Consider the following 53,795-nt stretch of genomic DNA (forward strand, 5'->3'; position numbering starts at 1 on the left):
GGCCAGGGCCAGCAGGACCAGCCAGGGCGCGGCGGCGGCGAGGCCGCGCGGCAGGGCGTCGATGGCCAGGGCCAGGCCGGCGGCGAAGGCGACCGCGGCCGGGACGTCGGCCAGCAGCCACAGGGACGCGGTGTTGGAGGCGCCGCCGCCCGGCTTGGCCAGCGCCTTCAGCCAGGGGCGCGCGACGGCGTCGAGCTGGGCGGTTGAACGGGCGGACATGGACCGTCGTTAGGGATCGGGGACGGGCGCGTCCTTGATCCGGATCAAAGCGCCCTAGCCTTGATGCGTCTAGAGGTAGAAGGTCCTTGGCGCGATCGCCAACGACCACCGGAGCGCTGCATGGACCCCGCCGTCGTCGACCTTTCTCGTCTGCAGTTCGCCCTGACGGCGCTGTACCACTTCCTGTTCGTGCCCCTGACGCTTGGCCTCTCCTTCATGCTGGTGATCATGGAGAGCGTCTATGTGATGACCAAGCGGCCGATCTGGCGCACCACGACGCGGTTCTGGGGCACGCTGTTCGGCATCAACTTCGTGCTCGGCGTGGCCACCGGCCTGACCATGGAATTCCAGTTCGGCATGAACTGGTCGTACTATTCGCACTATGTCGGCGACATTTTCGGCGCGCCGCTGGCCATCGAGGGGCTGATGGCCTTCTTCCTGGAGGCCACGTTCGTGGGGCTGATGTTCTTCGGTTGGGACAAGCTGAAGCCCGTCACCCACCTGCTGGTCACCTTCCTGGTCGCCCTGGGCACCAACCTGTCGGCCCTGTGGATCCTGGTCGCCAACGGCTGGATGCAGAACCCGGTCGGCGCGGCCTTCAATCCCGACACCCTGCGGATGGAGGTGACCGACTTCCGGGCGGTGCTGTTCAACCCGGTGGCCCAGGCCAAGTTCGTGCACACGGTCAGCGCCGGCTACACCATCGCGGCGGTCTTCGTGCTGGGGGTCAGCGCCTGGTACCTGCTGAAGGGCCGGTATGTCAGCGTCGCCAAGCGTTCGCTGACCGTGGCCGCCGCCTTCGGCCTGGCCTCGTCCCTGTCGGTGGTCGTGCTGGGCGACGAAAGCGGCTACGCCCTGACCGACAACCAGAAGATGAAGCTCGCGGCCCTGGAGGCCATGTGGGAAACCGAACCCGCGCCGGCCGGGCTGACCGCGTTCGGCATTCCCGACCTGAAGGCCCGCAAGACCCACGCCGAGATCAAGATCCCGTACGTCCTGGGCCTGATCGCCACCCGCAGCCTCGACCGGCCCGTCGCCGGCATCTTCGAGCTGGTGGCCCAGGCCGAGACCCGGATCGAGAGCGGGGTGGTCGCCTACGGCGCGCTGGAGGCCCTGAAGGCCAATCCCAAGGACCTGGCGGCGCGGGGCGTCTTCGAGACCCACCGCCGCGACCTGGGCTACGCCCTGCTGCTCAAGCGCCACGTGGCCGACCCGCGCCAGGCCGACAAGGCGCTGATCCAGAAGACGGCCTGGGACACCGTGCCCAACGTGCCGGTGATGTTCTGGTCGTTCCGGATCATGGCCGGCGTCGGCTTCCTGATGATCGCCCTGTTCGCCACCGCCTTCGTGCTGGTCACCCTGCGCCGGCACGACACCCGCTGGTTCCTGATGCTGGCCGTGGCGGCCATCCCGCTGCCGTGGATCTCGACCGAGCTGGGCTGGGTGCTGGCCGAGGTCGGACGCCAGCCCTGGGCGGTGGAGGGCGTGCTGCCCACCTTCCTGGCGCCCTCGTCGCTGAGCGTGCCCCAGATCCTGACCAGCATCGTGGTCTTCACCCTGCTGTACGGCGCCCTGGCGGTGGTCGAGGTCGGGCTGATCCTGCGCACCATCAAGAAGGGCCCCTTCGCCGAGCAGGAAACCTTCCCGTCCGGACCCCCGGGCGGTCTCGAGGGCGCGCCCGCCGGCGAAGCCGTGGCCTAAGGAGATCGGACCCATGGAACTTCCCCTCGACTATCCGACCCTGCGCCTGATCTGGTGGGGCCTGCTGGGCGTGCTGCTGATCGGCTTCGCGGTGACCGACGGCTACGACATGGGCGTGGGCGCCCTGCTGCCCTTCGTCGCCCGCACCGACGAGGAGCGGCGGATGGTGATCAACACCGTCGGCGCCACCTGGGAAGGCAACCAGGTGTGGTTCATCACCGGCGGGGCCGCGATCTTCGCGGCCTGGCCGCTGGTCTACGGCGTCAGCTTCTCGGGCTTCTACCTGGCCATCTTCGCGGTGCTGGTGGCGATGATCCTGCGGCCGGTCGGCTTCAAGTACCGGTCCAAGCGGCCGGACCCGCGCTGGCGGGCGTTCTGGGATTGGGCGCTGTTCACGGGCGGCTTCGTGCCGGTGCTGGTGTTCGGCGTGGCCGTGGGCAACGTGCTGCAGGGCGCGCCGTTCAAGCTGGATGGCGACCTGAGGGCCACCTATCACGGCGGCTTCCTCGGCCTGTTCACTCCCTTCACCCTGGTCTGCGGCCTGCTGTCGGCGGCCATGCTGGTGCTGCACGGCGCGGCCTGGCTGGGGATCAAGGCCGAGGACGGCGGCGTGGTCCAGGACCGGGCCCGCAGGTTCGGGACGGGCGCGGGGATCGCCTCCCTGCTGCTGTTCCTGGTGGGCGGCCTGCTGGCCATGCGCCTGGGCTTCCGCATCGAGGGCGCCTTCGATCCGGCCGGACCTTCCAATCCGCTGCGCGGGGTCGCGGTCGCCGCGCCTGGCGCCTGGTTCGACAATTTCGGCCGCCATCCCTGGATGCTGATCGCCCCGGTGCTGGGCTTCGGCGGCGCGATCCTGGCCCTGCTGGGCCTGTGGCGGCGGTCCGCGCCCCTGGCGTTCGGCGGCTCGTCGGCCTCGGCGGCGGGGATCGTGGCGACCGCCGGCCTGTCGATGTTCCCGTTCATCCTGCCCAGCACGATCGATCCCCGGTCGAGCCTGACGGTGTGGAACGCCTCGTCCAGCCACCTGACCCTGTTCATCATGCTGATCGTCGTCGTGGTGCTGATGCCGGTCGTGCTGCTCTACACCGCCTGGGTGTTCAAGGTGCTGTGGGGCCGGACCAGCACGGCGGCGCTGAAGACCGACCCGGCCCTGTACTGAGGAGTTCAAGCCATGTGGTATTTCACCTGGGTGCTGGGCCTGGGCCTGGCCGTCGCCTTCGGGGTGCTGAACGGCGTCTGGTACGAGTTCAACCTGACCGACGAGGGCGACGTCGGGGTGTCGGAGCCGTAAGGGCCAATCTCCCGCTCATCCCGGCGAACGCCGGGACCCAGATCCCATGGCGGGGAGCCCGATTGGATGAGCGCCGAGCTCTTGGAACCCGCCACACCGCTATTCCATCTGGGTCCCGGCATTCGCCGGGATGAGCGGATTCATAGCCAGCGCGACAATTCGACGCCGCCTCGCAAGCGCTACATTAACCGTTATTAAACGGCGCTCGGGCTCTTGTGACAGGTGACGCGAAACCGGCTTTCGGCCTTCGCCGCAAGACTTTTCGAGCCTCGGGACCCGACCATGACCGACCACGCCGAACCCGCCCTGGAGCTGATCTCGTTCTGCATCGGCGAGCAAGAGTTCTGCATCGACGTCAAGACCGTCCGCGAGATCCGCGGCTGGACCCCGGCCACCCCGATCCCGCACGCGCCGAGCTTTCTGAAGGGCGTGATCAACCTGCGCGGCGCGATCATGCCGGTCATCGACCTGCGCAACCGCCTGGGCCTGGGCGTCACCGTCCCGGAGACCCGCCACGTCATCGTCGTGGTCGAGTGCCAGGACCGCCTGGCCGGCATCCTGGTCGACGCGGTCAGCGAGACCTTCACCGTGTCGCGCGACCACCTGCAACCGACCCCGGACCTGGGGACCGACGAACTGCGCTTCATCCAGGCGATCATCTCGCTGGACAGCCGCCTGATCACCTATCTGCGCATGGACGACGTCTTCCCGACCCAGGTCAGCCAGGCGGCGTAGGACTTCGGCTCACGGCTGGAACGACAAAAGGGGCGGACCGCGAGGTCCGCCCCTTTTGATTCAAACCGATCTGTCATCCCGGGCGGAGCGCAGCGCAGACCCGGGACCGCCGGAAGCGCCGAGTTCACGCGTCGGTCCCGGATCTTCGCGCCGAGCGCTCGTCCGGGATGACAGCGTCCAGGCAGCGCCGCCCTACTTCCCGCGCACGATCCTGGCGGCCGCCGCATGGAAGGCGGCTTCGGTCTCGGCGGCGGCGGCCACGGCGTTGTGGCGGTCGGCGGCGACCGGCATGGCCGCGCGGCCGGTGGTGGGGGCGGCGTAGCTCTGGGCCACCTTGCGGGAATCCTGGGCGCGCAGGGCCGCGTTGTTCGAGGCCGTCTCGTGCCAGTGGGCCAGTTGCGCCGCGGTCAAGGCGCCGTCGGCCGGCATGTCGCCGTGATGGACCACCTCGCCGAAGCCGATGGCCACGAAGCCGTGGATGACGCCGTAGTCCTCTTCCGACAGCAGGAAGGTGATCTGCCGCTCCTCGACCTGGCCGGTATAGGCGTCCTGCTCGGGATCGAACTCGCGCAGCACCAGCACGTCGCCCACCGCGAACTCGCGGTCGTTGCGGCGGATCTCGAAGCGCTTCTTGCCCGAGCGGACGGCGGCGAAATACTGGGGCCAGGTCTTCAGTTCGTGACGGGTCATGGGGACTTCTTCGGGTGTTCGGGAGGGATCGGAGGCGTGGCCTTAGCGGCCGGATCTGGCCGTAAGGTTAAGGCGGGAGCGGGTTGTTGTGGACTCTCTATAATCCGCTCATCCCGGCGAATGCCGGGACCCAGATCCCATGGCGGTGTGGATGATGGGAAGGGCTCGGAGCCCCTGGCGTCAGCCTCAAAGCTATTCCATCTGGGTCCCGGCATTCGCCGGGATGAGCGGAATTATGGGCTAGCTCAAGCAGGTCCGGGCGATCTCGGCGCGCAGTTCGGGCAGGCCGTAGCCCTTTTCCGACGAGGTCGCCAGGACCTTGGGGAAGGCCGCCGGGCGCTTGGCGATGGCCTTCAGGGTCTTGTCGACCGTGGCGTCCAGCTCGGCCTGCTTGATCTTGTCGGCCTTGGTCAGGACGATCTGGTAGGAGACCGCCGCGATGTCCAGGGCGTCCAGGGCCTCGGCGTCCACCGCCTTCAGCCCGTGGCGGGCGTCGATCAGCAGGTAGACGCGCTTGAGGTTCACCCGGCCGCGCAGATAGGCGCGCCCGAGGTCCTGGAACTTGTCGGCGATGCTCTTGGACACCCGGGCGAAGCCGTAGCCCGGCAGGTCGACCAGGCGCAGCTTCTCGGCCAGCACGAAGAAGTTGACCTCCCGCGTGCGCCCCGGCGAGTTCGAGGCGCGCGCCAGGTGGTTCTGCCCGACCAGCCCGTTGATCAGGCTGGACTTGCCGACGTTGGAGCGGCCGGCGAAGGCGACTTCCGGCAAGGTCGGGGCGGGCATGCCGTCCATCTTGACCGCGCCCATCATGAAGGTCGCCGGCTGGGCGAACAGCACGCGGGCGGCCTCGATCTCGTCTTCGCTGTAGCCCAGCTCGTCCATCAGGTGGCCTCGACGGACTTGCCGCTGAAGCGGGCGATCAGCTTGTCGATCGGGTTCTCGACCTTGTAGCGGTGCATGATGATGTACTGCTGGATGATGGTCAGCACGTTGCTCCAGCACCAGTAGATCACCAGGCCGACGGCGAAGCCCGACAGGGTGAAGGTGAAGATGATCGGGAACAGCTGGAAGATCTTCTGCTGCATCGGATCGCCGGCCGGCGGGTTCATCGCCGTGGTCAGCCACATGGTGAAGCCGTAGAGCAGCGGCCAGACGCCCAGGTGGGCGATCAGCGCCCCGGCCAGCGGCAGGGTCGCCGGATCCCACGGGATCAGGCCGAACAGGTTGAAGATGGTGGTCGGGTCGGGCGCCGACAGGTCCTGGATCCAGCCGAAGAACGGCGCGTGCCGCATTTCGATCGTCACCGTCAGCACCTTGTACAGCGAATAGAAGATCGGAATCTGGATCAGCATGGGAATGCAGCCCATCATCGGATTGATCTTCTCCTTGGCGTACAGGCCCATCATCTCCTGCTGCTGCTTGGCCGGATCGTCCTTGAACTTGGCCTTCAGCTTTTCGACCTCGGGGGCGATCTTCTTCATCTTCGCCATCGACTCGTAGCTCTTGTCGGCCAGCGGGAAGAGGATGAGCTTCAGGGCGACGGTCAGCAGCATGATGGCCACGCCGAAGTTGCCCACCAGCTTGTAGAAGATCTCCAGCACGTTGAAGATCGGTCGGGTGATGACCTCGAACATCCCCCAGTCGACGGCCTTGTCGAAGCTGGGAATGACGGCGGCCGGGCGGTTCCAGAACTGCCACCAGACCACGGGCTTGCCGCCGTATTCGTAGCGGGTCAGCAGCGGCACGGTCTTGGCGCCGGCGAACAGGCGGGTGGTGTTGGTGACGGTGGCGCCGGCGGCCAGGGACCGCGGCGAACCGGTGAAGGCCGATTCATAGACGTCGACGCCGCTGACCGGCTTCACCTGGAAGCGGCCCTTGATCATCTCGGACTGCTGGGGCACCAGGGCCGCCAGCCAGTACTTGTCGGTCATGCCGATCCAGCCGCCCTTGGACTCCAGATTGTCCTGCAGCGGCCTGTCCTTCTTCCACTGCGGGTACTTGGCCTTGTTCTGAAGGATGTACTTGCCGCCCTCGACGTTATCGACGCCGCCCAGCACGCCGATGCCGCCTTCGTAGACGATCTGGGTCTTGCCCAGGCCGTGCGGGCCTTCGGTCGGGATGCCCTGGCGCTGGACCGAGGCGTAGGGGGCCAGGGCCACGGCCGCGCCGCCCTGGTTGCGGACGGTGTCGGCGACCGTGAACATGGCGTCGGCGTCGACCGAGATGGTGCGGGTGAACACCAGGCCCTGGCCGTTGTCATAGGTCAGCACCACCGGGGTGGTCGGGCGCAGCACCTGGCCGGGCGCGGCCGTCCACACGGTCTGGGGCGTGGGCAGGCCGGTCATGCCGGCGATCCCGGCCCAGCCGAAGTCGGCGAACCAGGCGTGCTCGGCGCCCTCGGGGCGGAACAGCTCGACCGGCGGCGAGTTCTTGTCGGCCGTCTGGGTGTAGCGCTTGAGCCAGAGGTCGTCGATGCGCGCGCCCTTCAGGGCGATCGAGCCCGACAGGGCCGGCGTGTCGACGGCGATGCGCGGGCTCTGGGCCTTGGCGGCGTCGCGCGACAGCTTCAGGGGCTGGGGCAGGCCGTCGGCGCCGAGGGTCATGCCCGGCTGGGCCGCGATCTGGGCTTCGGCGATCTTCTTGGCCTGCAGGGCCGCCGCTTCCTTCCGCTGCTGCGGACCGGCGTACAGGAACTGGTAGCCGATCAGGATCGCGAACGCGCAGACGAGGAACATCAGCGTGTTTTTGTTGGAGTCGTTCTGCATGGGTTGGACTTAACCAGAAACGGAGGAATCGGACGCGGCGGGGGCGTGCGGAGCGGGCGTCGCGCCCGGGCCCGCGCGATCGAGGTCGGCGGCGAGGCTTATCAGCGCGGTTTTAACATCGTCAAGCAAACGCCCCCATGGCCGCTGGCCGGTTCCGCCGCGGGCGATGAACACATAGTCGCAACAGGGGCGGCCATGAAGGGGGAGAAGCAGCCTGGCGGCCTCGCGCAGGCGTCTTTTGGCGCGATTTCGCTCGACCGAGCCGCCGATCTTCTTGGTGGCGGTGAATCCGACCCGGATCAGCGGGTCGTCGTCGTGGCGCGGGCGCATCTGCAGGAACACCGCCCCGCGGGCCAGGTTGGGCGCCTTGGCGGCTTTCAGGAAGTCCGGACGCTTCTTCAGGCGCTCGATCTTCATGGCCAAGGGGGCTTGAGGCGGGACCGAAGCTTCAGTCATGAAAAAAGCCGCCCTTTCCGGCGCAGGCGCGGGGCCTGGTTCGAGGAAAGGGCGGCTTCCATCATGGTCTTGTTCCCGCGGGAAGCGGGAGAAGGCTGTTAGGCCGTCAGGCGCTTGCGGCCCTTGGCGCGGCGACGCGCGACGATCTTCTGGCCGTTCTTGGTGGCCATACGCGCGCGGTAGCCGTGACGGCGGGCTCGCACGAGCTTCGACGGCTGGAATGTCCGCTTCACGAGGTGGCTCCGATAATAAATGGGACGCGGAAGCCGGAGGGCCGCCGCGAGTGAGGGGCGGTGGATAAGGGAAGGGGCGGTCGCTGTCAACCGGAGTCAAAGCAATGGGTTGCCGTTAGAGATCCGGCCGGATCACCGCCTTGCCGACCACCCGCCGGTTCGCCAGCAGGTCGAAGGCCTCGCGCCAATGGTCAAGCTCGAACTCGGCATGCACATGGGGTCGGATCGTCCCCTCGTCCGCCATCCGCCATACCGCCTGCGCATTCTCCCGCCCCTTCTCGGGAAACCGTCGCCCATACTCCCCCGCCCGAACGCCCATCACCGAGAAGCCCTTGATCAGCGGCAGGTTGACCGAGACGGTCGGGATGCGGCCGGAGGTGAAGCCGATGACCAGCAGCCGGCCGTCGAAGGCGATGCAGCGGACGCTCTCGTCGAAGACGTCGCCGCCGACCGGATCGTAGATCACGTCGGCCCCGCGCCCGCCGGTGATCGCCTTGACCTGGTCGCGGAAGCCGCCCGTGACATTGACCACGGCGTCGGGGGCGTAGAGGGCCTGGATCGCCGCCAGCTTCTGGTCCGAAGCCGAGGCGGCGATCACCTTGGCGCCCAGGGCCTTGGCCAGGTCGACGGCCGCCAGACCCACCCCGCCGGCCGCGCCGTGCACCAGCACCCACTCGCCGGGCTCCAGCCGCGCCCGGCGCACCAGGGCGACATAGGCCGTCAGATAGGCCGCGCCATAGGCGGCGGCTTGCGCGAACGACAGCCGCGCGGGCTTGGGCTTGAGGGCCTCGGCCGACAGCACGGCGTACGCCGCGAACCCGCCCAGCCGCGCGCCACCGACGACCGCGTCGCCGAGGCGCCAGCCGGCGACGCCCTCGCCCAGGGCCGCGACCTCGCCGGCCAGGTCGAGGCCGGGCGTGAAGGGCGGGGGCGGCTTGAACTGGTATTCGCCCCGGGTCATCAGCAGGTCGGGGAAGTTGACGCTGGCGGCGCGCACGCGGACCAGCACCTCGCCCGGGCCCGGCGTGGGCGTCGGGACCTCGCGGACCGCGCAGCCGGCGAAGTCGGGGGCCAGGCTGTCGACGACGAGGGCGCGCATGGTATCGCTCATGAGCCTCCCTCAATTCCGCTCATCCCGGCGAATGCCGGGACCCAGATCTTATGGCTGTGGGCTGGTTGGAAACGCGCTGAGATCATGGAGGCCGCCTCTGAGCCATTCCATCTGGGTCCCGGCATTCGCCGGGATGAGCGGATCAGAAATTCAGGCCCTGGCCGCGTCAAAAGCCGCCCGCACCAGCCGCGCGATCTCCCGGCACGCCGCGTCGGCCGCCGGCACGACTCCGGTGAACGCCGTGAAGCCGTGGGCCAGGCTGTCATGGCAGCGGTAGGTGGTCGGCACGCCGGCCGCCACCAGCCGCTTGGCGTAGGCCTCGCCCTGGTCGACCAGGGGATCGAAGCCGGCGGTGACCACCACGGCCGGGGCCAGGCCGGACAGGTCCTGGGTCTTGTCCGGCGACAGGCGCGGATCGGCCGGGTCGGCGTCGGGCCCCATATAGTGGCCCATGAACCAGTCCATGATCGGCCGGCTCAGCGGATAGGCGTCGGCATAGGTGGTCATGGACGCCGTCTCGCTGGCCACGTCGACGGCGGGGTAGATCAGCAGCTGCAGGGCCGGCGTGGCCTCGCCCAGGCGCTTCATCTCCTGGGCGACGACGGCCGCGAAGTTGCCGCCCATGGAGTCGCCGCCGATCGCCGCCGTCCCCGGCAGGGCGCCGAAGCGGGCGGCGTTGTCGCGGCCCCAGCGGAAGGCGGCCAGCACGTCGTCGAGGCCGGCCGGGAAGCGGTGGTCCGGCGCCAGGCGGTAGTCGACCGACAGCACCGCCGTGCGGGCGATGCGGGCCAGGATCCCGCAGAAGGCGTGGCAGGTCTCCAGGTCGCCGATCACCCCGCCGCCGAAGTGGGCGAAGACGATCAGGGGCGCGCCGTCGTCCTGGTCGGCCGGGCGGTAGGCGCGCAGCCTGATCGGCCCGTTGGGGCCGTCGATCGACAGGCTTTCGTTGCGCACGCCCGGCTCGGGCGGGCCGCTCATGGCGGTCAGGCCCTGGGCGCTGGCGGCCCGGGCCTCGGCGGGCGCCAGGCTGGTCAGCGACGGCATCTTGGCGGCGGCCGCGGCCAGGAACTGGAAGCGCGGATCCAGGGTCCGCCCGCCGCGATAGACCGTCCCGCCGCCCGACATCGCCCGCAATACCGGGCTGGGCAGGGACATCAGCGCCTTGAGGATGAATTTCTGGACGGCGGGGTCGGCCATTCGGGGGCTCTCTTCTTGAAGATTGGCGGGCCGCCCTCGTCCTTCGACTGGCTCAGGATGAGGGCTACTGATCGGGCGGTTCGGTAGAAATCCTCATCCTGAGCCTGTCGAAGGACGAGGATTTCGGACCAAGAAAGGCTTCATGGGCGCGGCAGGGCGGGCAGGCCGCCCAGGATCATCCGGACGGCGAAATCGGCGGCGCCGTCCACGTCGACCGGCCGGCGCTCCAGCATCTTGTCGCCGATCTCGCGGGCGACGGCGATGCAGGCGGCGGCGAAATAGTCCAGGTCGACGGCCGGGGCGTGGTCGTGCTCCAGCACCTTGGCGAAGGCGGCATGGACCTCGTCGAACACCGCCTGGATCTCGGGCGTGGCGCGGGCATGGGGAAAGACCTCGCCGGCCGGCCGGTTGATCCGCCAGCTCTCGTGCTCGGCCGCCAGGAAGTCGAAATAGGCCCGGATGGCGCCGCGCAGGAAGCTCTCGAAGTCGGCCGCCTTGTCGGACTCGGCCCGCAGGATCGGCCGGAAGCGCCGCGCGCCGTCGTCGGCCAGGGCGTCGAACACCTCTTCCTTGGACTTGTAGTAGTTGTAGAACGTGCCCGAGGCCAAGCCCGTGCGGCGGATGATGTCGCGGACCGTGGCGGCCTCGTAGCCCAGCTCGCCGAACACCGCCCGGGCCGCGTCGAGGATCGCCTGGCGGTTGGCGACCTTGGTGCGTTCGCGCTTGCCGGGGCGGTTGTCCTCGGCGGGGCCGCGGGCGGGGAAGTAGGCGATGTTCGACATCGGACGCGACTCGTGGCGAGGCCCAGATGACGCCCCGTCATGATCTCAGCCTCATTCCGCCGCCAGTGGCAAGGCGTCCGGCGCTCGCGCCCGCACGGGCAGGACCCCGCCGGCGGTCCGCGCCCGTTTCTCGCCGGCCGCGATCTCCTTCTTCAGGTCGGCGCAATAGACCCCGAAGTCGACCTGGATGGTGTGGCGGGCCGAGGCGTAATAGTGGCCGGTATGGCGAGCCTCGTCCTTGGCGGTGATGCGTTGCATCTCGGCGACCGAGGGCGGCGCGTAGCGGCCGGTCAGGTAGGCGGCGACCAGCTTGGACTGCTGTTCGGCGAAATTGACCAGGGTCGGCAGGGCCTGGGCCAGGCCCATGTAGAACAGGTCGGGCACGCCGGGCTTCATCATCCGCTTGAACAGCGGCAGGCGGTGGTCGGCGTCGGGAACCAGCGCTGGATCGTCGAGGAACGGGAAGCTGATCCTGTAGCCGGTGGCGAACAGGATCACGTCCACACGCTCGACGCTGTCGTCGGCGAAACGGACCTCGGACCCTTCCAGCGCCTTGATCGCCGGCTTGAAGGTGATGTCGCCGCAGCCGGCCCGGGTCAGGAACTCGCCGCTGACCGATGGGTGGGCCTCCAGCGGCTCGTGGTCGGGCTTGGGCAGGCCGTAGTCCTCCATCCGGCCGACATGCTTGCGGACCAGAGCGCCGACGATCTTCAGCCCCAGCCTGCGCGGCATCCACGGCGGCATGGCCGACTTGTCGGACGGCTTGCCGTTCAGATACTTGGGGAACACCCAGACCCCGCGCCGGGCCGAGACGATCAGCTTGCCGGCGATCGGGCGCTGGGCCAGCTCGCTGGCGATGTCCATGGCCGAATTGCCCATGCCGACCACCACCACGGTCTTGCCGCGCATGTCGACCGGGTCGAACGGGTCGCTATAGGCGTGGGCGTGGAAGGCGACGCCGTCGAAGGTCCCGGGATAGTCCGGCACGCGCGGGTCCCAGTGATGGCCGTTGGCGATGATCAGCACGTCGTAGAGCCGGGTCTCGCCGGTCGACAGGGTCACCGACCACAGGCCGTCCCCGTTGCGCTGGGCGCGCAGCACCTTGGTGTTGAAGGTGATGGTCTCGCGCAGGCCGAATTGGGCGACATAGGCCTTGAAATAGGCCAGGACCTGGCTGTGGTGCGGGAAGTCGGGCCAGTCGGGCGGGACCGGGAAGTCTTCGAAGGCCAGCCGCCACTTGGACGTGTCGATATGCAGGCTCTCGTAGCAGGCCGACAGCCCGTTGGGGTTCTTGTAGTACCAGTTGCCGCCGATGTCGTCGGAGGCCTCGAAGCAGTCATAGGGGACGCCGGCGTCCTTCAGCCGCTTGGCGGTGGTGAAGCCGCTGCAGCCCGCGCCGATGATGCAGGCCTTTGGAAGCCGCTTGGCGTCCATGACGCGCCCTCCCTGACTTATCGTTGTTCAGGTGAGCGTATCAGCGTTATGCGAACCGTCAAACCGGCGTTGGCTCACCCGCCCCCCCCTCTCACCCACCCAGGGCGCGCGGCGAATAGGTGGCCGTGCAGCGCGACTTGCACTGCATCCACTGGGTCGGGCAGCTGTCGTCGTCGCCGTTGGCGCGGCAGAAGAAGTAGGTGCGGTTGCAGGACGCGCGGCACTGGCCCGGATCGCGCGCCTGGGCCGCGCCAGTCAGGGGAATCAGCGGCGGCGGCAGGGCCGGGGTCTCGTCCTTGGCCGGGGCGCTGCTCGCCGTCGGGGGCACGACCCGCATCGGCTTGGCCGTCTGGGCCGCGGCGGAGCCGGCCAGGGCGGCGAGGATCAGCAGGCAGGCGAGGGCGCGGCGCATGGGAGAGGTCTAGCGGCTCGACGTTGAGGTTCGGTTAACCACGTTTCCCGACCGAAGGGCACGATACGCGGGCCGCCTCGTAGTGGGCGAAGACCTGCGCCTTGTCGCCTTCGCGGGCGGTGATCCGCCATTCCAGCCGGTCGCCCGCCAGGGTCCAACGGTTCACGAAGCTGGAGGGGGGATAGGGGTAGGCGATCTCGAAGCCGTCCTCGCGGACCGCGCCCGCGCCGGTGGCGGTGTAGTCGCCGCCGAAGCTGTCGGCCCAGAAGCCTGTCAGCGTCGCCGGAAGGCCGTCCTTGGACGCGTGGGCCCCGATCACAAGGTGGGCGGCGTAGCGGTCGGCGGGATCGGCCCTGGCCTGGCTTTCGGCCTCGATCAGGAACATCGCATCCAGGGCGATCGGCTTGGCGGAGAGACTCAGGGTCACCGGCTTGCCCATCACCTCGCCGGTCCCGCGCCAGCAGCCGGCCAGGGCCTTCAGCTGGGCGGGAACCGGGGACGCCGGCGCGTCCTGGGCCAGGGCCGACCCGCCCGCCAGCGACAGCAGCAAGGCCAGCGCGCTCGAAACCTTCATTCCGCCTCCTCGACGACTCGCTCCACCCGGAGCCGCCCCGCCTACTGGCGTGAGCCGCGTTCGGCGTCCAGTCGCGCCGCGCGGCTCAGGGTTGCGACGTCGCCAGAAAGGCGTCCAGCCCCTCGGCCAGGTGGTCGAACATCGCCCGCATCCGCAGGGTCGATCGCAGGTCCTCGTGCATGACCAGCCAGACCGGCAGGTCGAAGCCGATCTGGCCCGCGCAGACCGGGACCAGGTCGGCGTCGCGGCGCGCCACCCCGTGCTGGACGAAGCCGATCCCGAAACCCGCCCGGACGGCCGCCAGCTGGGCCAGGTCGCTGTCGGCGCGGAAGGCGAAGCCGCGCGGCGGCAGGGGTACGCGCTGGACCAGGCCGCGCAGGAATGGCGTGCCCTTGTCGAAGCCGATCAGGGCATGATCGGCCAGGGCCTCCAGGGTGGCGGGCGCCCCTTCGGCCTCGACATAGCGGCGGTGGGCGTAGAGCCCCAGGTGGGTGTCGGCCAGGCGGCGGGCGACCAGGGCGTCCTGGGTGGGGCGGACCATGCGCACGGCGATGTCGGCCGCGCCGCGCAGCAGGTCCTGCTGCTGGTTGTCCAGCGACAGCTCGACGGTGACCGCCGGATGCCGGGGCCGGAAATCGGCCAGGATCGGCGGCAGCACCTCGGCGCCGATGATCTCGCTGGCGGTGATGCGGACCACGCCGCGCGCCGTGTCGCCGGCCCCCGACGCCGCGCGGACCAGGGCGCTGGCCGCCCCGGCCATGGCCTGGGCGTGGGGCCGCAGGTCGAGGGCGGCGTCGGTGGGTTTCAGGCCCTGGGGCGAGCGGGTGAACAGGGCCACGCCCAGGGCGCGCTCCAGGGCGGCGACCTGGCGACCCAGGGTCGGCTGGGTCAGGCCCAGGGCCCGGGCGGCGGCCGACAGGCTGCCCTCGGTCATCACCGCCAGGAAGGCGCGGTACAGGCTCCAGTCGGGATCATCCATGCATTCATGCATGGCAGATCAAGATAGTTCGTCAATTCTCGTTTGGCTCGCCCCGCCGCATCTTTCCGTCATCAACCGCGCCTCGCGGACCGACGGAGACCGACATGACCTCGACTGAACAACGCATCGCCCTGGTGATCGGCGCGACCGGCGGCATCGGCGGCGAAGTCGCCACGGCGCTGGTCCGCCACGGCTGGACCGTCCGGGCCCTGACCCGCCGCGCCCAGCCGCCCCGGTCCGGGATCGACTGGATCCAGGGCGACGCCATGGTCGAGGGCGACGTGGCCCGCGCCGCCCGGGGCGCCGCGCTGATCGTCCACGCCGCCAACCCGCCGGGCTACCGCAACTGGGGCCAGCTGGTGCTGCCGATGCTGGACAGCACCATCGCCGCCGCCAAGGCCGAGGGCGCGCGGATCCTGCTGCCGGGCACGGTCTACAACTTCGGCGCCGAGGCCTTCCCGCGGATCGACGAGACCGCGCCGCAGACCCCGACCACCCGCAAGGGCCGGATCCGCGTCGAAATGGAGCGGCGGCTGAGGGCGGCCTCGAGCCAGGGGGCGCCGGTGCTGATCGTCCGGGCCGGCGACTTCTTCGGACCGCACGCCGGCAACACCTGGTTCGGCCAGGCGGTGGTCAAGCCGGGCGGGCCGCTGAAGTCGGTGACGGAGCCGTCGGCCAGGGGCGTCGCCCACGCCTGGGCCTATCTGCCGGACCTGGCCGAGACCATGGCCCGGCTGCTGGACCGGGCCGATCGCCTCGCGGCCTTCGAGGTCTTCCACTTCGGCGGCCACCAACTGGCCTGGGGCGAGATGGCGGCTTCGGTGCGCCGGGTGACCAACCAGCCGAACCTGCCGGTCAAGGGCTTTCCCTGGTGGCTGGTGACGGCCCTGTCGCCGGTCGTGCCGCTGTTCCGCGAAATGGCCGAGATGCGCTACCTGTGGCGGGCGCCGCTGGCGCTGGACGACCGCAAGCTCCGGACGTTCCTGGGCGACGCGCCCCATACGCCGCTGGACCAGGCGATCGCGGCGAGCCTGCGCGCGCTGGGGTGTCTGGAAAACCCCGCGGAGGCCGCCGGCGAACCGGTGCGAGCCTAGGGCGAAGGAGGGGACACACACTCTTGCCGAAGCTTGGCCAGGTCGGCGAGGCCTCTGCATGAGTGTGTGTCCCCCGTTTCTGGCTGGGCCCTATTTCAGCTTCTCGATCAGGGCCATGGCCGCGGCGGGATTCCGCACCTTCGCCCCGGCGATGAAATAGGCGAAGACGTCGCCGCGTTTGGCCCAGTCGCGCGTCTGCCGGGCGATGCCGTCCAGCTCGTCCGAGGTCATGCCCGTGGGCTCGTCGGCCTTGCTGGACATCAGGCGGGCATAGGTGAAGTCGGCGGTCGGCTCGTCAATGCAGGGCCAGGTGGGCTCCTCGTCGTCGACCGCGTAGACGATGGCCGCGCCGTACTTGGCCGCCAGGTCGTAGAACTGCTGGGTGGCGAAGGTCGGGCTGCGGACCTCCAGCGCGTGGCGCGCCGGCCGGCCGCCGATCTCCTTGGGCAGCAGCTTCAGGAAGCCCTCGAAATCGACCGGGTCGAACTTCTTGGTGGCCATGAACTGCCAGTTGATGGGCCCCAGCTTGGGACCCAGCTCCTCCAGGCCCTGGGCCAGGAACTTGTCCAGGGAGTCGTTGTTCTCGGACAGCACCCGGCGGTTGGTGCAGAACCGGCTGGCCTTGACCGAGAACACGAAGTCGTCGGGCGTCTCGTCGCGCCACTTCTGCCAGCTGTTGGGCTTGAAGGTGGAATAGTAGGTGCCGTTGATCTCGATGCTGGTGACGTGCCGGCTGGCGTACTTCAGCTCGTCCTTCTGCTTGAGATCGTCGGGATAGAAGGGACCGCCCCGCCAGGGCTCGTACGTCCAGCCGCCGATGCCGGCGCGAATGGTTCCGGTCATTCCAGGATCTCTATGCCAATGGCCTCGCCGGATGCGTCGAGGTCGATGTGAATGTCAGCGCCCTTGTAGCCGGGCACAAGATCGTGAAGCCGTAGCGTGCGCGCCACGCAGCCATGGGTTTCCGGGCCGGGATGGCGAGACAGGTAAAGATACCCGACGGATTTGTCCGCGGCCCCGACCTTCAGTTTCATGCTTGTTCTCCTCTTGTTCCGGTGCACCATATGCAAGAGGCGGGAGCCCAAGCAAGAGGGAAAAGGCGGTGCGCCGCCTGTCCGCTCATAGAAGCGGAGTGCTCCGCCCCTATGAGGAAAGGCGAAGGCCCGGGGGCAAGGGGTCAGCACTCCACCCGGTTCACCGACAGCCCCACCGCCAACCCGCCCAGCGAGGTTTCCTTGTAGATCTCGCTCATGTCCTCGCCGGTGCGCTTCATGGTGGCGATCACCTTGTCCAGCGACACCGAGTGCTGGCCGTCGCCCAGCAGGGCCAGGCGGGCGGCGTCGATGGCCTTGATGGCGCCCATGGCGTTGCGCTCGATGCAGGGGATCTGGACCAGGCCGCCGATCGGGTCGCAGGTCAGGCCGAGATTGTGTTCCATGCCGATCTCGGCGGCGTTCTCGATCTGGTCGTTGGTGCCGCCGAGGGCCGCGCACAGGCCGGCCGCGGCCATCGAGCAGGCGACCCCCACCTCGCCCTGGCAGCCGACCTCGGCGCCGCTGATCGAGGCGTTGCGCTTGTAGAGCGCGCCGATCGCCGCCGCCGTCAGCAGGAACACCCGCACCCCCTGCGGCGTGCCCTGGTGGAACCGGTGGTAGAAGCGCAGCACCGCCGGGATCAGGCCCGCCGCGCCGTTGGTCGGGGCCGTGACCACCCGGCCGCCGGCCGCGTTCTCCTCGTTGACCGCCATGGCCCACAGGTTGACGAAGTCCATGGCCGCCAGCGGGTCGCTGATCTGGCGCTCCATCCGGCCCTGGATGGTCTGGTGGATCTGGCGCGCCCGGCGCTTGACCGCCAGACCGCCGGGCAGGATCCCGGTCTCGCGCATGCCGCGGTCGATGCAGGCCTCCATGGCCTGGAAGATGCGGTCCAGGCCGGCGTCCAGCTCCGCCGGCTCCATCCGCGCCAGCTCGTTGGCGCCCATCACCCCGGCGATCGACAGGCCGGCGTCGGCGGCGCGCTGCAGCAGGTCGGCGCCGCTCTCGAACGGGTGGGGGACGGGCGGGCCTTCGTCGGGCGGCGTGTTGCGGCCCATCTCGCTCTCGTCGCGCACGAAGCCGCCGCCGATCGAGAAATAGGTGCGCTCGGCCAGGACGACGCCAGCGGCGTCGAAAGCGGTAAAGGAGAGCCCGTTGGGGTGCTGCGGCAGGCGTTCGTGGCCGGCCCAGACGATGTCGCGCGCCTCGTCGAACACGATGTCGATCTCGCCGCCCAGTTTAAGCGACTGGGCGGCCTTTGCCTCCAGCAGCGCCGCCTCGCCCGCGTCGGGATCGAGGGTGGCGGGCGCAAAGCCCATCAGGCCCAGGATCACCGCCCGGTCGGTGGCGTGGCCGCGCCCGGTCAGGGCCAGGGAGGCGTAGAGCCGCGTCTCGACCCGAGTGACGTCGGGAAGCTTGCCGGCGTCGCGCAGTCGGCCGACGAACAGGTTGGCGGCCGTCATCGGCCCCATGGTGTGGCTGCTCGACGGGCCGACGCCCAGCTTGAACAGGTCGAAGACGGAGGCTGTCATTCAGATACCTCGCCCATTACCGAGACGATGGGCGCTCTTGGATACGCTCAAAAAAGGTTGTCATCCCGGAAGCCCCGCAGGGGCTGTCCGGGACCCAGGGGACTGGGCTGACGCGGTGCGGTTCCCCTGGGTCCCGGACAAGCGCCCTGCGCTTTCCGGGATGACAACTGTAAGGGTGGCTAGTTCCGCTCCGCCTGGGTCGCATCCCGCAGCGCCTTGAACTCCGAGCCCGCCTGCCATTCCGGCCAGGCGGTCGAATTGGCCAGGTCCGCGCCGATCTCGTAGAACAGGCCGATGTCCTGGGCCTGGCCGGTCAGGTCCCAGTCGGCGCGCCATTCGTCGGCCGGCTGGTGGTAGCGGTTGGTGGTGTAGTCCTCCTCCGCCTTCTGGCCGGCTTCCTTGCCGCCCTGGACCAGGTCCTCGCCCGACCCGACCGAGATGGCCGGCACGCCGCGCTTGGCGAACGGGAAGTGGTCCGAGCGGTAGAAGTGGCCGGCCTGGGGCGAGGGGTCGGGGGTGAAGTAGCGGCCATGGGCCTTGGCCTTGGCGACCAGCAGGTCCTGCAGGTCGACCTTGCCGTCGCCCGAGGTGGTGATGTCCTTGGCCGGGCCGGCGGCCGACAGGGCGTCGATGTTCAGGTCGCCGACGGTCTTGGACAGCGGGAACAGCGGGTTGGCCGCGTAGTATTCCGAGCCCAGCAGGCCGCGCTCCTCGGCGGTGACGGCCAGGAACAGGATCGAGCGCTGTGGGGCCGGCTGGCTCTTGAAGGCGCGGGCCAGCTCCAGGATGGCGGCGATCCCGTCGGCGTTGTCGATCGCGCCGTTGTAGATCCTGTCGCCGCGCGCGTCCGGCTGGCCGACGCCAAGGTGGTCCCAGTGGGCGCTGTAGATCACGGTCTCGTCGGGGGCTCGCGTCCCCTTGATCCGGCCGGCGATGTTCTTGGAGACGATCACGGCGTGGTCGACGGCGTAGGCGGCCGAGAAGGTCGCGCCCTTCAGTTCGACGGGCTTGAAGTCGCGGGACTGGGCCTGGGTCTCCAGGGCGTCGAAGTCCAGGCCCGCCGCCTTGAACAGCTCGACGGCCACGTCGCGCTGGATCCAGGATTCCAGCTGCGGGTGGCTCTTGGCGGGCTCCTTGCGGACGATGTCGAACATCGTGTTGGTGTTGGAGTTCTTGACCGTGGCCCAGCCATAGGACGCCGGCGCGGTTTCGTGGACGATCAGCACCCCGGCCGCGCCCTGGCGGGCGGCCTCCTCGAACTTGTAGGTCCAGCGGCCGTAATAGGTCATGGCCTTGCCGCCGAAATCACCGGATCCGGTCTCGAAGTCGGGATCGTTGATCAGCACGACCAGCACCTTGCCCTTCAGGTCCAGGCCCTTGAAGTCGTCCCAATGGCGCTCGGGCGCCTTGACGCCGTAGCCGACGAAGACGATCGGGGCGTCCTTGATGGCGACGGCGTCGACATTGGTCATGGCCGCGCGGATGGCGATCTGCTCGCCCTGGGCCAGGGGAACGGCCTTGCCGTCGACGGTGAACTGGGCGGCGACCGGGCCCTTGATGTCGAACTTGGCCAGCGGCACGTCCTGGGTCCAGGCCCGGGTTCCGTCGGTCTTGGGATCGCCGGCCGGCTCCAGGCCGATCGCCTTCATCTGGCCGACGATATAGTCGACGGTCTTGGTCTCGCCGGCCGTGGCCGGGCCGCGGCCCTCGAACGCGTCGGACGACAGCACCTTGATGTGGGCCGACAGCCTGGCGGGGTCGATCTTGGGCGCATCCGCCGCATGGGCGAGCATGGGAGCGGCGAGCAAGGCGGTCGCGAGCAAAAGGCGTTTCATCGGGCCTCTCTTTTGGAGCAGATCTTGGCGCGGACCCTAGCGGGCGCGTGACGCGGCGGCTAGGGCGTGCGTCCTTCTAGGCTCGGCGTCAGATCTCCCCCGCCAGCACCCGCGCATACAGCGCCGGATCCACATTGCCGCCCGAGCAGACGATCGCCGCCGCCTGGCCCTTTAGGTCGATCCTGCCGGCCAGGGCCGCCGCCAGGGCCACGCAGCCGCCGGGCTCGACCACCAGCTTCAGCGTCGAGAAGGCGTAGCGCATGGCCTGAGCGACCTCGGCGTCGGTGACCGCGACGATCCCCGACAGGGTCTTGCTGTTGATCGGCCAGGTCAGCTCGCCGGGGATCGGGGTCAGCAGGGCGTCGCAGATCGAGCGGGCGTCGGGATCGATGGTCTCGCGTCGGCCCGAGGCCAGGGACCGGCGGGTCTCGTCGAAGCCGGCCGGTTCGGCGCCCCAGACCTGCGTGTCCGGCGACAGGGCCTTGACCGCCGTCGAGACGCCGGCGATCAGCCCGCCGCCGCCGACCGGGCTCAGCACCTTGTCCAGCGCGACGCCCAGGGCCCGGGCCTGCTCGACGATCTCCAGCCCCGCCGTGCCCTGGCCGGCGATGATGTGCGGGTCGTCGTAGGACGGCACGACCACGCAGCCGCGCTCGGCGGCGATCTGGGCGGCGATGGCGACCCGGTCCTCGGTGAAGCGGTCGTAGAAGCGGATCTCGGCCCCGAAGCCGCGCGTGCCCTCCACCTTCACCGCCGGCGAGTCGGACGGCATGACGATCAGGGCCGGGCAGCCCAGCAGTTGGGCGGCCAGGGCCACGCCTTGGGCGTGGTTGCCCGACGAGAAGGCCACGACGCCGCGTCGCCGTTCGTCCTCGTTCAACTGGGACAGGCGGTTGTAGGCGCCGCGGAACTTGAAGGCCCCGGCCCGCTGCAGGGTCTCGGGCTTGATCAGCACCCGGCCGCCGAGGCGTTCGTTGAGCGCCGGGCTCTCGATCAGCGGGGTGCGGACGGCCTGGCCTTCGAGGCGAGCGGCGGCGGCTTGGATGTCGGCGAGGGCGATGGTCATGTCGCCTAGGTCTATCGCCAGCCAAGCGGCGCCGAAACCCTTTGCGAGCGACGCCGTTCGAGCCATAAGAGGCCCATAGAGACCGCTGGGGAATACACCGTGAAGAAAGCCCTGTTCGCCGCCGCGGCTTGCGCCGCCGTGGCCGTCGCCGCGCCGGCCCTGGCCGGCGAAGCCTTCGTCGGCGTCTACAAGCACGACGTCACCTTCATCGGCGACGCCGTCGGCCTGGGGGCCGCGGGGCGCGAGGACGGCGTCGACGTCCACCTGGGCTACCGCACGAACCGGATCGAAAGCCTGCGCTGGCTGGGCAAGCCCCAGGTCCACGCCATGGTCTCGATCAACAGCGAGAACACTTCCAACTTCGTGGCGGCCGGCTTCGACTGGCGGATCGAGCTGGGCCAGCCGGGCGGCTTCTACCTGCGCCCGGGCCTGGGCCTGGCCTATACCGACGGCAAGGCCGGTCTGCCGCCCGCCAACGCCCCGAACATCAGCGACGAGGAGCGGGCCCGCCGCACCGAACTCTACTACACGCGCATCGACTTCGGCTCGCATGTGCTGTTCGAGCCGGAGCTGGCCCTGGGCTACGACATAAACGACAGCTGGTCGGCCGAGCTCAGCTACACCCACCTGTCGAACGGCCAGATCTTCCACCAGGGCAAGAACCAGGGGCTTGACGACGCCGGGGTCCGGCTGGTCTACAAGTTCTGAACCGGGCGGCCCTCCCTCGAGGCGGGCCGCTGCGCCGATCACAACAGATGAAACGTCCGCCGCCGAGTCCTGTCGAAGGGCCGCGGGCGCCTTTCGGCAGGTGACAAGGCATATCTGAACATGGCCAACGTGACCGTTGTCGGCGCCCAGTGGGGCGACGAGGGCAAGGGCAAGATCGTCGACTGGCTCAGCAACCGGGCCGACGTCGTCGTGCGGTTCCAGGGCGGCCACAACGCCGGCCACACCCTGGTGGTCGACGGCAAGGTCTACAAGCTGGCCCTGCTGCCGTCGGGCGTGGTGCAGGGCAAGCTGTCGGTCATCGGCAACGGCGTGGTGGTCGATCCCTGGCACCTGCTGACCGAGATCGACAAGATCGCCGAGCAGGGCGTGGCGATCACGCCCGAACTGCTGGTGCTGGCCGACAACGCCTGCCTGATCCTGCCGCTGCACAAGGACCTGGACCAGGCGCGCGAGGCCGCCTCGACCCAGAAGATCGGCACCACCGGCCGCGGCATCGGCCCGGCCTACGAGGACAAGGTCGGCCGCCGCGCCATCCGGGTCGCCGACCTGGCCGACCCGGAAGCCCTGAAGCCGAAGATCGAGCGGCTTCTGGCCCACCACGGCGCCCTGCGTCGCGGCCTGGGCCTGCCGGAAGCCGACGGCGCCGAGCTGTTCGACGCCCTGATGGCCCTGGCTCCCCGCATCCTGGCCTACGCCCAGCCGGCCTGGCGGCTGCTGGACAAGGCCTACAAGGACGGCCGCCGGATCCTGTTCGAAGGCGCCCAGGGCGCGCTTCTGGACGTCGACCACGGCACCTATCCGTTCGTCACCTCGTCCAACACCGTGGCCGGCCAGGCCTCGGCCGGCTCGGGCATGGGGCCCTCGGCCACCGGCTACGTGCTGGGCATCGTCAAGGCCTACACCACCCGCGTCGGCGAGGGGCCGTTCGCGGCCGAGCTGGACGATGAGGTCGGCAAGCACCTGTCGACCGTCGGCCGCGAGGTCGGGGTCAACACCGGCCGGCCCCGCCGCTGCGGCTGGTTCGACGCGGTGCTGGTTCGCCAGTCCGTCGCCATCAACGGCATCCACGGCGTGGCCCTGACCAAGCTGGACGTGCTGGACGGCCTGGAAACCCTGAAGATCTGCGTCGGCTACCGTATCGGCGACAAGGTCGTCGACTACCTGCCGGCCGGCATGCGCGACCAGAAGGCCGCCCAGCCGATCTACGAGGAGCTGGAAGGCTGGAGCGAAAGCACCGCCGGCGCCCGCTCGTTCAAGGACCTCAACGCCAACGCCATCAAGTATGTGCGCCGCGTCGAGGAACTGATCGGCGCCCCGGTGGCCCTGTTGTCGACCAGCCCCGAGCGCGACGACACCATCCTGATGCGCGACCCCTTCCAGGGCTAGCCGTCCGTTTCCCTTCCGGGCGCTCGGCGAGCCGCCCGGATGGGGCGAAAAGCCGTGACAATCCACCGCACGGTAAACGCTTGTGAACCTTGTTCGGCCAAGCTTCGCCCAAGTTCAGGCATGAAGGAACGGCGAGTGCGGCTGCGCGACTTTCTCGACGACGGCCGCGACGGCGACAGCCTGGCCATGAGCCGGCGGGGACGAAACAGTCGCCTGGTCGCCATGGTCGTGATGGCCGGCTTCCTGGCCGCGATCTTCGGCCCGGCGCCCGCCCTGGCCTGGATGGCGACCAACCTGGGCCTGGAGCTGTGGCTGATCCGGCTGATGCGCGGCGTCGAGGCGCGCGCCGGCAAGCCGTCCTCCCTGAGGACCAGGCTGGCCCCGGCCCTGACGTTCAGCGGCGTCTGGTCGGCGACCGCCCTGCTGGCCTGGTGGCTTGGCCCGCCGGTCATGAAGTTCGCGGCCCTGCTCACCCTGCTGGGCCTGATCGTCGAGGGCCTCAAATACGCCGCCGTCAGTCGTTCGGCGACGGTGCTGCTCCTCCCGCCGCCGGTGCTGGCGCTAAGCGTCATGCCGTTCTCGGTCGGCAAGCCGCTGTGGATGGAGGCGCTGGCCTCGTCCCTGGCGCTGTTTGGGCTGGGCGGCTACCTGATCGACGCGGCCCGCCTGCTGCGCGCCAACGCCCTGGCGCTTGAGAAGGCCCAGGCCGAGGCCCAGGAGGCCAGTCGCGCCAAGTCGGTGTTCCTGGCGATGATGAGCCATGAGTTGCGGACGCCGATGAACGGGGTCCTGGGCATGGCCCACGCGCTGGGTTCGACCCAGCTCGACGCCCGCCAGGCCGACTATCTGGAGACCATCGTCGAGTCGGGCGACGGGTTGATGGCGATCCTCAACGACATTCTCGACCTGTCGAAGATCGAGGCGGGAAAGCTGGAGCTCGAGGCCGTGCCGTTCGAGATCCGGGTCCTGGGGCGGCAGCTCCAGCGGGTCTGGCGCGAGACCGCTCGCCTCAAGGGCCTGGCGCTGTCGCTGCAGATCGCGCCCGACACCCCGCCCTGGCTGTCGGGGGATCCGATCCGGGTGCGCCAGATCCTGCTGAACCTGGTCTCGAACGCGCTGAAGTTCACCCAGGAGGGCCGGATCGACATCGCCATCGCGCCCCGTGCGGCCGGCGGCGTCGAGATCACGGTGTCCGACACCGGGATCGGCATGACCCTGGAGCAGCAGGCCAAGCTGTTCACCCCGTTCGTCCAGGGCGACCGGTCGATCGCCCGCCGGTTCGGCGGCACCGGGCTGGGCCTGTCGATCTGCCGGGAGCTGGCCGAGATGATGGGCGGCCGCATCGGCGTGGTCAGCCGGCCAGGCGAAGGCTCGACCTTCACCGTCGTCCTGGGCCTGGCGACGGCCGAGGCGCCGGCGTCGGAGGCCGCGCCGGACGTTGCGCCGGACGTGGCTGGCGCGCGGGTGCTGGTGGTCGACGACAACCTGGCCAACCAGGCCGTCGCCCGGGCCATCCTGGAAGCCGTCGGCGTGCTCGTCGCCACGGCCGGCGACGGTCGCGAGGCCCTGACGCGGCTGCGGGTCGAGGATTTCGACGTGGTGCTGATGGATGTCCACATGCCGGTCATGGACGGCGTCGAGGCGCTGCGACGCCTGCGGCGCGGAGAGGGCGGCCGCCCCGACATTCCGGTCGTGGCCCTGACCGCCGACGCGATGTCGGGCGAGATCGAGCGCCTGGTCGACCTTGGCTTTGACGACGCCCAACCCAAGCCGATCCAGCCGGCCGGGCTGATCCAGGCGATCGCCTGGCGGCGTACGCTCGCGCCGGCCAGATCCGCGCCGGTCAAGCTTGTCGCGGATTAGCGATTGCTTAGCGGGCCGGGGTTTATGACGACCGGGTCCTAACGGAGGTCCGTCGCCATTGGCCGTCGCGCGTCGCTTGATGAAGTCCGCCAACAAGGCGGATCGCCTGACGCGCAGCCTGCGGGCGCTTGACCGCGAGGCCTCGACCAGCCGCGTGCTCAACCTGCTGGCCATCGAGGCGCGCAGCGGCCACCGGCCCGAACACGGCGAGGCGCCGCTGTTCCGCAACCGCATCCTCAACACCGCCCTGGTGGTCAAGCATCGCCTGCGGGCCGACGACATCTTCCTGTTCGACGAGATCCGGCCCAACGCCACCAAGATCATCATCCCGTTCGAGCGCAGCGACCTGGGCCTGGGCGGTCAGTCGTTCTTCGTGGGGCAGCGCGGCTGGGTGGACCTGCTGCGCGAGGCCTGCAACGAACACACCGACATGGCGCGCGACCTGGCCACCCTGCGCCTGATCGACCAGCTGCCGTCCCTGGACCCGTTCCTGCTGCGCGAGCACCTGCGCCGTCACGGCCTGTCGGTGGCCTCCAGCTATTTCGCCCTGTCGACCGCCGACATGGAACAGATGCAGAGCTTCGTCTCGGCCCAGATCTCGCTGCTGATCGACCTGGCCTATCGCGACGCCGGCCGGGCCGTGCCCGGCGCCCACGCCGCCCGGCTGGTCGAGGCCCTGCTGTCCACCGACGTCGACGAGCGGCTGGAGCCGCTGCGCGAGACCCTGGTCATGGACGGCGAGAGCTTCAAGGAGGGCGTCTTCAGCTGGAAGGGCTTCCTCTATTACAAGTGGATGCTGACCCGGCTGTGGACCGAGCTGGACATCGTCGGCGGCGAGATCACCCGGCTGACGATTACCGGCAACCGCGACGCCGGAACCCAGCGCTTCCTGGACGACACCCGCAAGCGCCTGCGGCGCGGCATCCTGCTGGAGCGCCAGGCGATCATGCGGGCCCTGGACGTCTATGACCGGGCCTTCGACGACCTGATCGACAACGGCAGGCCCCAGGCCTTCCGCGAGTTCCTGCTGCGCGCGCCGGACATGTTCCTGTCGCTGGGCGAAAAGGTCGGGGTGATCGCCCACATCGCCAGCTTCTGGCGCTACCGCTTCCCGACCGGCATGCCCCTGGTCGCCGACATCGAGGACGCGATCGACCTCCTGCAGGACTTCGACGCGGGGCTGAGCGCCAGCCTGGCGGCCTGAATCCGGGACTTTCTGTCGCAAGGGGCGCAGACTAAGCGGATTTTTACCATCGCCCGGCTAGTCTGTGGGCGAGTCATTTTCTGGAGCTTCCGGGTCTCGTGTTCGACGGCAACATCCGCACCTTGCAGCGTATCGCGGCGAAGATGCAGCGCGTGCTGATCGTCGACCCGAACACCGCGGCCGTTCGCCTGCTCGCCGACCAGCTGCGCCATGTCGGCAACGTCCAGATCTTCCACGCCGTCTCGGCCGAGGCCGGCTGGGGCATGGCCCGCACGGTCGACCCGATGCTGATCTTCGTCGAGCACGCGTCCAGCGGCTGCGACGGCCAGGCCCTGGCCCGCAAGATCCGCCGCAGCGACCTGGCCTGCCGCGAGCATCCGATCATCATGTGCACCGCCGAGGCCACGGCCGACGCGATCTTCGGGGCCCGGGACGCGGGCATCCACGAGTTCATGCGCAAGCCGTTCACGATCAAGGACCTGGAGCGCCGGCTCGAGGCGGTGACGCTGAAGCCCCGCGACTGGGTCGAGGCCGTGCAATATGTCGGTCCCGACCGCCGCCGCTTCAACTCGGCTGAATACAAGGGTCCGCGCAAGCGCAAGGCCGACGCCAGCGGCGCCCCGGCCGCCCGCCTGTCCCAGGCCCTGCGGATCGTCAAGTCGGCCGCCCAGGCGCTGGACAGCGACCCGGCCCAGGCCCGGCGGGCCCTGGCCGCCCAGGCGGTCGAACTCAAGAAGGTCGGCGAGGCGATCAAGGACGCCCGCCTGTTCGAGGCCGCCGCCGCCCTTGAGGCCTGCACGGCGGGCGGCATGGCGCGGGCCGAACTGATCAAGCGCATCGACGGCCTGATGGGCTTCCTGGTCGAAGACGGCGGCGACCGCGGCGCGGCCTGACCGGTCGGTCTTCGAGCGGCCACGAAAAAGGGCGGCGTCCGCGGACGCCGCCCTTCGTCGTTCGGGATCCTCGTGGCCAGCCTAGAACGCCAGGCGGGCGATCAGCTGGAACACCGGGCCGGCGTTCTCGCGCTCCAGTTCGTACTCATCGAAGGACCGATCGTTCTGGTCCTCGATGGTGGTGAACTTGTTGAAGCTTTCCTTCTTGTTGGCGTCCAGCAGGTTGGAGCCGGTCAGGCGGATCGTCAGGTCCTTGCCGATCCGCTTTTCGAGGAAGATCTCCAGGTCGCCGCCATAGGTGGTGGTGACCTCCTCGCCGACCACGCGGCTATAGGCCTCGCCCTGCTTGCGGTAGGTCACGCCGAACGCGGCGCCCCAGGTCGGCAGGTCCTGGATGAAGCCGACGTTCAGCACATAGTCCGACTGGCTGTTGAACTTGCGCGAGCCGAACTCGTCATCGACCGAGCTGTCGAGCCACGAGTAGTTGAGGAACACCCCGGTGTTCTCCAGCCCGATCACCGTCAGCGGCGTCGAGAGGTCGAACTCGATCCCCCAGACCTTGCCGTCGCCGGTGTTGCGGGCCGAATAGACGAACGTGCCGGGCCCTTCGTCGCCTTCGTCGCCGGTGTTGGTCAGCTCGATCAGGTCCTTGACCTTGCGGTAGAAGACGTTGACCCCGGCCACGCCCTGCTTGCCCATCCGGCGCTCGTATCCGGCGTCCAGGCCCCAGGCGGTTTCCGGCTTCAGTCGTGGATTGCCGATGAAGTCGTTGTCGCCCAGCTCGGCGGTCAGCAGGGCCGGCGACAGGTAGTCGTAGCTGGGGCGGCGGATGGTGCGCGCGCCCGACACGTAGAGCTGGTCGTCGGCGGTGAGGTTGTAGCGCAGCGAGGCCGACGGCAGCAGGATCTTGTAGTCGACGTCGGTGGTGGACGGGACCGTACGGTCCTGCAGGGTGACGTCGGTGGTCTCGTAGCGCAGGCCCGCTTCCCACTTCAGCGCGCCCGACTTGCCGTCCAGCATCACATAGGGATCGACGCGGGTCTGCTCGAACGCGGCGTCGCCGCCGTCGATAACCGCATAGGGACCGAAGGCCGGCGGGTTGGCGCTGGGCAGGTTGTAGCGGTTGCGCGGGACTTCCGTCACCAGCAGGTCGCGTTCCTTCTTCTCGTACTGGACGCCGAATTCCAGCTGCACGTCTTCGGCGATGTCGCGCTTGTGCTCGAGCTTGGCCGAGACCTCGGTGTCCTCCAGGTCGGTCCTGGACTTGTCGCGGGTGATGCGGTCGCCGTCCGGATAGGGGTTGGCGTCGCGCAGGTATTCGGTCTCGTCCTCGAACTCGGCCTCCTTGTCCTTGAACGAGGCGTAGCCCAGCTTCACGCTGGTCTTGCCGCCGAACATGTCGTGGCTGTACTTGCCGTTGACCGACCAGCTGTCCTGCTCGATGTCGACGTCGTTGTCGTTCAGCGTCGACAGGTGGGCGTTGTCGCGGACGTCGTTGTTGTACTCGATCGAGTCCTCGTTCTGGTAACGGTCGGTGTGGACATAGAAGCCGCTCAGGTCCAGGTCGCCGCCGGCCAGCGGAACCTGGTAGCTGGCGTTGAACGAGTAGTCGGTGCCGTTGCGCACGTCCGTCTGGACTTCGCTGTTGTTGATCGGCGCGCCCGGCTCGTCATAGCGCAGGCTGAGCTTGTTCTTGGGGTTGCGGCGGCCCTGCAGGTTGGCGCCGACCAGCAGGCGGCCGGGGCCGACCTGGCCGCCCCAGACGCCGCCGACGGTCTCGCGGATGCGCTTGTCGTCGAACATCAGGGCGCCGGCGCGGACGAAGCCGCCGTCCAGGGCGTAGGCGTCGCGCAGCACGATGTTGATCGCGCCGGCCACGGCGTCGCCGCTGCGGTTGGCCGAGGCGCTGCGGACGATCTCGATGCGCTCGATCAGTTCGGCGGGGATGCGGTCGACGAAGAAGGCCGAGTCGGCGCCCGAGCCGAACGCGCCCGAGCCCGAACCGGCGCCGGGCACCTTCTCGCCGTTGATCAGGATCTGGGTATAGGCCGGATCGAGGCCGCGCAGGCGTACGCCGTCCGATTCCAGCACGTCCGACAGGAAGGCGACGCTGGGCACGCGCTTGAGGGCGTCGCCGGCGGTCAGCGGCTCGAAGCGCTGGAAGTAGTCGAGGTCGTAGTTCAGGACCGGCGCGGCCTGGTCGGTACGGTTGCGGTAGGCGATCTGGGCCTGGACGACCAGTTCGGACGCGGTGGTCGGCGCTTCGGCGGCCGTGGCGATCGGCGCATCGGCCTCGGCGGCCCAGGCGGCGGTCGAGGCCCCCGCGGCCAAGGTCAGGGGCGCCAAGGCGGCCAAGGCGAACAGTGCGGTTTTCTTCATCGTCAGTATCCCCGATCGCCGGCGCGGCCGTTGACGCGGCCGTTCGCACGTGATTTCACGCGGCGGGGCATAAATTCGCCTCGTTCTTGGGGCTAGTGATGTTTCTTCGACGGTTTTGTTTCAACTTTGTGACGGCGGCCGGAATATCTCTCCTTCTGGCGGGGTGCGCGGCGTTCGATCCCGAGGCCCGGTCGGATTCCGGCAAGCTCCTGGTCGGCGTCGGAACGCCGGTCCCGGCGGCCGGCGAGACCCAATCCGTGGCGACGCAACGCGCGGACGCGGCCGACGACCCCGAGATCTGGGTCGATCCCAAGGACCCGTCGCGCGTCGTGATCTTCGGCACCGACAAGCAGGCCGGTCTGTACACCTACGACCTGAGCGGGGCCGTCACCGGCTTCATCCCCGATGGCAAGCTGAACAATGTCGACCTGCGTGGCGGATTGGCCACGGCCAAGGGCGAACGCGTGCTGGTCGCGGCCAGCGATCGCGGCCGAATCGGCGCGGCCCTCTACCTGATGGATCCGGCCACCCTGAAGGTCGAGCCCTGGGGCCTGGCGCCGCTGGACCTGGCCGAGCCCTACGGCCTGTGCATGGGGCGGCGCGGCGAGGGCTTCATCGTCATCGTCAACGGCACGGACGGCCAGGTGCGGCAGCTGCGCGTCGCCGTGGGGGCCGACGGCAAGCCGGTGGCGACCGAGGAGCAGCGCTTCGCGGTCGGCAGCCAGACCGAAGGCTGCGTCGTCGACGACGCCAAGGGCGTGCTCTACATCGGCGAGGAGGCCAAGGGGATCTGGCGCTACGACCTGGATCCCGCCAAGGGCGCCGCGCGCGTCCTGGTGGCCGGCGCTCCCTCGACCATGCTGAAGCCCGATGTCGAGGGCCTGACCCTGCTGCGCGAGGGCGGGGAGACCTGGCTGATCGCTTCCAGCCAGGGCGACAGCGCCTTCGCGGTCTGGCGCGTCGACGGCGCCGAGCCGGCCTATGCCGGGCGCTTCTCGGTGGTGGCCGCCAAGGGCGTCGACGGCGTGACCGGGACCGACGGCGTCGCGGCGCTGGGCGGCGCCGTCGGGCCCTATGCCGAGGGGCTGGTCGTCATGCAGGACGATGTCGACGTCGACGGCGAGGCCCCGTCCACGGCGCGCGTGCGGCAGAACTTCAAGCTGGTCGACTGGCGGGCGGTGAAGGCGGCGCTGGGGCTCTGAGCCTCAGCGCCCCTCGCGCGCCAGCCAGCGGCGCAGGGCGGCGTTGACCGCGTCGGGCGCCTCCATCGGCGTCATGTGGCCGGCGTTCGGGATGACCACCATGTGCGTGCAGCCGATGGCGCGGGCCATCTCGTGCTGGCCGGCCAGCGGGGTGATGGCGTCGTGCTCGCCGCAGATGATGACGATCGGACAGCGCAGGGCCCGCAGGGCGGCCGCGCCGTCCTCGCGGGGCAGGCCGTTCTGGCGCAGGAACACCTCGCGGCCCAGGCGCTGGGTCATGGCCTGGATGCGGCCGGTCAGGTCCTTGTCCCCGAGCCGCGAGGCGTCGACATAGCTGGCCATCAGCCGGTCGGCGACGCCCAGGAAGGCCCCGTCGCGGCTGGCCGCGGCGTTGACGGCGCGGCGCTGGGCGGCCCGTTCCGGGGTGTCGGCGCGGATGGCGGTGTCGATCAGGGCCAGGCGTTCGATGCGTTCGGGCGCGATCCGGGAGATCTCCTGGGCCACGTAGCCGCCCATCGAGAAGCCGGCCAGGGCGAAGGTCGGCTCGGCGCTGGCCAGCACCTGCTCGGCCAGGTCGCGCAGGCTCTCGCCCCGTGTCAGATCGGCGACCTGGCAGCGGGCGACGTCGGCCAGGCCCGTGACCTGGTCGCGCCAGAGTTCGGCGTCGTTCAGCAGGCCGGGCAGCAAGAGCAGTTGGGGCAGGTTGTCGGTCATCGAAAAACGCCCCGGACCTTTCGATCCGGGGCGCTCCGTTCTTCAGGCTCGAGCCTTCTTAGGCTTCGACCATGTTCTTGGCGATAGCGGCTTCGCGCATCGACTTCTGCAGCTTCTCGAACGCCCGGACCTCGATCTGGCGGACCCGCTCGCGGCTGACGCCGTACTGCGAGGCCAGGTCTTCCAGGGTGGTGGGCTCGTCCTTCAGGCGGCGCTCGGTGAGGATGTGGCGCTCGCGGTCCGTCAGCTCGACCATGGCCTCTTCCAGAAGGGTCATCCGCAGGGATTTCTCTTCGTTCTCGGCGACGACGGTCTCTTGCGACACCTGGTTGTCGTCGGCCAGCCAGTCCTGCCACTCGCTTTCGCCGTCGGCGCGCAGCGGCGCGTTCAGCGAGGCGTCGGGGCCCGACAGGCGGCGGTTCATCGAGATGACCTCGCTGTCCAGCACGCCCAGCTTGGTGGCGATGGCGCTGACCTGTTCGGGGCGCAGATCGCCGTCCTCGAAGGCGCTGATCTGGCTCTTGGCCTTGCGCAGGTTGAAGAACAGCTTCTTCTGCGCGGCGGTCGTGCCCATCTTCACCAGCGACCACGAGCGCAGGATGTATTCCTGGATCGAGGCGCGGATCCACCACATGGCGTAGGTGGCCAGGCGGAAGCCCTTGTCGGGCTCGAACTTCTTGACGGCCTGCATCAGGCCGACATTGCCCTCGGAGATCACCTCGCCGATCGGCAGGCCGTAGCCGCGATAGCCCATGGCGATCTTGGCCACCAGGCGCAGGTGGCTGGTGACCATCTTGTGGGCCGCCTCGCTGTCCTGATGCTCCTTCCAGCGCTGGGCGAGCATGAACTCCTCGTCCTTGGCCAGCATCGGGAACTTGCGGATTTCGGTGAGGTAACGCGACAGGCCGCCGTCCGGCGACATCACCGATAGAGAATTCACGGCCATAGAAACTATCCCCTTGGGTGCGGATCCGCCCGTCAATCGCGCGCCGTCATCCCCACCGGAATGGGTCAGATAGGAATGCGTTGCGGCCAAGATAAGGTCGATAACGTATTTGTAATGTCCGACACCCGGACTCGGGTATTGGCGCTTCGAAAGTGAGAATGAACGTTCATTCTCAAAAGTTCAAGCCAAAAATGTCAGGCGGACGCGACGGAAAGCCCGGTCCGGGCGCGGGGGTGGCTTCGCGATCGGCGGGCGTCCGCTCCTCGGGCGCGCCAGGGCCTCGATCGTCTCGCCGCCGAAGCCGGGCCTTGCTGGGACAGGGGTCTTGCGCCTCTAATGGTCGCGCTTGACGCCAAGGAGACTTCCCGTGACGCGCTTCATCCTCCGCGCCCTGGTCGCGGCCCTCGGCCTGTGGCTGGCGTGCGAAATCGTGCCGGGCGTGGCCGCGCCGGGCGGCTGGACCAGCCTGCTGATCGCCGCGGTCCTGCTGGGCGTGGTCAACGCCATCGTCCGGCCGGTGGTCCTGGTGCTGACCCTGCCGATCACGGTGGTGACCCTGGGCCTGTTTCTGCTGGTGGTGAACGCCGCGATGCTGGGCCTGGTCGGCTGGCTGCTGAAGGGCTTCGTGGTCGACGGCCTGTGGGCCGGGATCTTCGGCTCGGTGGTGGTCGGCGTGGTCAGCTGGCTGGGCCACATGCTGATCGGGGAAAGTCGGGAGCGGCGCTAGGCGCTCACCGCCGCCGCCGCCAGGTCGCGCCAGCCGCGGGCTTCCTTGCGGAAGTGCGAATGGGTCTTGGCCAGGCGCTTGTCGATCTCGGCCAGGGCCTCGCGGGCCTCGTCCTTGCGGCCGGTCTGGGCCAGGAACACCGCATAGCGCGCCATGCCCTCGAAGCCCGGCAGGTGGGCCGCCGCCCAACGCAGGGCGGTGTCGGCCTCGGCGTGGCGGCCCAGGGCGTGATAGGCGCGGCCCATGGCCAGGGCCACGTTCGGCGTGCGGGCGGCCGGCGACTGGGCGCTCAGGCCCTCCAGCAGCGGCAGGGCTTCGGCGGCGCGGCCCAGTTCGATCAGGGCGTTGGCGCGGCCCAGCAGCAGCTGGGGATCGTCGGCGTACATGCCCTGCAGGGCCTCGGCGTAGAGGCGCTCGGCCTCGGCGTGCTTGCCCAGGCCCGCGGCCGCCGCGGCCAGGCGGGCGCGGTTGGCGACGGTGGGCGTGTCGTCGACGGCCTGGCCGGCCTCGCGGTATTCGCGTTGCGGGTCGAGAACCTGCCGCGCGACCTGCCGGGCCTTCTGGGCCTTGGCGCCGCCCAGGAATTCCGGCGCGACGATGGCGATCAGATAGACCAGTCCGCCCAGCGGCTGGAACAGCAGGATGATCATCAGCCAGTACATCTGCTGGCCCGTGCGGACCACGTGGACGCACAGGGCGATCGAGAACAGCAGCGACAGGCCGAGCAGGATCATCGGAAGGGAGGGCTCCAAGCTTGGCGTTGGCCAAGACCAAGGCTGGTATGTGTGGGCTGGAGCCCGCGGCGTCAATCGGCCGTGATCCTACTCGGCCTGGCGCGCGGCCTTCTTGGGATCGGCCTTGGGCGCGGGGGCCAGGCGCAGCACCTCGGCCTGGTAGCGCTCGTCGTCGCCGGCCGCCGCGAAGGGCAGGGCGTCGGCCAGGGCGTCCAGCATCGGGTCCAGCCACTGGTGCTCGACCTTGTGGAAGTCGCCCAGCACATAGTGCATGACCGCGTCCTTGTGGCCCGGATGGCCCACGCCGATCCGGCCGCGGCGGAAGGCGTCGCCGACCTGGCTGGTGATCGAGCGCACGCCGTTATTGCCCGCCGCCCCGCCGCCGGCCTTCATCCGGAAGCGGCCCGGCGCCATGTCGATCTCGTCGTGGAAGACGATCACGTCGCTGGGCGCCAGCTTGAAGAACTTCATGGCCTCGCCCACGGCGCGGCCGCTCTCGTTGTAGAAGGTCTTCGGCTTGAGCAGCAGCAGCTTGACCGGCCCGCCCGGGGTCGGGACCTGGCCCTCGCAGGCCAGCCCCTGGAAGCGCGAGCGCCACGGGGCCGTGCCCCATTTGCGGGCCAGGGCGTCGACCGCCATGAACCCGACATTGTGCCGGTTCTTCTCGTATTTCGGCTCGGGATTGCCGAGGCCGGCGAGGATCAGCATGGACATCGGCTCGCTTCCACTTTGACGGCCAGCGTGTAGGGGCCTCCTCGTCCTTCGACAAGCTCAGGATGAGGACGACGGAAAGGCCGCATTCGAAACCTCATCCTGAGCCTGTCGAAGGACGAGGTTTCGTGGCTTGGCCCAGGCCGGAACGAAAAACGGGCGGGCCGCGAAGCCCGCCCGTTCTCGATATCGGATCGGAGACCCGGCCGGGAAGCCCTTAGGCTTCGACGGTCGTGGTGTCGCCTTCGTTCGATTGCGAAGCGGCCGAGGCCTTCAGGTTGGCGATCACGAAGTCGCGGTCCATGGCCGGGCGGACGCCTTCCGGCAGCTTCACTTCCGAGATGCGGATGACGTCGCCGATGTCGTGCGAGGCCAGGTCGATCAGCAGTTCTTCGGGGATCTTGTCGGCCGGGCAGGCCAGCTCGACGGTGTGGCGGATGACTTCCAGCGTGCCGCCCTTCTTCAGGCCGACCGAGATGTCCTGGTTCTTGAAGTGGACCGGGATCTCGATCTTGATCAGCTGGTGCTCGTCGACGCGGTACAGGTCGAAGTGCATCGGCTCGTCGGTGACGGGGTGGAACTGCACGGCCTTGGCGATGACCGACTGCTTCTCGTCGCCGTGTTGCAGGGTCACCAGGTGGCCCAGCAGCTTGCCGGTGTAGAGCGCCTTGCGGAACTCGTTGCCCTTCACGGCGATGTTCACCGGGGCCTTGGGGCCGCCGTACAGAACGCCGGGGATCTTGCCTTGGCGGCGGGTTTCGCGCGAACCACCGGTGCCGGCGCGGTCGCGAATTTCGACGTTGAGAATGATCTCGGCCATGTCTTGTCTCTCAGGAGAGCCCCATGCTCTCGGAATGCGAAGCCGCCGCACAAGACTGGATTGCCTCGCCCGGTCGACGTTTTTGGGTCGCGCTCCATACACGCAGCGGCCGCCCGATGCAACGGGCGGCCGCCTGGCGTGCGTCCACGGGGCGTGCGTCCAAGGGAAGCGGTGAGCCCGCTCAGCTCTTCTTCTTCGCCGGCGCCTTCTTGGCCACGGGTTTCTTCTTGACCACCGGCTCGGGCTTGGGCGGGGGCGGCGGCTCGTAGGGCAGCTCGGCGCCCGACGCCTTGAGCACGCACATGCCGGTGTCGATCATGATGTGCTGGCCCAGGCAGAACACGTCCTCGTAGTGCGGCTTGGAGACGGCCAGGCACTGGTAGAGGTTCAGCTTGGCCATGTTCAGGCACATGGCGCTGGCCGGCTCGGCCATCACGGCCTCGATCAGGGGCAGCTTGTCGTCGCCGGCGTAGCCCAGCGCGGCCAGGGCGGCCACGGCCAGGCCGCGGATCACCAGGGGCTTGTAGGGCGGCGGGGCCGAGCGGGGGGCGGCCGGAGCCGCGACCGGGGCGGCGGCGGGATCGGCGGGCGGGGCGGGCACCAGCGGCACGCCGCCCATGGAGGCCTGCCGCAGGGCCGCCACGTCGGCGCTGTCGGCCAGGCCCGGCGTCGCCGACATGGTCTTGGCGTAGGCCAGGCGACCGTCCCGGTCGAGCACGGGCAGGGTCGACCACTTGGCGCGCTGGACGTCGTAGGCCGCCTGCTTCACGGCCTTGCCGGAGGTGTAGAGCTTCAGGCCCTCGGCGCCGAGGGTGTCGATGATCCGGCCGGCGGCGGTGTCGCTGCCCTTGAAGCCGACGGCGTAGGCCGGGTCGGCGATGATCTGGTTGATGATCGACTGGCGCTGGGTCGGGTCGGTGGCGAACGAACGCACCGAGGCGACGTAGGTCGGGTCCTGCAGGGCCAGGACGGCGGCGTAGGCGGTGGCGCCCGACAGGAACTGCTTGGGTTCATAGGCGACGCCGATCTTCAGCGAGGCCTGGATCTGGTCGCCGTTCTCGAAGGTGGCGCCGATCGCGCCGGCCCGCTGCATGTAGCCGCGGAAGGCGCTGGCCTTCTCGACGATGCTGGACGACAGGGTGATCGGCGGCGGGGCGGGCGGGGCGGCGACCAGGGGCGGCGGCGGGGGTGGCGTCTCGCAGCTGGCCAGCAAGGTGGCGGCGACCACGGCGATGGCCGTCAGCGCGGCGCGCGTACGCGTGGTGGAAAGCATCCCGAGAACATCCCTAATGATATAGAACGCCCGCCATACCATCGGCGCGCGGGCTACATTGTGACAGCCAGCCTGTTAACCACGTCTTGACAAGCTGGGCCGTCAAAGCGCGATTTCAACCCTTGGGCGATCGTCGGCGGGGTTCTCAGTCGAACAGCTTGGAGACGGATTCCTCGTTGGCGATCCGCCGGATCGCCTCGCCGATCAACGGCGCACAGGAGACGTAGCGGATCTTGGGGCAGGCCTTGACGGTGTCCGAGGCCTCGATCGAGTCGGTGACCACCAGCTCGGTCAGCACCGAATTGGCCACCCGCTCGGCGGCCGCGCCCGACAGCACGCCATGGGTGACATAGGCCGAGACCGACTTGGCGCCGTGGGCCATCAGGGCGGCGGCGGCGTTGCACAGGGTGCCGGCCGAGTCGACGATGTCGTCGAACAGGATGCAGCGACGATCCTTCACATCGCCGATGATGTTCATCACCTCGCTCTCGCCCGGGGCCGAGCGGCGCTTGTCGACGATGGCCAGGTCGGCGTCGTCCAGGCGCTTGGCCAGGGCGCGGGCGCGGACCACGCCGCCGACGTCGGGCGAGACGACCATCAGGTCGGGGCCCATCTTGTAGCGCTTGTGGATGTCGTCGGCGAGCAGGCGCGAGGGCAGCAGGTTGTCGGTCGGGATATCGAAGAAGCCCTGGATCTGGCCGGCGTGCAGATCCATGGTCAGCACGCGGTCGGCGCCCGAGCGGGTGATCAGGTTGGCCACCAGCTTGGCCGAGATCGGCGTGCGGCCGCCGGTCTTGCGGTCCTGGCGGGCGTAGCCGAAATAGGGCAGCACGGCCGTGATCCGCTTGCCCGACGCGCGCTTGAGGGCGTCGATGCAGATCAGCAGCTCCATCAGGTTGTCGTTGGCCGGATAGCTGGTCGACTGGATGACGAAGACGTCCTCGCCCCGCACGTTCTCGTCGATGGTGACGAAGACCTCGAGGTCGGCGAACCGGCGCACCTGGGCGCGGGTCAGCGGCATGTCGAGATATTCCGCGATGGCCTGGGCCAGGGTGCGGTTCGAGTTGCCGGACAGCAGCTTCATGGTTTTGTCTCGGGAGGGGGTGTCGCCGTTGCGGGGGCTTCTAGCAGTCCCGGGCGCGGGAACAACCCCGAGTCTCGCCAGATTCTGCTTATTCGGCATACTCACGCTTCGAGCGCGATCGCCGACAGAAGTCGTCCGTAGTCGGACTCCCCGGCCAGGAAGGCCCTGCGGTTCGAAAAGAACAGGTCCGGCTCGGTCCGCGTGTCGCGCCCGACCCATTCGCTTTGTCCCACGCCCGCCGTGTCCAGGCGGTCCAGCACGAAGGCCGGCAGGTCGAACAGGCGCTTGTCGTTGGCCGCGCCGGGCGAAAAGAATCGGCCGGAGCCGGGGCTGTCGGCCTCGAAGCGGTGCAGGAACTCCAGCCCCACCTCATAGGATTGCGGCCCGATGCAGGGGCCGACGGCGGCGACCATGCGCGCGGGCTCGGCGCCCAAGGTCACCATCCGGTCCACGGCGGCCTGGACGACGCCGTCCAGCGCCCCGCGCCAGCCGGCGTGGGCGGCGGCGACGACCTTGGCGACCGGGTCGGCGATCAGCACCGGCGCGCAGTCGGCGTGCAGGGCGCCGCAGACCACGCCCGGCGTCCGGGTCACCACCGCGTCGCCCTGCGGCCGCACGTCGCCCCACGAGCCGTCGGCGACGATGGCGATGGTCGAATGGATCTGGAAACAGGTGTTGAGGTCTTCCGGCGCGGCGCCGAACCAGGCGGCGGCCCGGGCGCGGTTCTCGGCGACGTCGGCCGGCTCGTCCTGGCTGCCGCGCCCGACGTTCAGGCTGGCGTAGAGCCCGGTCGAAACGCCGCCCTGGCGCGTGAAGAAGGCGTGCCGGATCCCGGCGACGGCGGCCAGCAGCGGCGACTGGACGGTGGGCAGGTCGATCATGGTCAAGGGCCCTCGAAGAGCGGAGGAGACAGGCTGGGCGCGGACAGGCAGATCGCCTTGAAAAGCTGTCCCATCTGCGCCGCGCCGGTCAGGCGATCAAGCTGCCGGGCCAGCTTGTCTGTCTGGTCCGGCCGCGCGGCGGCCAGGGCCTGGGCGCGCTGCGCGATTCCCAGGCCTTGGAGAAACGCGCCTTGGGACAGGATGGGTCCCGTCGCGGCCCCGGCCTCGGTGGCGGCGGCCAGCACGGCGGGGAAGTCGGCCCAGACGGTCAGGTCGGCCCGGCCGGGCTCGGCCAGGGGCGAGACCTTGGTGTGCGCCTTCAACGCCTGCAGGGTGTCGCCCGGCCCCGGGGCGTCGCGGCCGTAGTCGATCAGCAGCGCCGCGCCGCCGTCGCGGGCGACGCGGTGGCCGATCTCCGAACCGAGGGCGGCCTGGGCGGGGGAGGATTCCACGACGACGCCGATGGGGTCGCCCCCTTCCCCCTTGATGGGGGAAGGGCCGGGGATGGGGGTGAAAACGGTTCCGCTCGCGTCGAGACTGGTGGGTCTTCTACCGCCGAGAACACCCCCACCCCCGGCCCCTCCCCCATCAAGGGGGAGGGGAGACAGCGCCCGAAGCCCGAACGCCAGATTTCCGGCCTCGTCCAGTCCCACCATCCGCTCGGCCCAGCCGTCCTCGGTGCGTACGAACTGATGCGCCGGCAGGCAGTCGAGAACCTCGTTGGCGACCAGGATCAGCGGCGCATCGGCCGGCACGGCCTCCAGGCGATCGGTCCAGCGCGGCGTCAGGGGAGCGCCCGACAACCTGGCGGCCTGGACCGCGCGCAGCGGCGGCGAGACCTCGACTAGCCACAGGTCGGCGGCGGCCAGGAATTCCGGCGACAGCCGGGCCGCGCGCAGGATGTCGGAGATCAGCGTCCCGTCGCCCGGTCCCATCTCGACCAGCCGCACCGGCGCGGGCCGGCCCATGCGGGTCCAGGTTTCCAGGATCCACAGGCCGATCAGCTCGCCGAACATCTGGCTGACGCCGGGTGCGGTGAGAAAGTCGCCGCCCTCGCCTGCGTTCATGCCTTCCAGCGCGGGGCGGGTGGCGTAGTAGCCGTCGCGCGGGTCGTGCAGGCAACGGGTGAAGTATTCGGCGACGCTGATCGGGCCGTCCTGGGCGATCTGCGCCCGCAGGCGGTCAAGCAGGCTCATGATCGTCCGCGACGGGGGCGGGAGCCGGCTCGCGCAGGGCCCGCCACAGCAGCCAGCCGCCGACCAGCAGCATCGGGATCGACAGGATCATCCCCATGGTCAGGCCGAAGGGGAAGGCGGGCATGCCGTGATCGGGGTTGCGCACGTTCTCCAGCAGGGCGCGGAACAGGCCGTAGCAGATCAGGAAGGTCGCCACGAGCGCGCCCCGCCGCCGCAGCCACTTCAGCTTGTGGGCGGCGAAGTTGAGGATCAGGAACAGCAGGACGCCTTCCAGCGCGGCCTCGTACAGCTGGCTGGGATGGCGCGGCAGCTCGCCGGCGGGACAGGCGCCGTCGCGATTGGCCGCGCGGATGGTGTCGTTGCAGAACACCATGCCGAACGGATGGTCGGTGACCCGGCCCCACAGCTCTGCGTTGATGAAGTTGGCGCAGCGGCCGAAGAACAGGCCGATCGGCGCGACCGGCGCGACCAGGTCGCCCAGCCGAAGGATGTCGATCTTCTGCTGGCGGGCGAACAGGGCGACCGCCGCGCAGACCCCCAGGAAGCCGCCGTGGAAGGACATGCCGCCCTCCCAGATCTTGAAGACGGACAGCGGGTCCTGCGCCAGTCCGGCCCGCTGGCCCTCGTTGACCAGCATGTAGAACAGGATGTAGCCGATCCGGCCGCCCAGGATGATGCCCAGGGTGATCCACAGCACCAGGTCGTCGATCTGCACCGAGGTGGCGGTCGGCCTTTGGCCGCCCCACAGCCTGGCGTTCCGGACCAGCCGGATCGCGTACTGCCAGCCCAGCAGGATGCCGGCGACATAGGCCAGGGCGTACCAGCGCAGAGCCAGCGGGCCCCATTGCAGCGGGATGTTGCCGATGTGAACGATGGGGTCGATGTCGGGGAAGATCACGCCGCGAGCGCTCCGGACGGACAAGTGGTCGCACCTCTACCGCGTTCGCGCTTCGCTTTCATCCTTCCTTTCCCATATAAGATCGGCGACGAACCTCGCCGCGCTCTGGAATTTCGATGCACAGCCAAAACCCCTTCCTCGACGAATTCGCCAAGCTGACCCAGGCGGCGATGGGCATCGCCCAGACCGCCGGCGAGGAGGCCAAGACCGCCATGCGGGCCCAGGCCGATCGCCTGGCCGCCGAGTTCGACCTGATCCGGCGCGACGATTTCGAGGCCCTGAAGGCCGAGGTGGCGGCGCTGCGCGAGGAAGTCGCGGCGCTGAAGGCCAAGAAAACGCCGGCAAAAAAGGCCAATCCTGGTAGCGATAACGCGGCCGAATAGGCGAGTTTCGTTCCCGTTCAGCGTGAAGGCGCTTGTGACGCCGCCCGCGAAGCAGATTAGACTCCTCCGAGTGGGTGATTTGGTCGGGTCCCACGACCCGTCTCTCCCCGGGGGTCAAAGGGTCTCATGGACACCCAACCGGAAGAAGACGACGTCCTGCTGGCGATGGATCCGCTGGAAGTGGTGGAGCATGTCCTGGCGGCGGAGAACCTGACGTTCGACCGCACCGAGGACGGCGACCTGGCCTTCGCCCTGACCGGCGACTGGAAGGACTACGAGCTGTGGTTCGCCTGGCGGCCCGAGGCCGACTGCCTGCAGCTGTGCCTGTCGCTGGACCTGCGCGCCACCAAGACCAAGCGTCCCAGCGCCTACCAGCTGCTGTCGATGATCAACCAGCGCGTCTGGCTGGGCCATTTCGAGGTCTGGACCGAGGACGGCGAGGTGGTGTTCCGCCACGCCCTGGCCCTGCCGGCCGGCGAGCGCCCGACCATGGCCCAGGCCGCCTCGATGATCGACGCCGCCGTGGAGGCCGCCGACCGCTTCTATCCCGCCTTCGACTTCCTGCTGCACGGCGCCAAGACCCCGGACGAGGCCATGGCCGCCTGCATGTTCGAGACCGTGGGGCAGGCCTGATTTAAAATCCTTCTCCCCTTGCGGGAGAAGGTGTCAGCGAAGCTGACGGATGAGGGGGCGATGGGAGACGCCGCTGCGTCTTCTTCCTCTCGAATACGCACGTGCGACCCCTCATCCGACCTGCTACGCAGGCCACCTTCTCCCGCAAGGGGAGAAGGATGATGTTTCGGGAGCCCCTCGCCATGACCCCCATCCTCCTCCTCGGCGCCGGTCGCATGGGCGGGGCCCTGATCGCGGGCTGGGCCAAGGCCGGGGCCTTCGCGGCCGCCGACCTGATCATCCGCGACCCCAACGCCGACCCCGCCGCCTTCCCGGGCGCGACCGTCAATCCGCCGCTGGAGGCCCTGTCCGTCGCCAGGACCGTGCTGCTGGCCGTCAAGCCGCAGATCTGGCGCGAGGCGGTGGCCGACGTCGTTCCGCATCTGGCGCCGGACGCGGTGATCGTCTCGATCGCCGCCGGGGTGCGCGCCGCAGACATCGCCGAGGCGTTCGGCGGCCGCGCCGTGGCCCGGGTGATGCCGACCACCGCCGTCGCCATCGGCCTGGGCACGGCCAGCATCCATGCCGACACGGCGGAAGCCAGGGCGCGCGCCCACGCCCTGCTGGACCCGGTCGCCACCACGGTGGATCTCGACGACGAAGCCCAGATGCATGCCGCGACCGCCGTGTCCGGCTCGGCCCCGGCCTATCTCTACGCCTTCATCGAGGCGCTGGAGGCGGCGGGCGCCGGCCAGGGCCTGGACCCGGCCGCCTCGGCCCAGCTGGCGCGGGCCACCATCGTCGGTGCGGCGGCCCTGCTGGGCCAGGGCGGCGAGGATCCGGCCGAGCTGCGCAAGCAGGTCACCTCGCCCGGCGGCACCACCGCCGCGGCGCTGGGCGTGCTGATGGGCGAGGGCGGTTTCGGCGACCTGCTGCCCAGGGCGCTGGACGCGGCGGTGAAGCGGTCGGTGGAACTGGGGGGCTAGCACGCTCTCCCAGCGAGAGAGGGTTCTTGTAAGCGGAGCCTGAACCCGCCATCTCAACAGCCATGACCGCCGCCGAAGACATCCTCGACCGCGCCGCCGCCGCGGCGCTCGCCCTGGCCGCCGACCGGCCGTGGACGCAGGTCACCCTGCGCGACATCGCCCTGAAGGCCGAGATCCCGTTCGCCGAGCTCTACGCCCGGGCCGACGGCAAGGGCGCGGTGCTCAACCATCTGGCCGCCCGCTTCGACCGCGCGGCCCTGGCCACCGTTTCGGCCCCCTCAAGCGAGAATGGCGACGCCAGCACCCATGACCGGCTGTTCGACGCCGCCATGGCCCGGATCGAGGCCATGGAGCCGCACCGCGCCGCCCTGATCGCCATCAGCCGCTCCGAAAGCGTGGTGGTCTCGGCCCTGCGCTTCCCCAGGACCGCCCGCGCCATCCTGGAAGCCGCCGGCGTCGACGCCACCCCGGCCCGGCTGGCCGCCATGTCGGCGGTCTGGGGCCGCACCCTGCAGGTCTGGCGCGACGACGAAGGGGCCCTGAACCGCACCATGGCCGAACTGGACAAGCGCCTGAAGCAGATGGCGCAGGGCCTGGAGAAGGTGGGGGCGGGCGTTTAGCTCGCAACCTCAACGGTTGTCATCCCGGAAGCCTCGCAGAGGCTGTCCGGGACCCAGGGACTGGGCAGATGCCTTGCGGCTTTCCGGGATGACAACGAAGATGGCAACGGCTTGAATCCGTTGGCTTCAACACAACGAAAAAGCCCGCCGGGATCGCTCCCGGCGGGCTTTGCCGTTTCAGGCTCGGCGCCCGATCAGCTCTTGGTCTGGTTGGTCGGCAGCTTGCAGCCGCCGCCCACGCCCTTGGCCTGCAGGCACGAGAGCAGTTCGGCCGGCTTGGGGGTGGTCTGGTTCAGCGGATAGGCCATCACCCAGCCCGGCAGGCCGTCCGAGCAGGCGACCTCGACGAAGCCCTGGGTGGCGGTCTGGCCGATGATGCGCGAGCCGGAAACGGTGCAGCTGCCCTTGCCCAGGCCCTTCAGGTCGGCCGTCAGGCGCGGATAGGCCGCGTCCGGCTTGGTGAAGCTGCAGCGATAGCCGTTCATTTCCGAGGTCACGCAGTCGTAGACCGTGTTGCTGGTTCCGGTGAAGATGCCGATGCCGCCGTCGGGACGGTTGGAGCACTTCAGCTCGACGATCTCCTTGCGGGGGTCGTTGCTGGGCAGCATGCCGTACTTCTCGACCTTGCAGTCGAAGCCGGCCTTGGTGGCCAGCTTGCTGTAGAGGCCGGCCTGTTCGGTCTGGGCCGCCACGGCGTCGCTCAGGGTGCAGCCGCCGCCGACGAAGCCGGCCTGGGCGCAGTCGATGGCCTTGACCAGGGCGCCGCCGGCCGAGGCCTGCTGCAGCACGTAGCCCTTGCCGTCCTGGCAGGCGACTTCGAAGTAGTTGTCGGTCTTGGTGCTGAGGATGTAGCGCTTGTCCTTGATCGCGCAGTTCTTGCCCGCCGCGGCGTTCAGCTGGTCGACGATGGCCAGCTGGGTGGCCTTGTCGGTCAGCTTGCAGCTGACATTGCCGCCTTCCTCGTACAGCAGGCAGCTGTTGACCGTGACGTCCTGGTCGACATTGATCGGGGCCGAGGTCTGGACGATGTAGCCGGTCCCGCCCTTACAGGCGACTTCGAAATAGGCGTTCTTGGCGCCGGCGCCGATGGCGCGGGCGTTCTCGATGTCGCACTTGGTCTGGGCCTTGGCCAGGTACGGCGCCAGGCCGGTCTTGGGATCGGCGTTGCCGGGCAGCAGGCAGGCCAGGGCGCTGGGTTTGCCGTCGGCGCCGGGCTGGGCGGTCTCCAGGCAGCTATAGGCCTGCGGCGCGGCGTCCTTCTTGGCCAGCAGAGCGAAGCCCAGGCCCTGCTGGCAGGCGACTTCGTAATAGTCGGTGCTGGTCTTCTTGTCGTTGCCGATCAGGCGGGCGTCGGTGACGGTGCACGAGATGCCGGCGGCCTTGGCGACGTCCGGCGCGGCCTTCATGCCGGCCTCGCGGGATTTGGCGTCGACGGCGGCCGGCTTGTCTTTCTCCTTGGCCGCCGAAATCACGGTGGCGGGAACGAGCGCGGCGAGCGCGAGGGCGGCCGTCAAGCCGATCGCGATGGGCCTCATGGGGTACGTCTCCTGGGGTAAATTCCTCGCGGCGGACTTAAGGCCCGCTTGCATCGAGGGTCAAGATGTCGTCCGACGGGGGCGCAATCATGACGAAGGCCGCGACCGGAGGACGCAGATGCGGGACGGGATCGAGGAAGACGCGCGCGAACCGCGGCGCCCGAGACTGGTCTATCCCTTCGAAACCGCGCCGGAGACGGGCTCGGGCCAGGCCGTCGAGGTCGCGCCCGGCGTGCTGTGGCTGCGCCAGCCGCTGGGCGGCTCGCTGGGCTTCATCAATGTCTGGGCGATCGCCGACGGCGAGGGCTGGGCGGTGGTCGACACCGGCCTGCAGACCAAGGAGACCTCGCAGGCCTGGCGCGCGGCCTTCGCCGGGGCCCTGGGCGGACGGCCCGTCACCCGCGTGATCGTCACCCATCTGCATCCAGACCATGTGGGCCTGGCGGGCTGGATCGCCCGCAAGTTCGACGTCCGCCTGTGGATGACCCGGCTGGAATACTTCCAGTGCCGGATGCTGGTGGCCGACACCGGCCGCGAGGCGCCCGAGGACGGGGTGCGGTTCTTCCGCGCCGCCGGTTGGGACGAGGCGGCGATCGACGCCTACAAGGCCCGGTTCGGCGGCTTCGGCAAGGCGATTTATCAGCTGCCCGACAGCTATCGCCGGATGACCGACGGCGAGGTCTTCGCGATCGGCGACCACGCCTGGCGGGTGGTGACCGGCCAGGGCCACTCGCCCGACCACGCCTGCCTGTGGTGCGAAGAGCTGGGCGTGCTGATCTCCGGCGACCAGGTGCTGCCCCGGATCTCGTCCAACGTCTCGGTGTTCCCGACCGAGCCGGACGCCGATCCACTGAGCGACTGGCTCGCCTCGCTGGCCAAGGTGAAGGCGGTCGTGCCGGACTCGGTGCTGGTGCTCCCGGCCCACAACGATCCGTTCCGGGGTCTTCACGCCCGCATCGACGGCCTGATCTCGGGCCATGAACGCGCCCTGGCGCGGCTGGCCGGCAAGCTGGTCGAGCCCCGACGGGCGGTCGACGTATTCGGCGCCCTGTTCGCCCGGCCGATCGGCCCGGACCTGCTGGGCATGGCCACGGGCGAGGCCCTGGCCCACCTCAACTGCCTGATCGGCCGGGGCCTGGCGACCCGCGAGGCGGACGGCGACGGGGTGAATTGGTACCGGGCGGCGCGCTGAAACCCGGACGCGATCGCCGCCCCCCTTTCCGTTGTCATCCCGGAAAGCGCGCAGCGCTTGTCCGGGACCCAGGTGAGCCGCAAGGCTTCTGCCCAGTCCCCTGGGGCCCGGACAGCCCCTGCGGGGCTTCCGGGATGACAACCGCTTGGGCGATCGGGAATCGTCTTCAGCCCAGGCGCTTGTCGTACTCGGCCTTGAGGCGGCTCCAGCTGTCCCAGAACGACGCCGTCTGCGGCTTGCCGGCGATCCGCGTGGCCAGGACGTCGAGGTGGGCGTGCCAGCCGGCGCTGACGTTCAGCAGCTGGGCGCGGTCGGGCAGGCGGCGGTGGGTGACGGTCAGCAGCACCTTGTCGCCGGCCGGCTCCAGCTCGAACGACACCTCGCCCTGGTTCCAGGCGATGGACAGCTTGCGATTCGGCTCGAGCGCGAGGATGCGGCTCTCCAGGCGGTGCTCGGCCCCGAAGCCGTCGGGGCGCGCGCCGGGCGGGTCGCTGAGCTCGTCGTTGCGCCAGACCAGCTCGAACGGCGCGCCGGACTTCATCTCCATCTGGCCGGCCGCCAGCCACTGGCGGCGCAGCTCGCTTTCGGTCAGGTAGGCCCAGACGCGGTCGACGGGGCCGGGCAGCAGGCGCTGGATCTTCAGGGTCAGCGGCTCGATCAGTTCGCCATAGGCGGAAAGGGTCGCGAGTTCGGTCATTGGTCGTCTCCCGAGTTCGAGGATGAGGGTCTGGGGGGCGGGGTCTTGCGGGCGTCCTCCTCGCGAAGGAGCCGGTCGAGCACGTCGAGACGGCTGGTCCAGAAGTGTTCGTAGAAGTTCAGCCACGCATGAGCGTCGGCCAGCGGGCCGGGGTCGAGGCGGCACAGGTGGGTGCGGCCGCGAACCTCGCGCCGGATCAGGCCGGCGCTCTCCAGGGCCTTGATGTGCTTGGAGGCGGCGGCCAGCGAGATCGAGAACGGCTCGGCCAGCTGGCCCACCGTCCGCTCGCCGTTGGCCAGGTCACGCAGCATCCGGCGGCGGGTGGCGTCGCCGAGGGCGTGGAAGACGCTGTCCAGCTGGGGGGCAAGTAATTCAACCATGTGGTTGAATGTGTGAGGTGACGTTCAAAGAGTCAACCGATTGGTTGAATGATCTTCACGTCGGCCAAAACATTCGTTTGATATTTCGTGCGCGAACTATAATCTCGCGCCATGACCACGCCTCCCGACCGCCGCCTGGTGTTCCTGCTCAATGTCGCGCACCGCCGGGTGCAGCGCTATGTCGAGGCCAAGATGGCGGCCAAGGGCGGACTGACCGCCGCCCAGTCCGGCGCCCTGTTCGTGCTGGGCCAGAAGGACGGCGCCCTGATCGGCGAGGCCGCCGAGGCCCTGGACCTGGCGCCCTCGGCCATGACCGGCCTGGTCGACCGCATGGTCCGCGCCGAGCTGGTCGAGCGCCGGCCCGATCCCAAGGACGGCCGGGGCCTGCGCCTCTACCTGACCGACAAGGGCCGCGAGGCGCGCGAGGACGCCAAGGCCGGGGTCGAAGGCCTCAACACCCGTCTCACCGAAGGCTTCACGGACGACGAGATCGCCGTGGTGTCGCGCTGGCTGACCAGCCTGCAAGCCAAGTTCCCCAAAGGAGACCCCCAATGACCGACCACGTCCAGGTCGCCGTCGACGCCGGCGTGATGACCCTCACCCTGGCCCGTCCGGACAAGAAGAACGCTCTCAGCAACGCCATGTACGGCGTGCTGGCCGACAGCCTGGAACGGGCCGAGGCCGACCCGGCCGTGCGCGTGGTGGTGTTCCAGGCCGACGGCGACAGCTTCAGCGCCGGCAACGACCTGCAGGACTTCGCCGCCCAGGCCACCGGCGCCTTCGAGGGCGAGCGGCATGTGATGCGGTTCCTCAAGGCCCTGGCCCGGGCCACGCGGCCGCTGGTCGCCGCCGTCCAGGGCCAGGCGGTGGGCGTGGGCACGACCATGCTGCTGCACTGCGACCTGGTGTTCACCAGCCCCGACGCCAGGCTGACCACGCCGTTCGTCAACCTGGCCCTGGCGCCCGAAGCCGCCTCCAGCCTGCTGCTGCCGGCCCGCATCGGCCACGCCCGCGCCTACGCCATGTTCGCCCTGGGCGAGGCGGTCGACGGAACCACGGCCGTTGCCTGGGGCCTGGCCAACGGCTGCGTGCCGCTGGACCAGCTGCGCGCCCGGGCGCGGGCCGCCGCCGACCAGCTGGTCAAGCGGCCGGCGGGCTCCCTGGCGGTCACCAAGACCCTGATGCGCGACGCCGCGGCCATCGCGGCCCTGATGGACAGGGAAGGCGAGCTGTTCGGCCAGCGCCTGCAGACCGCCGAGGCGCGGGAGGCCTTCATGGCCTTCGCCGAGCGGCGCGCGCCGGACTTCTCGAAGGTGGGGTAGGGTTCTTTTGAGTTGTCATCCCGGAAAGCGCACAGCGCTTGTCCGGAACCCAGGTGAACCGCAAGGCCTTCGCCCAGTCCCCTGGGTCCCGGACAGCCTCTGCGAGGCTTCCGGGATGACAACGTCAGTGCGCTTGAAGGCCGCAAAACCAGGGCGCAGACGCCATGGCCGACCGCATCAGGTTCCCGTTCGGCCTTGTACCGACGCCCGCGACGACTTGGCCGGTAAGGTGACCCAAGCCGTTCCGTGGAGCCCCCAGGGCCCTCGTCCTCGCCCCCCTAGACCGCCGAACGCCGCCTGGCCCCGGCGGCGGATCCCATCACCCGCCTTGCCGGCGCCGCGCCGAAGGATCAGGGTCCCGTGCGGACCCGCATCGAGAGCAGAAGCATGAGCCTAGCTGGCAAGACCCTCTTCATCACCGGCGCCTCGCGCGGCATCGGCCTGGCCATCGCCCTGCGCGCGGCCCGCGACGGGGCCAACATCGTCGTCGCCGCCAAGACCGCCGAGGCCCATCCCAAGCTGCCGGGCACGATCTACACCGCCGCCGAGGCGATCGAGGCGGCCGGCGGCAAGGCCCTGCCGCTGGTGGTCGACGTGCGCGAGGAGGCCAGCGTCCAGGCCGCCGTCGACAAGGCGGTCGAGACGTTCGGCGGCATCGACATCTGCGTCAACAACGCCTCGGCGATCTCGCTGACCGGCACCCTGTCGACCGACATGAAGCGCTACGACCTGATGCACCAGATCAACGGGCGCGGCACGTTCCTGACCTCGAAGATCTGCCTGCCGCACCTGAAGAAGGCGGCCAATCCGCACATTCTGGCCCTGTCGCCGCCGCTGGACATCAAGCCCCGCTGGTTCGCGCCGCACGTCGCCTATTCGATGGCCAAGTACAATATGAGCCTGGCCATGCTGGGCATGGCCGAGGAGTTCCGCGCCGACGGCGTGGCCTGCAACGCCCTGTGGCCGCGCACCGCCATCGCCACCGCCGCCATCCAGTTCGCCCTGACCGGTGAGGAAGGCCTCAAGCACTGCCGCACGGTCGAGATCATGGCCGACGCCGCCCACGCGATCTTCGAAAAGCCTTCGCGCGCGTTCACCGGCCAGTTCGTGATCGACGACACGTTCCTGTACGCCGAGGGCGTGCGCGACTTCGACCGCTACCGCGTCGACCCGACCGCGACCCTGATGCCGGACTTCTTCGTGCCCGAGGACAGTGTCCCGCCGCCCGGGGTGGTGATCGGGTAGAGGCCCAAGTTCGCAAATAGCGAACTTTGTGACATGTCGCCTTGGACATGTTAAAAAAAATGCGATCCTTTAACATGAGGAGCGCGACGTGTTGAAGCCGGTCTACGTCATTCCTGACCTGCCCCTGGCCGCTGAACTGGAAACCGTCGCGGTCCTTCGCGAAGCCGCGCGGGCCCATCGCTATCTGGCCGAACTGAAGGGACGGGCGGTCGCTATCCCCAATCAGGGCATCCTGATCGACACTCTGTCGCTTCAGGAAGCGCGGGCCAGTTCGGAAATCGAGAACATCGTCACCACCCAGGACGAGATGTTCCAGGCGACGCTGTTTCCCGACAACCTCGACGGAGGACCGGCCAAGGAGGTGGCGCTGTATCGGGACGCCTTGAAGCGCGGCCATGATCGGCTGGTCGCGCAGCAAGGGCTGCTGACCAACAACACGATCGTCGAGATGTTCCAGGTGCTCAAGCGCACCACGGGCGACTTCCGGACGACGTCGGGAACGGCGCTTCGCAACGACACATCCGGCGACCTGATCTACGTCCCGCCGCAGGACCATGCGGCGATCATCGCGCACATGACGGCGCTGGAGCGGTTCGTGAACGACGAGGCGGCCAGCGATCTGGACCCCTTGATCAAGATGACGTTGATCCACCATCAATTCGAAAGCATTCACCCGTTTCCCGATGGCAACGGCCGGATCGGGCGGATCCTGAACGTGCTCTACCTGACCAAGATGGGGTTGCTGGAAATCCCCATCCTGTACCTCAGCCGCTACATCAACGCGCACAAGGCGGATTACTACCGCCTGCTGCAGGCCGTACGCGACACGGGCCAATGGGAGGCCTGGCTGCTCTACATGCTGCGCGCCGTCGCCGAAACTTCCCGGCAGACCCTGGAATTGGTCGAGGGGGTCGGCGCGTTGATGGCTGAATATAAGCGGATCCTCAGGACCGATCACCCGCGACTGTATTCGCAGGATCTGCTCAACAATCTTTTCCGCCATCCCTACACTCGGATCGAATTTCTACAGAACGAGCTGGGTGTCGTTCGGCAAACGGCGGCCCGGCATCTGGATACGCTGGCGGGCGCGGGCCTGTTGGAAAAGCACAGCCAGGGACGCAACAATTACTATGTGAACCGGCCGCTCGTGACGCTCCTGCTGGGCGTGTCGGACAGGCCCGCCTGACCTCAGCGCGCCGTCCGCGCCTTCCGCGCCGCCGCCACCGCGATCGACCGCCTCGCCCAGTCCACCATCAGTTCCGGATCGTCCAGCGCCTCGGCCGGGGCGGTCCAGTAGGCCATGGGGCTCATGCCGAACGGCGCGAACTGGGTGCTGCCGGCCGCCTCGAAATCGGCCCGCAGGGCGTCGTCGCCCTTCAGGTACAGGGTGTCGTCGTCGACCAGGGCGAAGAACAGGCCTTGGGCGTAGAGCCCGACTCCGCCGAACATCCGGCGCGAGGTCAGCGGCCCGACCGGGGCCAGCTGCTCGAGCACGAAATCCAGATAGTCCGAAGAGACCGCCATATGTCCGTCACCACCAAAGTCTCTGTGCGTCCCGCCGTCGCCGAGGACAGCGCCCTGATCCTGCAGTTCATCCGCGACCTGGCCGAGTACGAGAAGCTGCTGGACGACGTGCGGGCGACGCGGGACGACATCACGGTGGCGTTGTTCGGCGAGAATCCCAAGGCCTTCTGCGACATCGCCGAGATCGACGGCCGGCCGGTGGGGTTCGCCCTGTGGTTCTACAACTTCTCGACCTTCATCGGCCGGCACGGGATCTATCTGGAGGACCTGTTCGTGCGGCCGGAGGCGCGGGGGTCCGGCGCGGGCAAGGCGCTGCTGGCCAACCTGGCCCGGCGCTGCGTCGACGAGGACCTGGGGCGGCTGGAATGGGCCGTGCTCGACTGGAACGCCCCGTCGATCGCCTTCTACGACAGCCTGGGCGCCGCGGCGATGGACGAGTGGATCGTGCGGCGGATGACGGGGGAGGCGCTGCGGAGGCTGGCGGGGGTTTGAGCCCTTCCTTCCAACCGCTCATCCCGGCGAATGCCGGGACCCAGATCCCGTAGCGGTGGGGATGATTGGAGGGGCTCGGAGCTCTTGGCGTCAGCCACACCGCTATTCCATCTGGGTCCCGGCATTCGCCGGGATGAGCGGAGTTTGGAAGCCTACTCCAGCCGGTCCGCCTTCCTCAGTTCGGGGAACATCTTCGCCCAGGCGCCGGTCACCACCAGCGCCCCGACGCCGCCGAAGACCGCCGCGCCGACGGGGCCCAGGAACCGCGCGGCGACGCCGCTCTCGAACTCGCCCAGCTCGTTGGAGGCGCTGATGAACAGGCCCGAGACGGCGGCGACCCGGCCACGCATCGGGTCGGGGGTGACCAGCTGCACCAGGGTCTGGCGGATATAGACCGAGACCATGTCGGCCCCGCCCAGCACCGCCAGGGCGGCCACCGACAGCCACATCCACTGCGACAGGCCGAACACCACGGTCGCCGCGCCGAACACCGCCACGGCGCCGAACATCAGCAGGCCGGCGCGGCGGCGGATCTGGTGGCTGGCCAGGATGACCGCCACCAGGGTCGCGCCCACGGCGGGGGCGGCGCGCAGGATCCCGAAGCCCTCGGCCCCGACATGCAGCACGTCGCGGGCGAACACCGGCAGCAGGGCCGTGGCCCCGCCCAGCAGCACGGCGAACAGGTCCAGCGAGATCGAGCCGAAGACGATCTTGTTGCGCCAAGTATAGACTAGGCCTTCCTTGATCAGGGTCCAGCGCGAGCCGGGCTGCACCACGGGCTTGGTCGACTGGCGGATGCCCAGCAGGCACAGGCCGCCCAGCAGGAACAGGCCCGCCGAGGTGGCGAACGCCGTGGCCGGGGAGATGGCGCACAGCAGGCCGCCCAGGGCCGGGCCGATGATCGAGGCGCTCTGCCAGGACAGCGAGTTCCAGGCGATGGCGCGCGGCAGCAGCGGGCGCGGCACCAGCATCGGCCCCATGGCGCTGGAGGCCGGCGACAGGAAGGCGCGCCCGGCCCCGAACAGCACGGCGATGGCGAAGATCGGCCACAGGGCGGTGTGTCCCGACCAGGCCAGCAGGCCCAGGCCGCCGGCGCAGAGGATGTCGACGCCGATCGCGGCGGTCATGATCGTCCTGCGGTCGTGGCGGTCGGCGGTCTCGCCGGCCGTGAGGGCCAGGAAGAACAGCGGGATGAACTGGGCCAGGCCCACCATGCCCAGCAGGAAGGCGCCCTGGCCCTCGTCGTGGCCGGTCTCGCGGGCCAGGGTGTAGACCTGCCAGCCGATGGTGACGGCCTGGATCTGCACGGCCAGGGTGGCGAGGAAGCGCGCGGTCCAGAAGAACAGGAAGTCGCTCTGCCGGAGCAGGGCGCGCATGGAAGTGTCCCCCTCCTGCCTTGGCGCTTCGAGGGCCGAAGGGACGGAGTCGGGGTCGGGGGGGAGGTCGGTCATCGGCGCGGACCATGTCCCCGGGCGAGCGTCGCCGCAATCGCGTTTGTTTGATGCGACCGTTGATTTGATTGACGCCACGCGCCCCAGGCCCTATTTCGCGCCCTCCAACGGAAGGAAGCGCCGCCATGCGACGCCTGCGACGAACCTGCGCCGCGCGGACCGGAGTCCGCGTCTAACGCCCCGGAGGCGGCCGTCTCGGCCGCGTCACGATCCGGGGCTATGTCCCCCTTTCGTGTCCCGGATCGTTTAGCGCCCATGTCGTCTTCCGCCGTCGCCCCTTCGTCTGTCTCGCCCTCCATCCTGCTCGAGCGGCCCGAGCACGCCCGCGCCGTCGAGGTGCTGGTCGATCGCGCCTTCGGCCCAGGTCGGTTCGCCAAATCGTCCGAGCGCCTGCGCGAGGGCAACCGCAAGCTGGACGACTGCTCGTTCGTGGCCGTGCACGAAGGCCGGGTGATCGGCAGCGTGCGGCTGTGGCCGGTGGTGGTCGGCGACAAGGCCGTCGCCTTCCTCGGCCCCCTGGCCGTCGACGCCGACGAGCGCAAGCACGGCCTGGGCCAGGCCCTGGTCGAGGCCGCC

At 69.3% G+C, this 53,795-nt stretch carries 56 protein-coding genes and 2 pseudogenes (1 of these 58 running past the window's edge); 23 read left to right on the forward strand and 35 right to left on the reverse strand.

Annotated features, from left to right (window positions below):
* Positions 1-219, reverse strand: a pseudogene (locus AC07NX_RS20445) (thiol reductant ABC exporter subunit CydD); the annotation flags it as partial.
* 120 nt (positions 220-339) lie between these two features.
* On the opposite strand from AC07NX_RS20445, the gene AC07NX_RS20450 reads away from it, so the two are divergent.
* The 4 genes from AC07NX_RS20450 (at position 340) to AC07NX_RS20465 (ending at position 3,946) form a co-directional block, all read left to right on the forward strand.
* Positions 340-1,920, forward strand: a complete 1,581-nt coding sequence (locus AC07NX_RS20450) for a cytochrome ubiquinol oxidase subunit I (RefSeq protein ID WP_494644312.1) — start codon at positions 340-342, stop codon at positions 1,918-1,920.
* Positions 1,921-1,933: 13 nt separating this feature from the next.
* Positions 1,934-3,079, forward strand: a complete 1,146-nt coding sequence (gene cydB, locus AC07NX_RS20455) for a cytochrome d ubiquinol oxidase subunit II (RefSeq protein WP_494644313.1) — start codon at positions 1,934-1,936, stop codon at positions 3,077-3,079.
* Between the two features lie 12 nt (positions 3,080-3,091).
* Positions 3,092-3,211: a cytochrome bd-I oxidase subunit CydX gene (cydX, locus tag AC07NX_RS20460; protein WP_494644314.1), complete on the forward strand. Its 120-nt coding sequence runs from the start codon at positions 3,092-3,094 to the stop codon at positions 3,209-3,211.
* A gap of 282 nt (positions 3,212-3,493) precedes the next feature.
* On the forward strand, positions 3,494-3,946 hold the full coding sequence (locus AC07NX_RS20465) for a chemotaxis protein CheW (RefSeq protein ID WP_494644315.1): 453 nt from the start codon (positions 3,494-3,496) through the stop codon (positions 3,944-3,946).
* Between the two features lie 192 nt (positions 3,947-4,138).
* On the opposite strand, the gene AC07NX_RS20470 is transcribed toward AC07NX_RS20465, so the two are convergent.
* From AC07NX_RS20470 to AC07NX_RS20525, 12 genes are all read right to left on the reverse strand, one after another.
* Positions 4,139-4,636, reverse strand: coding sequence for an ASCH/PUA domain-containing protein (locus tag AC07NX_RS20470; protein ID WP_494644317.1), 498 nt, complete (start codon positions 4,634-4,636; stop codon positions 4,139-4,141).
* Positions 4,637-4,876: 240 nt separating this feature from the next.
* On the reverse strand, positions 4,877-5,518 hold the full coding sequence (yihA, locus tag AC07NX_RS20475) for a ribosome biogenesis GTP-binding protein YihA/YsxC (RefSeq protein ID WP_494644319.1): 642 nt from the start codon (positions 5,516-5,518) through the stop codon (positions 4,877-4,879).
* Positions 5,518-7,401, reverse strand: a complete 1,884-nt coding sequence (yidC, locus tag AC07NX_RS20480; RefSeq protein ID WP_494644320.1) for a membrane protein insertase YidC — start codon at positions 7,399-7,401, stop codon at positions 5,518-5,520. The genes yihA and yidC overlap by 1 nt, the downstream gene beginning before the upstream one ends.
* 9 nt (positions 7,402-7,410) lie before the next feature.
* The gene (gene rnpA, locus AC07NX_RS20485) at positions 7,411-7,857 is read right to left on the reverse strand and encodes a ribonuclease P protein component (RefSeq protein WP_494644321.1); all 447 of its coding nucleotides are present in this window, start codon (positions 7,855-7,857) and stop codon (positions 7,411-7,413) included.
* 98 nt (positions 7,858-7,955) lie between these two features.
* Positions 7,956-8,090, reverse strand: coding sequence for a 50S ribosomal protein L34 (gene rpmH, locus AC07NX_RS20490; protein WP_012284717.1), 135 nt, complete (start codon positions 8,088-8,090; stop codon positions 7,956-7,958).
* 115 nt (positions 8,091-8,205) lie between these two features.
* Entirely contained in the window at positions 8,206-9,189 is a 984-nt protein-coding gene (locus AC07NX_RS20495) for an NADPH:quinone oxidoreductase family protein (protein WP_494644323.1), read from the reverse strand.
* Between the two features lie 162 nt (positions 9,190-9,351).
* Positions 9,352-10,398 carry an alpha/beta hydrolase gene (locus AC07NX_RS20500; RefSeq protein WP_494644324.1) on the reverse strand — a complete coding sequence of 349 codons (1,047 nt, stop codon included), beginning with the start codon at positions 10,396-10,398 and terminating at the stop codon, positions 9,352-9,354.
* Between the two features lie 140 nt (positions 10,399-10,538).
* Positions 10,539-11,180, reverse strand: coding sequence for a TetR/AcrR family transcriptional regulator (locus tag AC07NX_RS20505; protein WP_494644325.1), 642 nt, complete (start codon positions 11,178-11,180; stop codon positions 10,539-10,541).
* Between the two features lie 51 nt (positions 11,181-11,231).
* Complete coding sequence (locus AC07NX_RS20510) at positions 11,232-12,614, reverse strand: flavin-containing monooxygenase (RefSeq protein WP_494644327.1); 1,383 nt, start codon at positions 12,612-12,614, stop codon at positions 11,232-11,234.
* Positions 12,615-12,705: 91 nt separating this feature from the next.
* Positions 12,706-13,026 (reverse strand): hypothetical protein, encoded by a 321-nt coding sequence (locus AC07NX_RS20515; protein ID WP_494644328.1) that lies wholly within the window; start codon positions 13,024-13,026, stop codon positions 12,706-12,708.
* Positions 13,027-13,060: 34 nt separating this feature from the next.
* The gene (locus AC07NX_RS20520) at positions 13,061-13,600 is read right to left on the reverse strand and encodes a hypothetical protein (protein WP_494644329.1); all 540 of its coding nucleotides are present in this window, start codon (positions 13,598-13,600) and stop codon (positions 13,061-13,063) included.
* A gap of 85 nt (positions 13,601-13,685) precedes the next feature.
* Positions 13,686-14,591: a LysR family transcriptional regulator gene (locus tag AC07NX_RS20525; RefSeq protein ID WP_494644331.1), complete on the reverse strand. Its 906-nt coding sequence runs from the start codon at positions 14,589-14,591 to the stop codon at positions 13,686-13,688.
* A 92-nt stretch (positions 14,592-14,683) separates the two neighbouring features.
* Between AC07NX_RS20525 and AC07NX_RS20530 the strand changes: the two genes are divergently transcribed.
* Positions 14,684-15,673, forward strand: a complete 990-nt coding sequence (locus AC07NX_RS20530; RefSeq protein ID WP_494644332.1) for an NAD-dependent epimerase/dehydratase family protein — start codon at positions 14,684-14,686, stop codon at positions 15,671-15,673.
* A 90-nt stretch (positions 15,674-15,763) separates the two neighbouring features.
* On the opposite strand, the gene AC07NX_RS20535 is transcribed toward AC07NX_RS20530, so the two are convergent.
* The 5 genes from AC07NX_RS20535 to AC07NX_RS20555 form a co-directional block, all read right to left on the reverse strand.
* The gene (locus AC07NX_RS20535; protein ID WP_494644333.1) at positions 15,764-16,516 is read right to left on the reverse strand and encodes a DUF72 domain-containing protein; all 753 of its coding nucleotides are present in this window, start codon (positions 16,514-16,516) and stop codon (positions 15,764-15,766) included.
* Entirely contained in the window at positions 16,513-16,707 is a 195-nt protein-coding gene (locus AC07NX_RS20540; protein ID WP_494644335.1) for a hypothetical protein, read from the reverse strand. Before AC07NX_RS20540 ends, AC07NX_RS20535 begins: the two co-directional genes overlap by 4 nt.
* Before the next feature lie 143 nt (positions 16,708-16,850).
* The gene (locus AC07NX_RS20545; RefSeq protein ID WP_494644336.1) at positions 16,851-18,239 is read right to left on the reverse strand and encodes an L-serine ammonia-lyase; all 1,389 of its coding nucleotides are present in this window, start codon (positions 18,237-18,239) and stop codon (positions 16,851-16,853) included.
* A gap of 179 nt (positions 18,240-18,418) precedes the next feature.
* Complete coding sequence (locus AC07NX_RS20550) at positions 18,419-20,074, reverse strand: M28 family metallopeptidase (RefSeq protein ID WP_494644338.1); 1,656 nt, start codon at positions 20,072-20,074, stop codon at positions 18,419-18,421.
* A gap of 88 nt (positions 20,075-20,162) precedes the next feature.
* Positions 20,163-21,140: a threonine ammonia-lyase gene (locus AC07NX_RS20555; protein ID WP_494644339.1), complete on the reverse strand. Its 978-nt coding sequence runs from the start codon at positions 21,138-21,140 to the stop codon at positions 20,163-20,165.
* Positions 21,141-21,239: 99 nt separating this feature from the next.
* Between AC07NX_RS20555 and AC07NX_RS20560 the strand changes: the two genes are divergently transcribed.
* The 5 genes from AC07NX_RS20560 to AC07NX_RS20580 all read left to right on the forward strand — a co-directional run bounded on the left by AC07NX_RS20560 (position 21,240) and on the right by AC07NX_RS20580 (position 27,215).
* Positions 21,240-21,848: an acyloxyacyl hydrolase gene (locus AC07NX_RS20560; protein WP_494644340.1), complete on the forward strand. Its 609-nt coding sequence runs from the start codon at positions 21,240-21,242 to the stop codon at positions 21,846-21,848.
* Positions 21,849-21,968: 120 nt separating this feature from the next.
* Positions 21,969-23,255 (forward strand): adenylosuccinate synthase, encoded by a 1,287-nt coding sequence (locus AC07NX_RS20565; protein ID WP_494644341.1) that lies wholly within the window; start codon positions 21,969-21,971, stop codon positions 23,253-23,255.
* A gap of 120 nt (positions 23,256-23,375) precedes the next feature.
* Positions 23,376-25,118, forward strand: a complete 1,743-nt coding sequence (locus tag AC07NX_RS20570) for an ATP-binding protein (RefSeq protein WP_494644343.1) — start codon at positions 23,376-23,378, stop codon at positions 25,116-25,118.
* Positions 25,119-25,197: 79 nt separating this feature from the next.
* Positions 25,198-26,322, forward strand: coding sequence for a hypothetical protein (locus AC07NX_RS20575; RefSeq protein ID WP_494644344.1), 1,125 nt, complete (start codon positions 25,198-25,200; stop codon positions 26,320-26,322).
* Positions 26,323-26,420: 98 nt separating this feature from the next.
* Positions 26,421-27,215 carry a response regulator gene (locus tag AC07NX_RS20580; RefSeq protein ID WP_494644345.1) on the forward strand — a complete coding sequence of 265 codons (795 nt, stop codon included), beginning with the start codon at positions 26,421-26,423 and terminating at the stop codon, positions 27,213-27,215.
* Between the two features lie 81 nt (positions 27,216-27,296).
* On the opposite strand, the gene AC07NX_RS20585 is transcribed toward AC07NX_RS20580, so the two are convergent.
* Positions 27,297-29,594, reverse strand: a complete 2,298-nt coding sequence (locus tag AC07NX_RS20585; RefSeq protein ID WP_494644346.1) for a TonB-dependent receptor plug domain-containing protein — start codon at positions 29,592-29,594, stop codon at positions 27,297-27,299.
* 98 nt (positions 29,595-29,692) lie between these two features.
* On the opposite strand from AC07NX_RS20585, the gene AC07NX_RS20590 reads away from it, so the two are divergent.
* The gene (locus AC07NX_RS20590; RefSeq protein WP_494644348.1) at positions 29,693-30,796 is read left to right on the forward strand and encodes a phytase; all 1,104 of its coding nucleotides are present in this window, start codon (positions 29,693-29,695) and stop codon (positions 30,794-30,796) included.
* A gap of 3 nt (positions 30,797-30,799) precedes the next feature.
* Here the strand turns inward: AC07NX_RS20590 and AC07NX_RS20595 are convergent, their stop codons facing one another.
* Both AC07NX_RS20595 and rpoH read right to left on the reverse strand, forming a co-directional pair.
* Positions 30,800-31,510, reverse strand: a complete 711-nt coding sequence (locus tag AC07NX_RS20595; protein WP_494644349.1) for an alpha/beta fold hydrolase — start codon at positions 31,508-31,510, stop codon at positions 30,800-30,802.
* 58 nt (positions 31,511-31,568) lie between these two features.
* Complete coding sequence (gene rpoH, locus AC07NX_RS20600; protein ID WP_089925152.1) at positions 31,569-32,465, reverse strand: RNA polymerase sigma factor RpoH; 897 nt, start codon at positions 32,463-32,465, stop codon at positions 31,569-31,571.
* Between the two features lie 358 nt (positions 32,466-32,823).
* Between rpoH and AC07NX_RS20605 the strand changes: the two genes are divergently transcribed.
* Entirely contained in the window at positions 32,824-33,183 is a 360-nt protein-coding gene (locus tag AC07NX_RS20605; protein ID WP_494644350.1) for a phage holin family protein, read from the forward strand.
* On the opposite strand, the gene AC07NX_RS20610 is transcribed toward AC07NX_RS20605, so the two are convergent.
* From AC07NX_RS20610 to lgt, 9 genes and pseudogenes are all read right to left on the reverse strand, one after another.
* Positions 33,180-33,917, reverse strand: coding sequence for a tetratricopeptide repeat protein (locus tag AC07NX_RS20610; protein ID WP_494644352.1), 738 nt, complete (start codon positions 33,915-33,917; stop codon positions 33,180-33,182). The two genes, AC07NX_RS20605 and AC07NX_RS20610, sit on opposite strands and share 4 nt — an antisense overlap.
* Positions 33,918-34,004: 87 nt before the next feature.
* Complete coding sequence (pth, locus tag AC07NX_RS20615) at positions 34,005-34,625, reverse strand: aminoacyl-tRNA hydrolase (protein WP_494644413.1); 621 nt, start codon at positions 34,623-34,625, stop codon at positions 34,005-34,007.
* Positions 34,626-34,669: 44 nt separating this feature from the next.
* Positions 34,670-34,751, reverse strand: a pseudogene (locus tag AC07NX_RS20620) (hypothetical protein); the annotation flags it as partial.
* 94 nt (positions 34,752-34,845) lie between these two features.
* On the reverse strand, positions 34,846-35,448 hold the full coding sequence (locus AC07NX_RS20625) for a 50S ribosomal protein L25/general stress protein Ctc (RefSeq protein WP_494644353.1): 603 nt from the start codon (positions 35,446-35,448) through the stop codon (positions 34,846-34,848).
* Positions 35,449-35,629: 181 nt separating this feature from the next.
* Positions 35,630-36,721 carry a hypothetical protein gene (locus AC07NX_RS20630; RefSeq protein ID WP_494644354.1) on the reverse strand — a complete coding sequence of 364 codons (1,092 nt, stop codon included), beginning with the start codon at positions 36,719-36,721 and terminating at the stop codon, positions 35,630-35,632.
* Between the two features lie 145 nt (positions 36,722-36,866).
* Positions 36,867-37,805: a ribose-phosphate pyrophosphokinase gene (locus AC07NX_RS20635; RefSeq protein ID WP_035071749.1), complete on the reverse strand. Its 939-nt coding sequence runs from the start codon at positions 37,803-37,805 to the stop codon at positions 36,867-36,869.
* A gap of 101 nt (positions 37,806-37,906) precedes the next feature.
* On the reverse strand, positions 37,907-38,686 hold the full coding sequence (gene pgeF, locus AC07NX_RS20640; RefSeq protein ID WP_494644356.1) for a peptidoglycan editing factor PgeF: 780 nt from the start codon (positions 38,684-38,686) through the stop codon (positions 37,907-37,909).
* Positions 38,687-38,688: 2 nt separating this feature from the next.
* Positions 38,689-39,882 carry a class I SAM-dependent methyltransferase gene (locus AC07NX_RS20645; RefSeq protein WP_494644358.1) on the reverse strand — a complete coding sequence of 398 codons (1,194 nt, stop codon included), beginning with the start codon at positions 39,880-39,882 and terminating at the stop codon, positions 38,689-38,691.
* Positions 39,869-40,780 (reverse strand): prolipoprotein diacylglyceryl transferase, encoded by a 912-nt coding sequence (lgt, locus tag AC07NX_RS20650; RefSeq protein WP_494644359.1) that lies wholly within the window; start codon positions 40,778-40,780, stop codon positions 39,869-39,871. Before lgt ends, AC07NX_RS20645 begins: the two co-directional genes overlap by 14 nt.
* A 116-nt stretch (positions 40,781-40,896) precedes the next feature.
* Here lgt and AC07NX_RS20655 point away from each other — a divergent pair, with 116 nt between their 5' ends.
* From AC07NX_RS20655 to AC07NX_RS20670, 4 genes are all read left to right on the forward strand, one after another.
* Positions 40,897-41,163, forward strand: a complete 267-nt coding sequence (locus AC07NX_RS20655; RefSeq protein WP_494644361.1) for an accessory factor UbiK family protein — start codon at positions 40,897-40,899, stop codon at positions 41,161-41,163.
* 126 nt (positions 41,164-41,289) lie between these two features.
* Complete coding sequence (locus AC07NX_RS20660) at positions 41,290-41,796, forward strand: type III secretion system chaperone family protein (protein ID WP_494644362.1); 507 nt, start codon at positions 41,290-41,292, stop codon at positions 41,794-41,796.
* A 182-nt stretch (positions 41,797-41,978) separates the two neighbouring features.
* The gene (proC, locus tag AC07NX_RS20665; protein WP_494644363.1) at positions 41,979-42,761 is read left to right on the forward strand and encodes a pyrroline-5-carboxylate reductase; all 783 of its coding nucleotides are present in this window, start codon (positions 41,979-41,981) and stop codon (positions 42,759-42,761) included.
* A 62-nt stretch (positions 42,762-42,823) separates the two neighbouring features.
* On the forward strand, positions 42,824-43,381 hold the full coding sequence (locus AC07NX_RS20670) for a TetR family transcriptional regulator (RefSeq protein WP_494644365.1): 558 nt from the start codon (positions 42,824-42,826) through the stop codon (positions 43,379-43,381).
* Between the two features lie 194 nt (positions 43,382-43,575).
* Here the strand turns inward: AC07NX_RS20670 and AC07NX_RS20675 are convergent, their stop codons facing one another.
* The gene (locus tag AC07NX_RS20675; protein WP_494644366.1) at positions 43,576-44,916 is read right to left on the reverse strand and encodes a hypothetical protein; all 1,341 of its coding nucleotides are present in this window, start codon (positions 44,914-44,916) and stop codon (positions 43,576-43,578) included.
* 118 nt (positions 44,917-45,034) lie between these two features.
* On the opposite strand from AC07NX_RS20675, the gene AC07NX_RS20680 reads away from it, so the two are divergent.
* Complete coding sequence (locus AC07NX_RS20680) at positions 45,035-46,108, forward strand: MBL fold metallo-hydrolase (protein ID WP_494644367.1); 1,074 nt, start codon at positions 45,035-45,037, stop codon at positions 46,106-46,108.
* Between the two features lie 166 nt (positions 46,109-46,274).
* Here AC07NX_RS20680 and AC07NX_RS20685 read toward each other — a convergent pair whose 3' ends face one another.
* Positions 46,275-46,805 carry an SRPBCC family protein gene (locus tag AC07NX_RS20685; RefSeq protein WP_494644369.1) on the reverse strand — a complete coding sequence of 177 codons (531 nt, stop codon included), beginning with the start codon at positions 46,803-46,805 and terminating at the stop codon, positions 46,275-46,277.
* Positions 46,802-47,185: an ArsR/SmtB family transcription factor gene (locus tag AC07NX_RS20690; protein WP_494644371.1), complete on the reverse strand. Its 384-nt coding sequence runs from the start codon at positions 47,183-47,185 to the stop codon at positions 46,802-46,804. The genes AC07NX_RS20685 and AC07NX_RS20690 overlap by 4 nt, the downstream gene beginning before the upstream one ends.
* Before the next feature lie 111 nt (positions 47,186-47,296).
* Here AC07NX_RS20690 and AC07NX_RS20695 point away from each other — a divergent pair, with 111 nt between their 5' ends.
* The 4 genes from AC07NX_RS20695 to AC07NX_RS20710 all read left to right on the forward strand — a co-directional run bounded on the left by AC07NX_RS20695 (position 47,297) and on the right by AC07NX_RS20710 (position 50,938).
* Positions 47,297-47,740: a MarR family winged helix-turn-helix transcriptional regulator gene (locus AC07NX_RS20695; RefSeq protein ID WP_494644373.1), complete on the forward strand. Its 444-nt coding sequence runs from the start codon at positions 47,297-47,299 to the stop codon at positions 47,738-47,740.
* Positions 47,737-48,507 (forward strand): enoyl-CoA hydratase, encoded by a 771-nt coding sequence (locus AC07NX_RS20700; protein WP_494644374.1) that lies wholly within the window; start codon positions 47,737-47,739, stop codon positions 48,505-48,507. Before AC07NX_RS20695 ends, AC07NX_RS20700 begins: the two co-directional genes overlap by 4 nt.
* Before the next feature lie 387 nt (positions 48,508-48,894).
* Positions 48,895-49,752: an SDR family oxidoreductase gene (locus tag AC07NX_RS20705; protein ID WP_494644375.1), complete on the forward strand. Its 858-nt coding sequence runs from the start codon at positions 48,895-48,897 to the stop codon at positions 49,750-49,752.
* Positions 49,753-49,840: 88 nt separating this feature from the next.
* Positions 49,841-50,938, forward strand: a complete 1,098-nt coding sequence (locus AC07NX_RS20710) for a Fic family protein (protein ID WP_494644376.1) — start codon at positions 49,841-49,843, stop codon at positions 50,936-50,938.
* Between the two features lie 2 nt (positions 50,939-50,940).
* Here AC07NX_RS20710 and AC07NX_RS20715 read toward each other — a convergent pair whose 3' ends face one another.
* A complete protein-coding gene (locus tag AC07NX_RS20715; RefSeq protein WP_494644378.1) occupies positions 50,941-51,276 on the reverse strand; it encodes a TfoX/Sxy family protein in 336 nt (111 codons plus the stop codon).
* Between AC07NX_RS20715 and AC07NX_RS20720 the strand changes: the two genes are divergently transcribed.
* Complete coding sequence (locus AC07NX_RS20720) at positions 51,277-51,768, forward strand: GNAT family N-acetyltransferase (protein ID WP_494644379.1); 492 nt, start codon at positions 51,277-51,279, stop codon at positions 51,766-51,768. It abuts the gene before it with no gap.
* 152 nt (positions 51,769-51,920) lie between these two features.
* Here the strand turns inward: AC07NX_RS20720 and AC07NX_RS20725 are convergent, their stop codons facing one another.
* Entirely contained in the window at positions 51,921-53,219 is a 1,299-nt protein-coding gene (locus tag AC07NX_RS20725) for an MFS transporter (protein WP_494644380.1), read from the reverse strand.
* A 255-nt stretch (positions 53,220-53,474) separates the two neighbouring features.
* Here AC07NX_RS20725 and AC07NX_RS20730 point away from each other — a divergent pair, with 255 nt between their 5' ends.
* Positions 53,475-53,795 carry the 5' portion of a GNAT family N-acetyltransferase gene (locus AC07NX_RS20730; RefSeq protein WP_494644382.1) on the forward strand. Its footprint extends 198 nt past the window's final position, so the window shows 321 of its 519 coding nt (coding positions 1-321); its start codon is at positions 53,475-53,477; its stop codon lies off the right edge, out of view.

This window comes from Caulobacter sp. GW821-FHT09A05 (genome assembly GCF_059418465.1).

Excerpts from the sequence above, each read along its gene's own strand:
- AC07NX_RS20450 (WP_494644312.1), top strand. The coding sequence starts at position 340 with ATGGACCCCGCCGTCGTCGACCTTTCTCGTCTGCAGTTCGCCCTGACG.
- cydB (WP_494644313.1), top strand. The coding sequence starts at position 1,934 with ATGGAACTTCCCCTCGACTATCCGACCCTGCGCCTGATCTGGTGGGGC.
- cydX (WP_494644314.1), top strand. The coding sequence starts at position 3,092 with ATGTGGTATTTCACCTGGGTGCTGGGCCTGGGCCTGGCCGTCGCCTTC.
- AC07NX_RS20465 (WP_494644315.1), top strand. The coding sequence starts at position 3,494 with ATGACCGACCACGCCGAACCCGCCCTGGAGCTGATCTCGTTCTGCATC.
- AC07NX_RS20470 (WP_494644317.1), bottom strand. The coding sequence starts at position 4,636 with ATGACCCGTCACGAACTGAAGACCTGGCCCCAGTATTTCGCCGCCGTC.
- yihA (WP_494644319.1), bottom strand. The coding sequence starts at position 5,518 with ATGGACGAGCTGGGCTACAGCGAAGACGAGATCGAGGCCGCCCGCGTG.
- yidC (WP_494644320.1), bottom strand. The coding sequence starts at position 7,401 with ATGCAGAACGACTCCAACAAAAACACGCTGATGTTCCTCGTCTGCGCG.
- rnpA (WP_494644321.1), bottom strand. The coding sequence starts at position 7,857 with ATGACTGAAGCTTCGGTCCCGCCTCAAGCCCCCTTGGCCATGAAGATC.
- AC07NX_RS20495 (WP_494644323.1), bottom strand. The coding sequence starts at position 9,189 with ATGCGCGCCCTCGTCGTCGACAGCCTGGCCCCCGACTTCGCCGGCTGC.
- AC07NX_RS20500 (WP_494644324.1), bottom strand. The coding sequence starts at position 10,398 with ATGGCCGACCCCGCCGTCCAGAAATTCATCCTCAAGGCGCTGATGTCC.
- AC07NX_RS20505 (WP_494644325.1), bottom strand. The coding sequence starts at position 11,180 with ATGTCGAACATCGCCTACTTCCCCGCCCGCGGCCCCGCCGAGGACAAC.
- AC07NX_RS20510 (WP_494644327.1), bottom strand. The coding sequence starts at position 12,614 with ATGGACGCCAAGCGGCTTCCAAAGGCCTGCATCATCGGCGCGGGCTGC.
- AC07NX_RS20515 (WP_494644328.1), bottom strand. The coding sequence starts at position 13,026 with ATGCGCCGCGCCCTCGCCTGCCTGCTGATCCTCGCCGCCCTGGCCGGC.
- AC07NX_RS20520 (WP_494644329.1), bottom strand. The coding sequence starts at position 13,600 with ATGAAGGTTTCGAGCGCGCTGGCCTTGCTGCTGTCGCTGGCGGGCGGG.
- AC07NX_RS20525 (WP_494644331.1), bottom strand. The coding sequence starts at position 14,591 with ATGCATGAATGCATGGATGATCCCGACTGGAGCCTGTACCGCGCCTTC.
- AC07NX_RS20530 (WP_494644332.1), top strand. The coding sequence starts at position 14,684 with ATGACCTCGACTGAACAACGCATCGCCCTGGTGATCGGCGCGACCGGC.
- AC07NX_RS20535 (WP_494644333.1), bottom strand. The coding sequence starts at position 16,516 with ATGACCGGAACCATTCGCGCCGGCATCGGCGGCTGGACGTACGAGCCC.
- AC07NX_RS20540 (WP_494644335.1), bottom strand. The coding sequence starts at position 16,707 with ATGAAACTGAAGGTCGGGGCCGCGGACAAATCCGTCGGGTATCTTTAC.
- AC07NX_RS20545 (WP_494644336.1), bottom strand. The coding sequence starts at position 18,239 with ATGACAGCCTCCGTCTTCGACCTGTTCAAGCTGGGCGTCGGCCCGTCG.
- AC07NX_RS20550 (WP_494644338.1), bottom strand. The coding sequence starts at position 20,074 with ATGAAACGCCTTTTGCTCGCGACCGCCTTGCTCGCCGCTCCCATGCTC.
- AC07NX_RS20555 (WP_494644339.1), bottom strand. The coding sequence starts at position 21,140 with ATGACCATCGCCCTCGCCGACATCCAAGCCGCCGCCGCTCGCCTCGAA.
- AC07NX_RS20565 (WP_494644341.1), top strand. The coding sequence starts at position 21,969 with ATGGCCAACGTGACCGTTGTCGGCGCCCAGTGGGGCGACGAGGGCAAG.
- AC07NX_RS20570 (WP_494644343.1), top strand. The coding sequence starts at position 23,376 with ATGAAGGAACGGCGAGTGCGGCTGCGCGACTTTCTCGACGACGGCCGC.
- AC07NX_RS20575 (WP_494644344.1), top strand. The coding sequence starts at position 25,198 with ATGAAGTCCGCCAACAAGGCGGATCGCCTGACGCGCAGCCTGCGGGCG.
- AC07NX_RS20585 (WP_494644346.1), bottom strand. The coding sequence starts at position 29,594 with ATGAAGAAAACCGCACTGTTCGCCTTGGCCGCCTTGGCGCCCCTGACC.
- AC07NX_RS20590 (WP_494644348.1), top strand. The coding sequence starts at position 29,693 with ATGTTTCTTCGACGGTTTTGTTTCAACTTTGTGACGGCGGCCGGAATA.
- AC07NX_RS20595 (WP_494644349.1), bottom strand. The coding sequence starts at position 31,510 with ATGACCGACAACCTGCCCCAACTGCTCTTGCTGCCCGGCCTGCTGAAC.
- AC07NX_RS20610 (WP_494644352.1), bottom strand. The coding sequence starts at position 33,917 with ATGATCCTGCTCGGCCTGTCGCTGCTGTTCTCGATCGCCCTGTGCGTC.
- pth (WP_494644413.1), bottom strand. The coding sequence starts at position 34,625 with ATGCTGATCCTCGCCGGCCTCGGCAATCCCGAGCCGAAATACGAGAAG.
- AC07NX_RS20625 (WP_494644353.1), bottom strand. The coding sequence starts at position 35,448 with ATGGCCGAGATCATTCTCAACGTCGAAATTCGCGACCGCGCCGGCACC.
- AC07NX_RS20630 (WP_494644354.1), bottom strand. The coding sequence starts at position 36,721 with ATGCTTTCCACCACGCGTACGCGCGCCGCGCTGACGGCCATCGCCGTG.
- AC07NX_RS20635 (WP_035071749.1), bottom strand. The coding sequence starts at position 37,805 with ATGAAGCTGCTGTCCGGCAACTCGAACCGCACCCTGGCCCAGGCCATC.
- pgeF (WP_494644356.1), bottom strand. The coding sequence starts at position 38,686 with ATGATCGACCTGCCCACCGTCCAGTCGCCGCTGCTGGCCGCCGTCGCC.
- AC07NX_RS20645 (WP_494644358.1), bottom strand. The coding sequence starts at position 39,882 with ATGAGCCTGCTTGACCGCCTGCGGGCGCAGATCGCCCAGGACGGCCCG.
- AC07NX_RS20655 (WP_494644361.1), top strand. The coding sequence starts at position 40,897 with ATGCACAGCCAAAACCCCTTCCTCGACGAATTCGCCAAGCTGACCCAG.
- AC07NX_RS20660 (WP_494644362.1), top strand. The coding sequence starts at position 41,290 with ATGGACACCCAACCGGAAGAAGACGACGTCCTGCTGGCGATGGATCCG.
- proC (WP_494644363.1), top strand. The coding sequence starts at position 41,979 with ATGACCCCCATCCTCCTCCTCGGCGCCGGTCGCATGGGCGGGGCCCTG.
- AC07NX_RS20670 (WP_494644365.1), top strand. The coding sequence starts at position 42,824 with ATGACCGCCGCCGAAGACATCCTCGACCGCGCCGCCGCCGCGGCGCTC.
- AC07NX_RS20675 (WP_494644366.1), bottom strand. The coding sequence starts at position 44,916 with ATGAGGCCCATCGCGATCGGCTTGACGGCCGCCCTCGCGCTCGCCGCG.
- AC07NX_RS20680 (WP_494644367.1), top strand. The coding sequence starts at position 45,035 with ATGCGGGACGGGATCGAGGAAGACGCGCGCGAACCGCGGCGCCCGAGA.
- AC07NX_RS20685 (WP_494644369.1), bottom strand. The coding sequence starts at position 46,805 with ATGACCGAACTCGCGACCCTTTCCGCCTATGGCGAACTGATCGAGCCG.
- AC07NX_RS20690 (WP_494644371.1), bottom strand. The coding sequence starts at position 47,185 with ATGGTTGAATTACTTGCCCCCCAGCTGGACAGCGTCTTCCACGCCCTC.
- AC07NX_RS20695 (WP_494644373.1), top strand. The coding sequence starts at position 47,297 with ATGACCACGCCTCCCGACCGCCGCCTGGTGTTCCTGCTCAATGTCGCG.
- AC07NX_RS20700 (WP_494644374.1), top strand. The coding sequence starts at position 47,737 with ATGACCGACCACGTCCAGGTCGCCGTCGACGCCGGCGTGATGACCCTC.
- AC07NX_RS20705 (WP_494644375.1), top strand. The coding sequence starts at position 48,895 with ATGAGCCTAGCTGGCAAGACCCTCTTCATCACCGGCGCCTCGCGCGGC.
- AC07NX_RS20715 (WP_494644378.1), bottom strand. The coding sequence starts at position 51,276 with ATGGCGGTCTCTTCGGACTATCTGGATTTCGTGCTCGAGCAGCTGGCC.
- AC07NX_RS20720 (WP_494644379.1), top strand. The coding sequence starts at position 51,277 with ATGTCCGTCACCACCAAAGTCTCTGTGCGTCCCGCCGTCGCCGAGGAC.
- AC07NX_RS20725 (WP_494644380.1), bottom strand. The coding sequence starts at position 53,219 with ATGACCGACCTCCCCCCCGACCCCGACTCCGTCCCTTCGGCCCTCGAA.